The sequence below is a fragment of the Sulfitobacter sp. EhC04 genome, assembly GCF_001650875.1.
Classification (GTDB): domain Bacteria; phylum Pseudomonadota; class Alphaproteobacteria; order Rhodobacterales; family Rhodobacteraceae; genus Sulfitobacter.
Genome location: NZ_LXYI01000003.1, coordinates 1 through 57,671 on the forward strand (window position 1 = coordinate 1; position 57,671 = coordinate 57,671).

The 57,671-nt window shown below is 62.6% G+C and carries 47 protein-coding genes and 2 riboswitches (1 of these 49 running past the window's edge); of the genes, 31 read left to right on the forward strand and 16 right to left on the reverse strand.

Annotation, left to right across the window (positions count from 1 at the left end; translation table 11 throughout):
* Positions 1 to 57: 57 nt before the first annotated feature.
* The 3 genes from A8B82_RS01385 to A8B82_RS01395 are packed head-to-tail and all read left to right on the forward strand — an operon-like array spanning position 58 to position 5,051.
* The gene (locus tag A8B82_RS01385; RefSeq protein WP_067287408.1) at positions 58 to 2,250 is read left to right on the forward strand and encodes a Mu transposase C-terminal domain-containing protein; all 2,193 of its coding nucleotides are present in this window, start codon (positions 58 to 60) and stop codon (positions 2,248 to 2,250) included.
* A gap of 3 nt (positions 2,251 to 2,253) precedes the next feature.
* A complete protein-coding gene (locus A8B82_RS01390; protein WP_067287411.1) occupies positions 2,254 to 3,225 on the forward strand; it encodes a TniB family NTP-binding protein in 972 nt (323 codons plus the stop codon).
* 2 nt (positions 3,226 to 3,227) lie between these two features.
* Positions 3,228 to 5,051, forward strand: coding sequence for a TniQ family protein (locus A8B82_RS01395; protein WP_082899084.1), 1,824 nt, complete (start codon positions 3,228 to 3,230; stop codon positions 5,049 to 5,051).
* A gap of 724 nt (positions 5,052 to 5,775) precedes the next feature.
* Here A8B82_RS01395 and tcuA read toward each other — a convergent pair.
* Positions 5,776 to 7,245: an FAD-dependent tricarballylate dehydrogenase TcuA gene (gene tcuA, locus A8B82_RS01400; RefSeq protein ID WP_067287413.1), complete on the reverse strand. Its 1,470-nt coding sequence runs from the start codon at positions 7,243 to 7,245 to the stop codon at positions 5,776 to 5,778.
* Positions 7,246 to 7,318: 73 nt separating this feature from the next.
* Here tcuA and A8B82_RS01405 point away from each other — a divergent pair, with 73 nt between their 5' ends.
* Genes A8B82_RS01405 through A8B82_RS01415 form a run of 3 tightly spaced genes read left to right on the forward strand, consistent with a single transcriptional unit; the run spans position 7,319 to position 9,715 of the window.
* Complete coding sequence (locus A8B82_RS01405; RefSeq protein WP_067287416.1) at positions 7,319 to 7,954, forward strand: GntR family transcriptional regulator; 636 nt, start codon at positions 7,319 to 7,321, stop codon at positions 7,952 to 7,954.
* Positions 7,951 to 8,982 (forward strand): AbrB family transcriptional regulator, encoded by a 1,032-nt coding sequence (locus A8B82_RS01410; RefSeq protein ID WP_067287419.1) that lies wholly within the window; start codon positions 7,951 to 7,953, stop codon positions 8,980 to 8,982. The genes A8B82_RS01405 and A8B82_RS01410 overlap by 4 nt, the downstream gene beginning before the upstream one ends.
* 19 nt (positions 8,983 to 9,001) lie before the next feature.
* A complete protein-coding gene (locus tag A8B82_RS01415) occupies positions 9,002 to 9,715 on the forward strand; it encodes a transporter substrate-binding domain-containing protein (RefSeq protein ID WP_067287421.1) in 714 nt (237 codons plus the stop codon).
* Here A8B82_RS01415 and A8B82_RS01420 read toward each other — a convergent pair.
* From A8B82_RS01420 to A8B82_RS01435, 4 genes are all read right to left on the reverse strand, one after another.
* A complete protein-coding gene (locus A8B82_RS01420; RefSeq protein ID WP_067287424.1) occupies positions 9,687 to 10,661 on the reverse strand; it encodes a D-2-hydroxyacid dehydrogenase family protein in 975 nt (324 codons plus the stop codon). The two genes, A8B82_RS01415 and A8B82_RS01420, sit on opposite strands and share 29 nt — an antisense overlap.
* Before the next feature lie 40 nt (positions 10,662 to 10,701).
* Positions 10,702 to 11,793 (reverse strand): 4-oxalomesaconate tautomerase, encoded by a 1,092-nt coding sequence (locus A8B82_RS01425; protein ID WP_067287425.1) that lies wholly within the window; start codon positions 11,791 to 11,793, stop codon positions 10,702 to 10,704.
* A 10-nt stretch (positions 11,794 to 11,803) separates the two neighbouring features.
* The gene (locus A8B82_RS01430; RefSeq protein ID WP_067287428.1) at positions 11,804 to 13,831 is read right to left on the reverse strand and encodes a tripartite tricarboxylate transporter permease; all 2,028 of its coding nucleotides are present in this window, start codon (positions 13,829 to 13,831) and stop codon (positions 11,804 to 11,806) included.
* 66 nt (positions 13,832 to 13,897) lie between these two features.
* A complete protein-coding gene (locus tag A8B82_RS01435) occupies positions 13,898 to 15,004 on the reverse strand; it encodes a tricarboxylate transporter (RefSeq protein WP_067287430.1) in 1,107 nt (368 codons plus the stop codon).
* A 142-nt stretch (positions 15,005 to 15,146) separates the two neighbouring features.
* Here A8B82_RS01435 and A8B82_RS01440 point away from each other — a divergent pair, with 142 nt between their 5' ends.
* Positions 15,147 to 15,821: a response regulator transcription factor gene (locus tag A8B82_RS01440; protein WP_067287432.1), complete on the forward strand. Its 675-nt coding sequence runs from the start codon at positions 15,147 to 15,149 to the stop codon at positions 15,819 to 15,821.
* Entirely contained in the window at positions 15,818 to 17,218 is a 1,401-nt protein-coding gene (locus A8B82_RS01445) for a sensor histidine kinase (protein ID WP_067287435.1), read from the forward strand. The genes A8B82_RS01440 and A8B82_RS01445 overlap by 4 nt, the downstream gene beginning before the upstream one ends.
* Before the next feature lie 397 nt (positions 17,219 to 17,615).
* Here the strand turns inward: A8B82_RS01445 and A8B82_RS01450 are convergent, their stop codons facing one another.
* From A8B82_RS01450 to A8B82_RS01485, 8 genes are all read right to left on the reverse strand, one after another.
* Positions 17,616 to 18,383 (reverse strand): ABC transporter ATP-binding protein, encoded by a 768-nt coding sequence (locus A8B82_RS01450; RefSeq protein ID WP_067287437.1) that lies wholly within the window; start codon positions 18,381 to 18,383, stop codon positions 17,616 to 17,618.
* Positions 18,380 to 19,420, reverse strand: a complete 1,041-nt coding sequence (locus tag A8B82_RS01455; protein ID WP_067287440.1) for a FecCD family ABC transporter permease — start codon at positions 19,418 to 19,420, stop codon at positions 18,380 to 18,382. Before A8B82_RS01455 ends, A8B82_RS01450 begins: the two co-directional genes overlap by 4 nt.
* On the reverse strand, positions 19,417 to 20,427 hold the full coding sequence (locus A8B82_RS01460; protein WP_067287443.1) for an ABC transporter substrate-binding protein: 1,011 nt from the start codon (positions 20,425 to 20,427) through the stop codon (positions 19,417 to 19,419). The genes A8B82_RS01455 and A8B82_RS01460 overlap by 4 nt, the downstream gene beginning before the upstream one ends.
* Before the next feature lie 170 nt (positions 20,428 to 20,597).
* Positions 20,598 to 20,793, reverse strand: a riboswitch (cobalamin riboswitch).
* 51 nt (positions 20,794 to 20,844) lie between these two features.
* Positions 20,845 to 21,918 (reverse strand): hybrid-cluster NAD(P)-dependent oxidoreductase, encoded by a 1,074-nt coding sequence (locus tag A8B82_RS01465; RefSeq protein WP_067287446.1) that lies wholly within the window; start codon positions 21,916 to 21,918, stop codon positions 20,845 to 20,847.
* Between the two features lie 4 nt (positions 21,919 to 21,922).
* Entirely contained in the window at positions 21,923 to 23,149 is a 1,227-nt protein-coding gene (locus tag A8B82_RS01470; RefSeq protein ID WP_067287449.1) for an aromatic ring-hydroxylating oxygenase subunit alpha, read from the reverse strand.
* 120 nt (positions 23,150 to 23,269) lie between these two features.
* Positions 23,270 to 23,470, reverse strand: a riboswitch (cobalamin riboswitch).
* 306 nt (positions 23,471 to 23,776) lie between these two features.
* Positions 23,777 to 26,491, reverse strand: coding sequence for a methionine synthase (metH, locus tag A8B82_RS01475; protein WP_067287451.1), 2,715 nt, complete (start codon positions 26,489 to 26,491; stop codon positions 23,777 to 23,779).
* Complete coding sequence (locus A8B82_RS01480) at positions 26,488 to 27,531, reverse strand: homocysteine S-methyltransferase family protein (RefSeq protein WP_067287549.1); 1,044 nt, start codon at positions 27,529 to 27,531, stop codon at positions 26,488 to 26,490. Before A8B82_RS01480 ends, metH begins: the two co-directional genes overlap by 4 nt.
* Positions 27,532 to 27,691: 160 nt before the next feature.
* Positions 27,692 to 28,621: a LysR family transcriptional regulator gene (locus tag A8B82_RS01485; RefSeq protein ID WP_067287454.1), complete on the reverse strand. Its 930-nt coding sequence runs from the start codon at positions 28,619 to 28,621 to the stop codon at positions 27,692 to 27,694.
* A gap of 213 nt (positions 28,622 to 28,834) precedes the next feature.
* Between A8B82_RS01485 and pxpA the strand changes: the two genes are divergently transcribed.
* The 16 genes from pxpA (at position 28,835) to A8B82_RS01565 (ending at position 47,385) form a co-directional block, all read left to right on the forward strand.
* On the forward strand, positions 28,835 to 29,575 hold the full coding sequence (gene pxpA / locus A8B82_RS01490; protein ID WP_067287457.1) for a 5-oxoprolinase subunit PxpA: 741 nt from the start codon (positions 28,835 to 28,837) through the stop codon (positions 29,573 to 29,575).
* 29 nt (positions 29,576 to 29,604) lie between these two features.
* Entirely contained in the window at positions 29,605 to 29,847 is a 243-nt protein-coding gene (locus tag A8B82_RS01495; RefSeq protein WP_067287460.1) for an acetyl-CoA carboxylase, read from the forward strand.
* Between the two features lie 7 nt (positions 29,848 to 29,854).
* A complete protein-coding gene (locus A8B82_RS01500; protein ID WP_067287462.1) occupies positions 29,855 to 31,234 on the forward strand; it encodes an acetyl-CoA carboxylase biotin carboxylase subunit in 1,380 nt (459 codons plus the stop codon).
* Position 31,235: 1 nt separating this feature from the next.
* A complete protein-coding gene (locus A8B82_RS01505) occupies positions 31,236 to 32,111 on the forward strand; it encodes a 5-oxoprolinase subunit B family protein (RefSeq protein WP_067287465.1) in 876 nt (291 codons plus the stop codon).
* Positions 32,101 to 33,075 carry a biotin-dependent carboxyltransferase family protein gene (locus A8B82_RS01510; protein WP_067287468.1) on the forward strand — a complete coding sequence of 325 codons (975 nt, stop codon included), beginning with the start codon at positions 32,101 to 32,103 and terminating at the stop codon, positions 33,073 to 33,075. Before A8B82_RS01505 ends, A8B82_RS01510 begins: the two co-directional genes overlap by 11 nt.
* A gap of 433 nt (positions 33,076 to 33,508) precedes the next feature.
* Positions 33,509 to 34,558: a TMAO reductase system periplasmic protein TorT gene (gene torT / locus A8B82_RS01515; RefSeq protein WP_067287471.1), complete on the forward strand. Its 1,050-nt coding sequence runs from the start codon at positions 33,509 to 33,511 to the stop codon at positions 34,556 to 34,558.
* A gap of 18 nt (positions 34,559 to 34,576) precedes the next feature.
* Positions 34,577 to 36,157 (forward strand): sugar ABC transporter ATP-binding protein, encoded by a 1,581-nt coding sequence (locus A8B82_RS01520; RefSeq protein ID WP_067287551.1) that lies wholly within the window; start codon positions 34,577 to 34,579, stop codon positions 36,155 to 36,157.
* A gap of 1 nt (position 36,158) precedes the next feature.
* Positions 36,159 to 37,163, forward strand: a complete 1,005-nt coding sequence (locus A8B82_RS01525; protein ID WP_067287473.1) for an ABC transporter permease — start codon at positions 36,159 to 36,161, stop codon at positions 37,161 to 37,163.
* Complete coding sequence (locus A8B82_RS01530) at positions 37,156 to 38,139, forward strand: ABC transporter permease (protein ID WP_067287476.1); 984 nt, start codon at positions 37,156 to 37,158, stop codon at positions 38,137 to 38,139. Before A8B82_RS01525 ends, A8B82_RS01530 begins: the two co-directional genes overlap by 8 nt.
* Before the next feature lie 14 nt (positions 38,140 to 38,153).
* Positions 38,154 to 38,468: a cupin gene (locus tag A8B82_RS01535; RefSeq protein WP_067287479.1), complete on the forward strand. Its 315-nt coding sequence runs from the start codon at positions 38,154 to 38,156 to the stop codon at positions 38,466 to 38,468.
* Positions 38,469 to 38,596: 128 nt separating this feature from the next.
* Positions 38,597 to 39,559, forward strand: coding sequence for a helix-turn-helix domain-containing protein (locus A8B82_RS01540; RefSeq protein WP_067287481.1), 963 nt, complete (start codon positions 38,597 to 38,599; stop codon positions 39,557 to 39,559).
* Positions 39,560 to 39,661: 102 nt separating this feature from the next.
* On the forward strand, positions 39,662 to 41,689 hold the full coding sequence (locus A8B82_RS01545) for a hydantoinase/oxoprolinase family protein (RefSeq protein WP_067287484.1): 2,028 nt from the start codon (positions 39,662 to 39,664) through the stop codon (positions 41,687 to 41,689).
* Between the two features lie 3 nt (positions 41,690 to 41,692).
* Entirely contained in the window at positions 41,693 to 43,654 is a 1,962-nt protein-coding gene (locus A8B82_RS01550; RefSeq protein ID WP_067287486.1) for a hydantoinase B/oxoprolinase family protein, read from the forward strand.
* A 70-nt stretch (positions 43,655 to 43,724) separates the two neighbouring features.
* A complete protein-coding gene (locus A8B82_RS01555) occupies positions 43,725 to 44,603 on the forward strand; it encodes an FAD binding domain-containing protein (RefSeq protein WP_067287489.1) in 879 nt (292 codons plus the stop codon).
* Entirely contained in the window at positions 44,600 to 45,082 is a 483-nt protein-coding gene (locus A8B82_RS01560) for a (2Fe-2S)-binding protein (protein WP_067287491.1), read from the forward strand. The genes A8B82_RS01555 and A8B82_RS01560 overlap by 4 nt, the downstream gene beginning before the upstream one ends.
* A complete protein-coding gene (locus tag A8B82_RS01565; protein WP_067287493.1) occupies positions 45,079 to 47,385 on the forward strand; it encodes a xanthine dehydrogenase family protein molybdopterin-binding subunit in 2,307 nt (768 codons plus the stop codon). The genes A8B82_RS01560 and A8B82_RS01565 overlap by 4 nt, the downstream gene beginning before the upstream one ends.
* A 199-nt stretch (positions 47,386 to 47,584) precedes the next feature.
* Here A8B82_RS01565 and A8B82_RS24435 read toward each other — a convergent pair whose 3' ends face one another.
* Positions 47,585 to 48,100 (reverse strand): cell wall hydrolase, encoded by a 516-nt coding sequence (locus A8B82_RS24435; protein ID WP_235604592.1) that lies wholly within the window; start codon positions 48,098 to 48,100, stop codon positions 47,585 to 47,587.
* 162 nt (positions 48,101 to 48,262) lie between these two features.
* Here A8B82_RS24435 and A8B82_RS24440 point away from each other — a divergent pair, with 162 nt between their 5' ends.
* Positions 48,263 to 48,937, forward strand: coding sequence for a hypothetical protein (locus A8B82_RS24440; RefSeq protein ID WP_235604593.1), 675 nt, complete (start codon positions 48,263 to 48,265; stop codon positions 48,935 to 48,937).
* Positions 48,938 to 49,219: 282 nt separating this feature from the next.
* On the opposite strand, the gene A8B82_RS01580 is transcribed toward A8B82_RS24440, so the two are convergent.
* Entirely contained in the window at positions 49,220 to 50,083 is an 864-nt protein-coding gene (locus tag A8B82_RS01580; protein ID WP_067287498.1) for an epimerase, read from the reverse strand.
* Between the two features lie 100 nt (positions 50,084 to 50,183).
* Between A8B82_RS01580 and A8B82_RS01585 the strand changes: the two genes are divergently transcribed.
* Positions 50,184 to 51,086, forward strand: a complete 903-nt coding sequence (locus A8B82_RS01585; RefSeq protein ID WP_138069640.1) for a LysR family transcriptional regulator — start codon at positions 50,184 to 50,186, stop codon at positions 51,084 to 51,086.
* A gap of 20 nt (positions 51,087 to 51,106) precedes the next feature.
* Here the strand turns inward: A8B82_RS01585 and A8B82_RS01590 are convergent, their stop codons facing one another.
* Positions 51,107 to 52,435, reverse strand: coding sequence for an aspartate aminotransferase family protein (locus A8B82_RS01590; protein ID WP_067287503.1), 1,329 nt, complete (start codon positions 52,433 to 52,435; stop codon positions 51,107 to 51,109).
* 151 nt (positions 52,436 to 52,586) lie between these two features.
* Between A8B82_RS01590 and A8B82_RS01595 the strand changes: the two genes are divergently transcribed.
* The 5 genes from A8B82_RS01595 to A8B82_RS01615 form a co-directional block, all read left to right on the forward strand.
* Positions 52,587 to 53,597, forward strand: coding sequence for a BMP family protein (locus A8B82_RS01595; protein ID WP_067287505.1), 1,011 nt, complete (start codon positions 52,587 to 52,589; stop codon positions 53,595 to 53,597).
* 134 nt (positions 53,598 to 53,731) lie between these two features.
* Complete coding sequence (locus A8B82_RS01600; protein ID WP_067287507.1) at positions 53,732 to 55,264, forward strand: ABC transporter ATP-binding protein; 1,533 nt, start codon at positions 53,732 to 53,734, stop codon at positions 55,262 to 55,264.
* Positions 55,254 to 56,303 carry an ABC transporter permease gene (locus A8B82_RS01605; protein ID WP_067287510.1) on the forward strand — a complete coding sequence of 350 codons (1,050 nt, stop codon included), beginning with the start codon at positions 55,254 to 55,256 and terminating at the stop codon, positions 56,301 to 56,303. Before A8B82_RS01600 ends, A8B82_RS01605 begins: the two co-directional genes overlap by 11 nt.
* Positions 56,303 to 57,247: an ABC transporter permease gene (locus A8B82_RS01610; RefSeq protein WP_067287513.1), complete on the forward strand. Its 945-nt coding sequence runs from the start codon at positions 56,303 to 56,305 to the stop codon at positions 57,245 to 57,247. Before A8B82_RS01605 ends, A8B82_RS01610 begins: the two co-directional genes overlap by 1 nt.
* Positions 57,248 to 57,517: 270 nt before the next feature.
* Positions 57,518 to 57,671: the 5' end (the start) of an amidohydrolase family protein gene (locus tag A8B82_RS01615; protein WP_067287516.1), read on the forward strand. Its footprint extends 1,154 nt past the window's final position; 154 of the gene's 1,308 nt are visible here — the first part of the coding sequence; its start codon is at positions 57,518 to 57,520; its stop codon lies beyond the right edge, outside the window.

Sequence of the window (57,671 nt, forward strand, 5' to 3'; positions counted from 1 at the left end):
CTAAACGAGCACTTGGGGCGGCACTAAAGCGTGACAGGTCCACTCGGAACCACCACGATGCTTGATTTCGTAAAGAGCGCGTTCGCGCCCCGCTATACCTTCGAGAATTCTGACGCGATCTTCATCCGAGGACGCCAATATCGTTACATCTCGACCCATGGAGATGCCCACTACTTCGTGCCTGCAGACGGCCAAGGCCCACGAGAAAAATACGACAATGCAACCATCGCGGAGATGCTTGATACTGGGCATTTTGACCACCGTCCGGATCGCGAGTTCCGCTACCTGACGGAATTGTCGCCCGACATGTTGAGCCTCTTGAGCGACGCGGAAAAGCTGCGCGCTTCCGAACGCGAAGCGATCGTGCTGGCGTCCCTCGAGAAATATCAGACGGGTGAGATCAAGCGCACCGATGAATCCATCCGGAAGAATTCGGACAGTATTCTCGGCGCCGTAACGAGAATGATAAACGCTTACGGCACCGAAGCGCACAATCTCAAGATGCCAAGTCCGCGAACCTTGCGCCGGTGGATGACGGCCTACCAGAAAGACGGCTTGGCGGCTTTGTATGACAATGTCTCGCAAAGGGGGAACTACGGCCGGAAGCTTACTGAAGAGCAGCGCTTCTTCTTGTATTCAAAGCTCCCCGGATACCTGAGCGAGTTGAAGAAGACGCCAGCCAACATTGTCAAAGATGTCCGGAACGCGTTCGTCGCTGAGAACGCGAAGCGTGAGGCCGAAGGTCGTACCGACTTGATGAAATGCCCGTCGCGGGTCACGATCCTGGCTGCCATCCATCATCTCTCTCCGTTCCGGGTCAAGCTGGCCCGTGAGGGCGTGGATGCGGCAATGCGCGCCTTCTCCCCGGTGGGAGAGGGGATCGATGTTGAGCGGCCACTGCAGCGCGTGGAGATGGATGAACAAAAAATTGACCTGAAGAGCCTGATGGATGACTCGGGTCTGCTGCAGATGATGACCGACGAGGACAAGGCGCGATTGGGGCTCGATGGGTCAATCAAGAGGTGGTGGATGACCGTTCTCCTCGACGTCCGCACGCGGTGTATTCTGGGAATGATCCTCTCTCGGACGCCGTCCGCGAAAAGTGGCCTGCGTGCGCTTGAGATGGGAATGCGCGACAAGGGCGTCTGGGCCAGTGCTGTCGGCGCACATGATTCATGGTCCGAACATGGCCTGATGGGGACCCTCGTCACGGATTGCGGAAAGCAGTTCGTCGGACATGATTTCCGTCGGCGGGCCTACGATCTCGGCATTACCCTGATCCATTGTCCTGGCGCGCGACCGTGGCTGAAGCCCTACATCGAACGCGTGTTCAGGACTATCTCGTCGCAACTGATGCCGCGGCTGTCCGGCTGCACGTTTGGGAGCATTCTGCGCAAGGGAGACAGCAATCCCGAGGAAAAGGCGGCGCTGACTGTCGACGACGTCTGTGCAGCTCTGGTCCGCTGGATTGTCGATGTCTATCACAATGAACCTCACGAGGGCCTGCACATGGAAACGCCTCGCGACTGCTGGAACCGCCTCACTCTGCAATACGGAGTGACGCCACCGCCATCGTTGCGTCGCCGCCGCCTGGTTTTCGGAGAGGAGCTGTCTCGGACGCTCCAAAAAGACGGTCTCACTGTCGCGGGCGTGCGCTATCATTCCAAGGCGCTCGCGACGCACATGTTGCACAGCCCTGACCGGGAAATGAAAGTCCGGTATTATACCGAGGACATCGGGGCAATTTGGGTCAAGATCGGGACCCAGTGGACGGAAGTTCCTGCCATCCATCGCTGTTTTCACGGGGTCTCCTATCTGAAGTGGCGGATGGCATATCGTGAATTGCGTGCCACACATGCACAGGCTGCCGAGCTCAAGAGCCGTGTTGTGCAGCAGGCGATCGACTATATCGAAAGGTTGAATGCCGATGCGATGGCCAAGATCGGTCTTGTCCTCGATACGATCGACGCCGAGACGATCGACCGCCATGAGCGTGAGGCATTCATCGGTTTCCGTATCGATGATGGATGCGATGACCAAGAGCAGGAGCCTGACTTGGGCGAGTTCGGCATCAGGTTGCCGACCGCAAGTGATGCAGGGAACAAGGAAGCAGAACAGGTGGCTGACTGGGCCATTGAAGAAATTTCTTCCGTCCGTCCTGAGCCGATACAATTTTCTGATCGTCAGCCCGCCGGCGACGATGACGACGGCGAGGAGGACGACTTCATCCTTCCTCTAAGGGACAAATAAAGCATGACACAGATGTCTATCGAAACCCGCTTGGCCGCTGTGGATCGCGCGGCGGACAAGTATTTTCCAACCGAACGGGACGACCAGTTCCTTCTGCGTCTCAACCGCCTCCTCGCGCGTGACCGTGACGGAAACCCTATTGCGTCACCGCGCAAGGATCGCGGCACAGGTGAGGCGCAAGGGCTGTTCGTAATAGAAGCCGCGGGTGGAGGCAACACCTCACTGGTCAAGAATGGTCTAAAGGAACATCCGCTTCTTCAGTCTAATGGCGAGGGCCACATGCCGTGGATCATGTTGGATGCGGCTCCAAGCCCGGCAACGACAAAGGCGCTCGGTCTCGATATCCTCTATAAGACTGGGTACCGAGATGTCTCCAATCGCGAAACTGAGCAGGGAATCTGGAAGCTGTTAAAGCACCGTCTGGTGCTCCTGAACACGGTATTCGTATGCATTGATGAGGGGCATGACCTCCTCGGGGCTGCGAGCCCTTTCGAGATCCGCAACATGCAGAAGCGCTTGAAGAATCTCATGCAGGGAGAGGGCGCCGTCAGCGTAATTCTCATTGGAATCGGCGAACTGCAGCATCTGGCCGCCTACGACGACCAAATCAATCGCCGATACCAGAAGCTGGCTTTCGACGATATTTCACCGGTTCGCGACGCACGCCTCTTGAAAGGGATCCTTCATACAATGTGTGCGGAAGTCGCGATTGACGCTCCGAAGGAGCCGGACCTTATCGAACGCTTGGTGCATGCGAGCCGTCGGCGGTTCGGGTGGTTCATCAAGAATACCCTCAGAGCTCTGGAAATCGCAGCTCTGGCGGGCGCGTCCCGCCTCGAGAAGGTTCATTTCGCAGAGGACTGGGCTATCCAGGAAGATGCAGAAGTCGGCAAGAACGTTTTTCTGTCGCGCGAGTGGTCGAAAATCGACCTTTCCGAGAAGCCCCTTCCCCCACGCAGCAAAAAGGGGTGTTGATCATGCTGTTGCCCTTTCTACCGTTCGACCCCATCGAAACGCCCTTGTCGTATGCCGCGCGTCTTGCGCCACACCACGCCGCCAAACCTTTGCTTCCTTTTCTCAGGGATATGGAAATCGGCCCTGAGGCGCTCGCGTCTTCCAAACCCGAGGCTCTTGCAAGGCTGGCGGAAGTTTCGGGTGCGCCATTGGACGATCTGCGCCGGAATGCTGCAGTCCGGCAAGGCAAACGGACATATGATCTCCGTGGTGAGCTGGTCACTGCCGAGTTCCTGTCGAACCCGTACACCGTATTCTGCCCCGCCTGCCTGGCAGAGGATGACTTAGCGGGACGGCGTCATGGACGTTGGTACTGGGCCCTTTCGGTTGTGCGGACATGCCCGCACCACGAGATCGCTCTGGTTCGCCAGGCGCAGGCCGCATGGGACGACAAGCTTCACGAGCTCGACCGCCGGGTGCCTGAGCGCGGGGGAGAACTTCAAGCCATGAGCGAGAGGGCAGTGCAGCGCTCTGTCTCGCCCTTGCAAAACTACGTGCAGCGTCGCCTCGAAGGAATTGCCGGCCCAGATTGGCTGGATGAGCAGTCCCTTGATCAGGCGACTCGCGCAACAGAGCTCTTGGGCGTGCTGGTAGCCTACGGGCCGGCCCAGAAGCTCCCGAAACTCACATCTGATGATTGGGACCATGCCGGTCGCGTAGGCTTCGAATTCACGTCGCGCGGCGAAGACGGAATCCGAGAGGCGCTCGAGACGCAGTTCGCGAAATTCGATGAGGCCCCTGGAACCCCCGGGCCACGCAAGATCTTCGGGTGCTTCTATAACGCTCTCGCGCACTCGAAATCCCTCAAGGAGCCTGGTGACATCGCGCGCATTCTTCGCGAGGTCGTTACCGAAAATATTGCTTTACCAGCTGGGACCAAGGTGCTGGGTGTCGAGCTCACTGAGCGCCGCCTTCACACGGTAGCCTCCTTGGCCAAGGAACAGGGTCTTGATAGTCGGACCTTGAGCAATGTGTTGGTTGCTGCAGGGGTGATACCGGAACGGGCGCCGGCGCATTTCGCCATCCCGGCAGATCTGGGCCGTGAGATCGCGGGCCGCATGAAGCGCACTGTGAACGTGGTCTCGCTGTGGAAAGACATGGATTTTACACGTCCACTGGTCGATCAGCTTTTTGCTGATCGGCTTCTCGCTCCCATCTACTACGGGAGGCCGGGTACAAAGGGCAGGACCCAGAAAGCGGTGGATTGCGAGGAGATTGCCATGCTGGTTGGCAAGCTGCTCGCGAAGGCGGTGGATCTGGGCGCCGAAACGGACGAGCTGGTGGCGGTCTCGAAAGCCGCGGAAAAGGCCAAAGTGCCGGCCGTTACGGTGGTGCACATGATACTTGGCGGCTTCCTCGCTCGCGTCTTTCGCCTGGCTGGTCAGGACGGGATAGGCGCGCTTCGCGTCGACCCCGCGGAGGTCAAGCGGAACGCGGCTGTCTGCAGCTTGGGCCTTTCACCGATGTCGGCCTTCGGGGCGCTGAAAATCCCGAGAGATGTCGGTTGGCACTTGGTCGATCGGCATCCGCAGGAAGTGAGCCTGACAATCGAGTGGATCGCCGGACCCGACGAAAACCACAGGATTCCCCGGTTCGATCCAAAGGTAATCGCCGATTTCAAGGCCCTGTTTACCCATCCGAGCCGGATCGCCGAGCGCTATGATCGTCAGGTTGGGGAGGTGATCGGCCGCCTGAAACGGAAGGGCATTCGTCCTATCTTGGCAAAGGCCGATGTGGGACTGAATTTCTATCGGTCAAGCGATCTGGATCCGGATCTTTTCACCTAAAATAATGGGGGTTCCCGGCCCCTTGATTATGTGAGATCGTCGAAGCCGCCCGAAAGGGCGGCTTTTTTCATGTCTTCATTGCGGAAGCCGTGAAGAACAGGGCAGTGTCCACGTTACGCTTACAAAAAGTGGTCAGCATATGCTTCCATAGTGGCCAAATTTCTTTTGCCTCCCGATAAATTATCAAATGAAATCAATGGGTGTGGGCTTCATAATGGTCAATAAGTCCTTACCGTTACATATATGCTCAGTTTGACAGATTTTTTCGTAGACCAGGAGCATCTGCGCAAGAATAGTGGTTCTATTTCAAGCAGATGTGACGCAGGCTGCGGGAAAATCCGCCAAACCCGAAGGGCGGCGATTTCACTTCATTTCAACGTCTTGGGTCGTTTGCAAATAGAACCACTATTGGCAGCACGCCCCAAACCCTTGAAATTTCGTGAAATCGCCGCTGAGCATGTAAGATTAATGGGTCCAGAGCCTAGGGTAGGGCCAGAACAGGTGTGTGCAAAAGCCGCCTGACAGGATCGGTTTAGGGGGGCGGCTTATCGTCCGCCTCCCGGCAACCAACGTCTGTTGGACGGCCCCCCTGCAAGCCGACAATTGTAAATGAGCAGCGCAACACCACGTCGACGGAAATCACCCGATCAGAGGCAACCTGCGTGATCGAAAGGGCAGACCTCAGCGGTGCCTTCACCCGGCCCGTGTCGCCCCGGAGCCTGCCTCAAGACCGCGCCGCACCATATCCGGCGCGACGGCCGAACACCGCACCTGACGTCAGGCCCGAACCGCCGGGATAGCCTGCAAAGAAGACACCGCCGACAAGCTCGCCACAGGCGTAGAGGCCGGCAATAGGTGTACCTTCTGCGGTCATCACATTGCCGTCTTCGTTCACCTTCAACCCACCGTAGGTAAAGGTGATCCCGCCCGTCACCGGAAAGGCGCGGAAGGGCGGTGTGTCGATCTTCTGCGCCCAATGGGATTTGGGCAGGGCGAGGGACGGGGTGCCCTTGCCATCGAGCTTTGTGGGGTCGAATGGCACGGTTTCATCCACCGCCGCATTGTAGCGACGCAGGGTCTCAAGCGCGCCTGAGGCGTCAACGCCGGTCATCTGTGCGGCCAGACCCTCCAACGTCTCGGCTTCAATGAAATGCGCGTCGTGGAACCGGTATTCGGCATAAAGCAGATCGAACACCTTGCTGTCGAACACCTGCCAGGCGAATTGACCCGGTTGGTCGAGGATCGCAGCGCCATATTGCGCATAGGTATAATTGCGGAAATTCGCGCCTTCATCGACGAAACGATCACCCTCGGCGTTCACCATGACACCGAGGAAATAACAGATCTTCCTGTAGTTCTTGCGCTCATTCGGGGGCAGGTCGAGGTTGCCGAAATCGGCCATATGCAGGTCCATCGGAGTCGCGTGCCCACTGCTGTAAAGACCATAGGCGGCGGCACCCGCCTGCATCGCCAGGGTCAACCCGTCGCCGGTATTATGCGGCGTGCCGCGCACCTTGGCCGCTTTCCAGTTCGGCCCCATGTGGCGCACCCGCAGGTCCTCGCTGGCTTCGAACCCGCCCGAGGCGAGGATGACCGCATCGGCGCGCATCTCCTCCCCGCCGACCTTTACCCCGACGATACGGTCGCCGTCCCGGACCAGACCCGTCACGGCACTGTCAAAACGGACCGCGCCACCCAGACGCCGCACCGCCGCAAGTTCCATGTCAAACAGGCCGACGCCTTCATTCCGGGCCGCCAGCGTCAGACCGCCCCAGAATACATGCCGACCGTCCTTTTCAAAGCTCTGGCGGCTGTAGATCGGTTCAAAGGTGACATCATGCGTCGCAAGCCACTTCATCGTCTCGCCCGATGCCCCGACCAACGTCTGCTGTTCGGGGGACAGCGGGCGGCCATCGTTGAAGCCCAGCAGGTCCTCGCTGAATGTCTCGACCGTGTAGCTGCCGAAATCGGTGGCGGGCAAACGCGGATCCTCGGCGTCGCGCAGAAGCGGCATCAGATCGTCCTTGCCGTCATAGGCAAAGCGCATGGCACCGGCCGTATATTTGGTGTTGCCCCCTGCCAGCGCCTCGTCCGCCTTTTCCAGCATGAGAACCTGCGCGCCTTTTTCCAGGGCGGCAATGGCCGCGCATAGTGCTGCGTTTCCTGTTCCGACGACGATAACTGATTTCGGCATTGAATCTCACCTCGAATGGCTGCATTGTATCCACGTGGATACAATATCGGGCGATAACGTGCAGCAAGTAGAAATGCAAGGCCTGTCCCAGGGCGAGGCGGCCTACCAACAGCTTCACGCTGCGATCCGGGCAGGCACCTATCAACCCGGCGACCGGCTGCGCGAGGTCGAAGTTGCCGAACGTCTGGCGCTGTCGCGCACGCCCGTCAGGGAAGCGCTGCGCAAGCTTGAAAGCGACGGGATCGTCGAACACCGGGCCAGGATCGGTGCTGTCATCCGCACCCTCTCGCATCCCGAGATTGTTGAGCTTTACGAGATGCGCGTGGTGCTGGAACGCACGGCGGCAGAGATGGCCGCCAAACACGCCAGCGCGGCAGAGATCGATACGCTGGTGGGTCTGAACGACCGGATATTCGCTGCGCGTGACGATGCGCGCACGGCCTCCGGGATCAATCAGGATTTCCACCGATGCATCTGCCTTGCGGCGCGAAACCGGTTCCTGCTGGCCTCGGCGCAGGCGCTGAACAATGCCCTGATGCTCCTGGGCCCCACAACGCTGGAGGACGAAGCGCGGATCAAGACGGTCTGCCAGCAGCACAACGAGATCATCGAGGCGATCAGAAGCGGCGATGCCAGCGCCGCCGGGGCCGCCGCCGCAGCCCACCTTGAAACCTCGCTACGGCACAGGCTGAAGGCACAAGGCGCATGATCCCTTTCGTCACGGCACTTGGCGTCGCGGCCAGCGGTGTCGCCGCCTTTCACCTTCTGGGCTTGCCGTTGCCCTGGCTGCTGGGGCCGATCCTGGCCTGCCTGCTTGCATCGCTCGCCGGGGTGCCGATGCGCGGAAACAAGATGCTGGGGGATGGCATGCGCACGATTCTGGGCGTTGCCGTCGGGGCGACCTTCACGGTCTCCCTGCTGATCTCCATGGGGGCGATGTGGCCAACACTGGTGCTGATCCCTGTCATGGTGCTTGCGATTGGGGCGGTTGGCGTGCCCTACTTTCAACGCCTCTGGGGGTTCGATTTCCAGACCAGCTATTACAGCGCCATGCCGGGCGGATTTCAGGACATGGTGCTGTTCGGCGAAGAGGCGGGCGCAGATGTGCGCGCCCTCTCGCTGATCCATGCAACCCGTGTCATGGTGATCGTGGTTGTCCTGCCCTTCCTGCTGAAATGGGCCTGGGATGCGGACCTCGGCAATCCGCCGGGCAAGCCTGCGGCGTCGATCCCTGCGTCGCAGCTTGCCCTGATGCTGTTCTGCGCGATTGTCGGCTGGCAGGTCGCAAAGCGGGTCGGCATGTTCGGGGCGTCGATCCTGGGGCCGCTGATCCTGGCGGCGGGCTGCGCCCTGACGGGGCTGTTGCAATATCGTCCCCCGGCAGAGGCGGTATGGGCGGCCCAGTTCTTTATCGGCATGGGCGTCGGCACCAAATACGGCGGCGTCACGATGGCCGAGGTCCGGACGTCCGTCACGGCGGCGCTCGGCTTTTGTGTCGTGCTCATCATTCTGACGATCATCATGGCCGAGGTCATCCATCTGTTGGGTCTCGCCCCGCCGATGGAGACAATCCTTGCCTTTGCCCCGGGTGGGCAGGCCGAACTGACCGTGCTGGCCCTGATCGTCGGTGCCGATATGGCCTTTGTGGTGGCGCACCATGTGCTCCGCATCTTCGTTGTCATCATTGGCGCGCCGCTTTTCGCGCGATTGTTCAAGACGGCGGCCACCGACCCATGAACCAAAGGAAACATCAGACATGACTGCAACGCTGGACGACCTCGCGCGCGACACCCCTTTGCGGGTCGCGATCAACACGGGCAACCGGGCGCTGGTGCAAAGCGACGGGAAGGACCTGAACGGGATCAGCCCGGCACTGGCGCGGCGTCTGGCGGCAGAGATCGGGGCGCAGATGGTCCCGGTGATCTACGACGGCGCGGGCAAGGTCTTTGACGATGCGGACCATGACAAATGGGATGTGGGGTTCCTTGCCATTGATGAGAAACGGGCCAGAAAGATCGCCTTCACCCGGCCCTATATCGTGATCGAAGCGACCTTTGCCGTCCGGGCCGCCTCGGACCTGGCAGACGTGGGCGAGGTGGACCGGGCAGGCGTGCGCGTGCTGACCTCCACCGGGTCGGCCTATGACATGCACCTGACCAAGTCGTTACAGCACGCCACGCTGGAACGCTCGGGCACCCCGCCCGAGAGCTTTGCCGAATTCCGCGAAGGGCGCTGCGATGCTGTTGCCGGTGTGCGTGAATCGCTGGCGGGCTTCTTTGGCGATGATCCGGCGGTGCGAATCCTGCCGGGCGTGTTGACATCTGTGCGGCAGGCAATGGTGCTGCCACGCGCGGATCACCCGCTGATCGGCGCGCTCGATGATTTTGTCGCGCGGGCGATTGCGGAGGGGTTCGTGGCCGACAACACGCAGGCCCGCAAGATCAGCGCCCGGTCCAGACACCCTCATTGATTATGTGGATCGGGGCACCATCGGCATAGGCATTGATCTGCTCGAAAATGTCCGAGAATTGCAGGTCGAATTCATCCTCGGTGACATAGCCGATATGGGGGGTCGCCACCACGTTCGGATGGGTGAGAAGCGGGTTGGAGACATCCGTGAGCGGTTCGTGATCAAAGACGTCCACAGCCGCATGAAGGCGCCCCTTGGCAATCTCTGCCTCAAGCACGCCCTTGTCGACCAACCCCGACCGCGAGGTATTCACGAACAATGCCCGTGGCTGCATCGCGGCCAGGTCCGCTGCGGTGATGATGCCGCGTGTCTCGGGTTTCAGGCGGATGTGTACGCTCACGATATCGGAGGTGGCAAAGAACGCCTCGCGCGAGGGTGCGACAGTCTCCCCGTCCTGTGCGGCCCGCGCACGGCCCGCATCGGAGGCCCACCATTGTACCTTAATGCCCATCGCTTTCGCATATTCCGCGACGGCCCCGGCAATCCGACCATAGCCATAAAGGCCAAGGGTGCGACCGCGAAGGGTCCGCCCGACGCCGGACTGCCAGCCCCCGGCCTTGAGCGACGCCACCTGCTGCGGGATCTGGCGATAGCTGGCCAGGATCAGCGCCAGCGTGTGTTCCGCCGCAGCATAAGAAGGTGTGCCGCCGTGCATGTTCGAACACAATAGCACCTTGTTCGCGGTACAGGCATCCACATCGACATGCGGATAGACACTGCGTTGGGAGATCAGCCTGAGATTCGGCAAAAGCGCCAGCAGGTCGGCACCGACCGGCGTGCGTTCCCGGAATAGCACCAGCGCCTCCGCCTCCTTCACGCGTTCGGCAAGGGCGGCCGGGTCAGGCTGATGGTCCGTCCAGACAGTGACGTCGTGACGGTCCAGCAGCGAAAAACACGGCAGCCCGCGCAGCGTGTCGAACCAATCGTCAAGGATATGAACTTTCATCGGGTTTCCGCTCCGCAATTTGTGGGGGATCGCCGTGCGATCACGCCCTTTTCCAGATACCGCTTGGCACAAATACCTCACCGGCTGCAAGCTTGCGCGCGGTCCGGACCAGACCGGCCGACCGCAAGCTGAAGCCGCTTGCGGTATTCTCGAAATCCACAACGACGTCGATGGTGCCGGTGGCATGTTCCAATGTAATTGTGGCGGGTGTCTCATTGGGGATCGCAGCCATGCCCCCGGCCACCGTGCCGGGCGTCAGCACAGATGAGGCAAGGCATTGCGCGCCGGTCACGGCCATTGAGGGGTGGCATTTCCACGGCATGAAATACCGCGTCGCAATGGTGCCGCCCTGCGTCGCGGGGGCCAGCAGCCCGAATTTCGGCGTCACGGATTTGGAAACGTCTCCCATCCCCATACGCTTGCCCGCCTCCAGCCGGATGGCCTCCATCAGGACGTAGAAACCCGCGTTCTCGTCCAGTTCCGCCGCGGTTTCATAGCCGGTCAGGCCAAAGTCTGCGGCCCTGGCAATCACCAAGGGCATCGCCACGTCCATGCAGGTCACTTCGATCCCGTTGATCGTGTCGATCAGGTTGCCCGTCGGCAGGAATGCCCCTGTCACGCCCCCCACCGTATCCATGAATTGCAGTGCCACCGGGGCGGATGTCCCCGGCACGCCGTCGATCTGCGCGGTGCCGTCATAGCTGACAGCCCCGCCGGGCGTCTGCACGATTGCGGCCACCCTGGCCTCTGTGTTGACGGCGCGGATGTTGACGGTCGTTTGACCCTCCTGCGCCTCGACCAGCCCCATTTCGATGGCGGCAGGGCCGACGCCGGACAGGATATTGCCGCAGGTCGGTTTGAAATCGACCAGCCGGTCCTCGACGCTGACCTGCGCGAAAAAGTAATCGATATCGGCCCATTCATCGCCCGAGCGCGACAGCATCGCCACCTTCGTCGTCACCGCCGCCCCGCCGCCCACACCGTCGATGTTGAGCGGATGCCCCGAGCCGACAATCGCGATCAGCGTTTCGGCAAGGGTTTCAAGGTCCTCGGGCAGATCGGCGCGGTTCATATAGGGCCCGCGCGAGGTGCCGCCCCGCATGAGGACGAAGGGGATTGCGGTCTGGGTCATGACATCACCCTCAGTTAAAGGGCCAGGGGAAATTGGTGTATTCCTGCAAAAGCCCTGGCGGGAAATCACGGTTCAGCAGCCATGCCATGGCGCACATGAAGGCGATGCCGACGCCCGTGTAGATCACGGAGAAAAGCAGGCTGACGCCCGCGCGCAGCTTCATGAAGGTGAACAGGAATATTCCCAGCGCCAGAATGAAGCCCAGCAGCGCGGTCAGCGCCAGCAGCCCCGCAAACCACGACAGCGTCGGCCACAACCCGTGGGTCGCATTGGCGTCATCGCCGTTCAGCTCGCGGTCGGCAAAGATCGTGTCGGCCTCGGGCTTCAGCATCATGCGGACGATCAGCGCGGCGCAGCCCAGCAGGCAAACCCCTGCAACGAACATCGGAAAGACCCGGTCGCGGCTGTAGGCCGGGATCGACCAGGCGTCGAAGTAGGCATAGGCGATATAGCCGGTGATGATCAGCAGGAACACGAAGGGCGCCCGCTTCGATCCGGACTGCACGTCGCCCTCGGCCAGGATGTTCTTGGCCTGACGCAGCCCCAGCACGACGGAAACAACCGTGATGATCAGCAGGATGATGACGATGGGCGAGAAGATATATTCGATCCCTTCGCCAAAGCTCTTGCGGAACTGGCTTTGCGCGATCTGCACGGCCTGGTTGGCATAGGTCTCTGCCGGGCGGGCCAGCACAAACCCGATCAGGAACGCCGGACGCGACCAGTCAAAGCGGCGCATCATGATGCCGAGGAAACCGATACCCAGAAGCGCCACCAGATCCATCAGGTTCTGCCCCGACTGAAAGGCCGCAAAACTGATGATCATGAACAGGAACGGGGCCAGCAGCGCGAAACGGATCGTCGTCAGCCTGGCGATGCCGCCCGAGGCCGCGATGCAGATGACCGTGCCGACCACATTGGCCAGCGCCAGCAGCCAGACAATGGAATAGGTGATATCAAGGTTGTTCTTCAACATGGCCGGGCCGACCTCGATCTGGCCGGAACCCAGCAGGGCAATCGCGCCGATGAAGATCGCCATGGAGCCGGACCCCGGAATGCCGAACAGCAAGGTCGGCACCAGCCCGCCGCCCTCCTTGGCGTTGTTCGAGCTTTCCGGCCCGATCACGCCACGCACTTCACCCTTGCCGAATTGCGACTTGTCCTTGGTGGTCTGCACCGCATGGCCATAGGCGATCCAGTCGACGACAGACCCGCCAAGGCCGGGGATAACCCCCACGACCACCCCGATGATGGAACAGCGGACCGACAGCCAGATGTTGGCCCACCAGTCCCTGACGCCTTCCAGCCAGCCGCCGCCAAGCTGCGGTTCGCGTGCAATCGCGCGGTCCTGCCGGAGCAGCGAGATGATCTCGGGGATGGCAAAGATGCCAAGGCCGACGATAACCAGCTTCAGCCCATCAGCCAGATAGGGAAAATCATAGGACGACATACGCAGATCACCCGAGGATGCGCCCTCGCCAATCGTACCGATCAGCATGCCCAGACCGGCGGCGACAATGCCCTTGATGGCAACGCGGCCGGCAAGGATGCCGACCATCGACAGACCGAAGATCGTGATCATCAGCAACTCCGGCGTGCGGAATTCCAGCACGATGGGCCGGGCGATCAGGATAAAGACCGTCAGGAAGCTGGCACCAACCAGCCCCCCGAACAGCGAGGATGCAAAGGCGGCCGACAGCGCCCGCGCGGCCTGTCCCTTCTTGGCCATGGGAAAGCCGTCCAGCACCGTTGCCTGACTGGCAGACGACCCCGGAATGCCCATCAGCACAGAGGCGAAAGTGTCCGAGGTCGGCACAACGGCGACCATGCCCACCATGAGCGCAAGCCCCATGATCGGGTCCATTCCGAACATGAACGGCAACAGCAACGACAGCCCCGCGATGCCACCCAGACCGGGAAACACCCCGATGCAAAGCCCCATCAAGACACCCAGTACGAGGTAACCGAGCACGATGGGCTGCAAAATCAGCCCCCATGCACTGCCCAGGGCGGGCAGCGCCTCCATGACCACATCCATGACAAATCCTCCCGATCCGCTTGGTCAAACGCCCCGCCCGATGGCGGGGCGCTCGCAAAGCGGGTCCTAGTTCAGCGACACGCCGTATCGTTCCTGCAACCAGTTCACGATGAATGCCTTGGCCTCGGGGGTGACCTTAGTGGCGCTATCAAGCGCCTTTTTTGCAGGCGCACCGGTCATCTGCGGATACTTGCCCAGACGCTTCTCCGAAATCGCAGCGAAATCGGGACGTGCCTTGATTGTCTCGAAGGCCGCGGTGTAGGTCGCGATCGCCGCATCGGAGGCACCATTGGGCAGGAACACCATCTTCTGCGCCGGGAAGCCCGCGATAAAGAACGCCTTCCACGCATCCCAGCTTTCGCCTGAAGTCTCGCAGCCTTCGGTGGCTTCGCAGACTTCCTTGAAGGTCGGAATGTCGGGGAAGGTCGGATCGCGCACGATGTTGCCATCATCATCCAGCGCGCCCCAGGTCATCATCGGCACGGCGGTGCCCGCCTCGACCAGTGGCGTGACGCCCGACAGATAGGAGGAGGATGTCTGATAGTCGATATTGGCTTCGCCGCGCTCGAACATCAGACGGCCATCGCCACGGCCCTTGATGCCCATGACACTTTCGACATTCAGACCCAGCATTTCCCATGCCAGCGTCGGGACCAGATCAAGACGGGTGGCACCCTGGTTGCCATAGATGAAATCGGTTTCCTTCAACGCACTTGCGTCCATGCCGTCCATCTTCTCCGCCAGGTCCGGCGGCAGATAGGCGACACCGCCGGTGCCGGAGGCCAATACGACGTTCCAGTCGGCATAGTCGAACTTGACGCGCGGATCACCCAGCAGGAACGGGAACTGGGTGGAGCCGCTGGAGCCGAAGATGGTCGTGCCATCCTCGAATGTCTGCGACTGGAAATAATTGGCACCCTTGGTCGAACCGGCACCGGGCATGAACTTTACCACAACGGTGGGCTGACCCGGCAGCGCCTCGGACAGAAGCGGGGCATAGAAGTTGGCCCATTTGGCAGAACCCCCGGTTTCCGAGAACGGGATGATCCATTCGACGGTCTTGCCCGCCATATCCATGGCGTGGCTTTCGGCATGTGCCTTGACCGAGAATGTCGCGGCGGCAGCGGCGACAAGGCCAGCGGCCACGCGCGGCGTGGTTTTGAAAGTGGACATATCTTCCTCCCTTGAATGCAGTCCCCTACGTTGAGGGGACCAAATTAGAATCACGAGGGGGTGTCCGCCCCCTGTTGATCTAGGTTGACTGACCTGCGAACCTTTCATGAAACTTGCATGTGGAAAATTAGGGCCCGATGCCGTGCGGATTACGCTGATCGAGGACAACAGCAGCCTTGCGAAAGGCATATGTTACCGTCTGGAAGACGCAGGCCATGCCGTGGACCATCTGGCCGACGGCACCGAAGCGGCAAGGTATCTGCAAGGTGACGGGGCCGATCTGGTCATCCTCGACATCAACCTGCCGGGCACCGACGGGTTGACGCTGCTGCGTCAGATGCGCCAGCGGGGCGACTTACGGCCCGTGATCCTGCTGACCGCGCGGGCCGAGACCGAAGACCGCGTGCTCGGGCTTGATGCCGGTGCCGACGATTATCTGATCAAACCCTTCGAGATGGCCGAACTTGAAGCCCGCGTTCGCGCCCTGCTGCGCAGACGTGCCATCCCCCAGCAACAACTGGAGGCCGTTGGTGCGCTTCAATACGATGTCGCCGGTCGCCAGCTGTTCGATGGCGAAACCGAAATCGACCTGCCGCGCCGCGAGATGTCGATGTTCGAATGCCTTTTTGCCGCTAATGGCAGGTTGGTGACCAAAAATACCCTGCTGGATCATGCCTATGGCGTCGGCACCGACGTGGCCGACACAGTGGTCGAGGTTTATGTCTCGCGCCTGCGCCGCAGGCTCAGCCCGCATGGCATCCAGATCAGGACACAGCGCGGTCTTGGCTATCAGCTATTGGCCGGGCCGGAGGCATGAGGGCGCATTCGCTCCGCTCCCGGCTGATCCTGATCATCCTGACCCCTTTGCTGCTGATCGCCCTGATCGCGGGGATCTGGCAATACAGGACAACGACACTGCGGGCCGAAGGCATCTTTGACCGCGGTCTGTTGTCTGCGGCCCTTGCCATCTCGCGCGATATCGCGGTGTCGGACGGCGACGCACTCAGCCCGCCGACCAGGGCCATCCTCAGCGATACCTCGGGCGGCGAAATCTTCTATCACGTCTATGCGCCCGACGGTGTCTTTGTGACGGGCTACGCCACCCCGCCGGTACAGCCGGTGACGGCCCCGCAAAATCCGGCCGAACCCTTTTATTACGACGCCCGTTACAGGGACGAGAACGTGCGCGTTCTGCGGTTTCAGGACGGCACGACAGTCAGCGGTGTCAGCGGGGTTTTCAACATCACGGTCTGGCAGAAGTCCGACGTGCGCAACAGCTTTGTGCGCGAAGTCGTGACGCGGTCCTTCACTGTCATCGGCCTGCTGGTGGCCTCGGTGGCATTTGTCGTCTGGTTCGGCGTCGCCATCGGCCTGCGCCCCCTCTTGGATCTGGAAACGGCCATTGCCCGCCGGACACCCTCCGATCTGGAACCGATCCGCCGTCCGGTGCCGATAGAGGCCCGCAAACTTGTCGAGACTCTGAACATCCTGCTGGACCGCGTCTCTCGTCGGATCAGCTCAAAGGATGAATTCATCTCGAACGCCGCCCATCAGTTGAGAAACCCTGTCGCCGGTGTGCTTGCCCTGGCAGAGGCCGTACAGAACGCCCCCAGCCGTGCATCCGCCATCGCGCGCAGCGCCGAACTGGTCGAGGCCGCCCGCGAGGCAAGCAGCCTGACGAACCAGCTTCTGTCCTTCGAGCGGGCAAGCGGAACAGATGTCGACCGCTCCGGCACAAAGATCGAGTTGCAAACCCTCCTGCGCCAGATCGCTGAGCGCTTCAGGCTTCAGATCGCGCCGCGGCAGGTGGATCTGATCCTCACGCTTGCCGACGAGGCCGTGACGATCCAGGGCGACGAAATCATGTTGCAGGAGGCCTTTTTGAACCTGTTGATGAACGCGGTGGTTCACGGCGGCCCAGAGATGTCCGCGATAGCAATCAGTCTTGCCAAGAAAGAAGGGATGGCCGTCATCGAGGTAAAAGATGACGGCGTCGGCATACCGCGTGAAAAATTCGTCCAGGCGGTCAGCCGTTTCAGTCAGGCCAACGGCGGACCGGGCAGCGGGCTGGGCCTGCCCATCGCCGCACGGGTGATGGAAAACCACGGCGGATCGCTCAGGCTTCTCGATACATCGGTGGGAACGGTAGTTCGGCTCGGGCTTCCATTGATTGACCGCGACATACCGCCCGACCGCCGCCGCAGAAGCGACTGACAATGCCCGCTCGCTGATCAGGCCGGGCCCGTTTTTTCAGCCACAAGGATGAACCTGTCATAAATCCAGGTCCGCAGGTTGTCGCGCACCTCTGTGGATCAGCCGGGTGACCTCGCCGGTGCCGCCTAGGCCGAGGCCTCCGCCCCCGGCGCGATGTGATGCCCAAAGGACCTATCGAAAATTGCGGCGCGCCGGGACAAATGGGCACGAAATTCCACGGTCGGATCATGGTTCTGAGCCTATGGCCGGGCTGCACAGAAATGAAACGCGCCGCGTCACCGGGGGCGATCCTCGGATCAGCCGGTTCATTGCGGCTGTGCATTGCCCCCTATGCGTCTTGGCCCGGACGGGCAGGGCCGTCATGATCGCAAGCAGCAACAGAATCTATTTCATCGGTTCACGCCTCGCGACATTGAAACCGAAAGACGGTTGCACCATCGGCAGGGTCGCGCAGCCGGGTGGCCTGAACCCGAAAAATCGCGGCCAGCCGTGCCGTGGTCAGCACCTCTTCGGGTCGCCCGCAGGCGACCATCCGGCCCCCGTCCATCACCGCAAGCCGGTCACATCCCATCGCCTGATTGAGGTCATGCAGCGCCATGATGACCGTCACCGGCAGATTGCCCACCAGCCGCAACAGTGACAGTTGATGATGGATGTCCAGATGGTTGGTCGGTTCATCCAGCATCAGAAGGCGCGGACGCTGCGCCAAGGCCCGCGCGATCTGGACGCGCTGGCGTTCACCGCCGGAAAGCGTGGCCCAACTGTTGCGCGCCATATGGTCCATGCCCACGGCCTCCAGCGCCTCTGCCACGATGGCCCGATCCTGCGCCCCGAAAGGGGCCAGCGCCGACAGCCAGGGCGTGCGGCCCAACTCGACCACATCGCGCACCAAAAGCGCCTCGGAGGTTTCGGCGATCTGTTCCACAACCGCGATCTGTCGGGCGATGTCGCGCTTGCTGAGCGTGCTCAGGGGCTGGCCCTCCAGCAGCACGGTGCCAGAGGGGCGCGGCAAAAGCCCCGCCAGCAGGCGCAGCAGCGTGGATTTGCCAGAGCCGTTGGGCCCGATCAGGCCAAGTGTCTCGCCCGGTGCGACCGCAAGCGAGACGTCCTGCACAATGCGGCGCGACCGGGCCGTCCAGCCAAGGGATTTCGCTTCCAGTTTCACAGCCGCCTCCGGTTGCGCACAAGGATCAGCGCAAAGCCCGGCGCGCCGACCAATGCCGTGACCACGCCGATCGGCACAACCTGACCGGGGATCAACATGCGCGAGACGATATCCGCCAGGATCAGAAAGACCGCCCCCGCCAGGGCCGAGGCAGGCACCAGCCGGGCGTGCCGTGGCCCGACGACAAAGCGCATGGCATGGGGGATCACAAGCCCCACGAAACCGATGGACCCGACCAGGCTGACCATGGTGGCGGTCATCAAAGTGACGGCCCCGATCAGCATGAGCTGCACCCGGCGCACCGGCACGCCAAGCGAAGCGGCGGACGACACGCCAAAGGAAAACGCATCCATCGCACGGGCGAACCACAGGCAGACCAGAAAACCGACCACCGCAACGGGGGCGGCCAGCACAACATCCGGCCAGCGCACGCCCGACAGATTGCCCAGCAGCCAGAACATGATTCCGCGCGCCTGTTCCGCATTCGCCGACTTGGCGATCAGAAAGGAGGTCAGCGCGTTGAAAAGCTGCGAACCGGCAATGCCCGCCAGCACCAGCTGCGCCGAGCCACCGCCCGCCGCGCGCGCCAGCACAGCAACCACACCAAAGGCCAGTGTCGCACCCGCAAAGGCACCGCCCGAAATCCCGATCAACCCGCCGCCGACGCCCAGAATGGTGACGGCAACTGCACCCGCGCCAGCCCCGGCGGAGACCCCCAGAAGATAGGGATCTGCCAGCGCATTGCGCACCAGGGCCTGTAGAACGACACCCGACAGCGCCAGACCCGCGCCGCAACCCGCCGCAACCAGAGTGCGCGGCAGCCGGTAGCTCCAGATGATGCCGGCGTCGATGGGGTCAACGGCAAGTCCCGCATCCCAGATACGGTTGGCAAAGGCCGCCGCCACCGTCGAAAGCGGCAGCGGCGTTTCACCGATGACGACGCCCAGCAGGATCGCCAGCGCCAAAATCGCCGCCCCCAGCAGCCCGCGCAGCGCAATCGGTCGGACGATGACAAGCGGGTCTGCGGCAACCGTCATTGCAGATCGAACTTCGGCAGGGCCTCGGCCAATGTCTCAAGCGCGGTGACATTGCGGATCGAAGGGTCCATCGAATGTGCATTCAGGACCACGATACGGTCATTCTTTACCGCATCCATCTGGCTGGTCACCGGGTCGCTGCGCAGGAACGCCAGCTTCTTCTCCACGTCATCCGCCTCGAAACGGCGGCGATCCATTTCGGCCACCACGATCACCGAAGGGTTGGCGCGGGCAATGGTTTCCCAGCTGACAACCGGCCATTCCTCGTCGCTTTCTACGACATTGCGCAGCCTTAGCTTGTCCATCATGTAACCGGGAGAGCCCTTGCGGCCTGCAACATAGGGGTCGATGTCCATCTCGGCAGAGGAGAACCAGAACACGGCCGAGGCGTCGTCAAGATCCAGCGCCGCCGCCTTTTCAATCGCCTCCGCTTCGCGGGCTTTCAGGTCGGCGACCAAAGCCGCGCCTTTTTCGGAGACATCGAATATCTGCGCAAGCTGGGTGACGCCTGCATAAATGCTGTCCATCTCGAACATGGCCAGCCGGGTGCCGTCCGACCCTGTGCTGTTGTCCTTGGCCCAGCAATCGGCGGGCAGCACAAAGGTCGGGATGCCAAGATCGGCAAACTGGTTGCGGGTGGCAACGGTACCCTGCGGGCCGATATGCCATTCATATTGCACCACAACGATGTCGGGGCGCTTGGCGACCACGGCTTCAAAGCTGGGGTCATTGTCCGCCAGACGTTCGACGCCTGCGTTCAATTCGGTGAATTCGGGCAAGACTTCGGTAAACCAGACCGAGGTTCCGGCCAGCTTGTCACCAAGTCCCAGCGCATAGAGAACCTCGGTTCCCGCCTGACCGACCGTGACCGCCGTTTCAGGGGCCGCGTCAAAGGTGACGTTGACGCCGCAATTTTCGATTGCCAGGGGATAGGTCGTCTGGGCCTGCGCCGCCGACGCGAAAAGGGCCGCGCCCAACAGGGCCGCCGTCAGGGATTTGCAATACATCGTATGTCTCCGGTATGTGATGCGCCCGGAGACAAAGAGGGAATGGCGAACCCATGGCTGGCCTGCACGTCAACCAGAGCGGTCGACATATGGGCACTGGCGATGGCCGGTGCAGGGAAACACCGTAGGAAAAAGTTCATTCGACACCTCCCCGGACTCCCCGTCCGGGCCGCGTTACGTTGGTGTCGGCAGGTCTCCTGACTGGCGGGTCGTCACGGCAGCGGCCTTCCCATGGCATCTTGGCCACAGTGGCATGATCGCTGCACGCTCATCGCCTACAGTTGCGGGGGCAGTTTCGGTTCACCGGCAGGCCGGTGGCGAATTCCCTTTTGATTCCTTGCGGAAACCGACAGGATTTATTTTAGCCAGCAATGTAGGCGGTCGCAATGGTCCATGTCCTGCGGGCATGCCGCGGCGCTACACCTCGACGGTGACCTTGCCGATGGGGTTGGAGCAACAGGCCAGGATATAACCCTCCGCAATATCATCCTCGGAAATGCCGCCGTTATGCACCATATGAACGTCGCCCGCCGTCTTGCGGACCTTGCAGGTGCCGCAGATGCCAAAGGTGCAGCCCGAAGGGATGTTGAGCCCGCTGGCCTTGGCTGCCGCCAGCACAGTGTCGGTCTGTGCGACCCTGGCGGTGACGCCAGAGGTGGCAAAGGTGATTTCGGCGCTGGTATCCTCGTCCGGCACGACATCGTCCAGCGCGGGGGCCTCGGCCTCGTTCGGGGTCGGGGCCTGGAAATTCTCCTGGTGATACCGCTCCATATCAAATCCCAGACCCTGAAGCGCCTCGCGCACGGTCTGCATGAACGGCTCGGGCCCGCAACAAAACACTTCGCGCTCCAGATAATCCGGGGCCATGAGGCCCAGCATCAGCTGGTTGATATGGCCGCGATAGCCGGTCCAGGGCGCAAAGCGGTCGGCGGACCCGACGATCCAGTGCAGGTCGATGCCCGGCACACGGCTGGCCATATGTTCCAGCCGCTGGCGAAAGATGATCTCGGACGGGCGGCGCGCGCAATTGACAAAGACGATGTCAGGCTCGGTGCCCAGATCGAACATCCATGTCGCCATCGACATCATCGGCGTGATGCCCGACCCGGCCGAAATGAACAGGTATTTGTCTGCCGGGAAATCGGTATGGGTGAACCAGCCCGCAGGCCCCGTCACCTTCAGCTGCATGCCGGGCGCGAGGTGATCCAGCATCCAGCGTGTGCCAATGCTGTCGGGCTGCGCCTTGACCGTGACCGAGATCGACCGCGGCCGCGAGGGCGAGGATGAAATCGTGTAGGTGCGGTGCAGGCTGCCGCCCGGCACCGGCAATTCCAGCGTCAAAAACTGGCCGGGCTGAAAGTCGAACAGCGCCCCCGAGGGCGCGCGAAAGGTGAATGTTGCGGTATTGGCCAGTTCGGGGATGACCGACACGCATTCCAGCGGTTCATCGTCCTGCCAGAAAACGCTGGCCGGGTGGGTGATATCTTTCATCGCATTACTCCGCCGCCATCTTGGTCGCGGTCAACCGCCGCGACATCGTGTTGCAATACCAGTCGACAAAACCCATCACGCCGGTTTCATGGATGGGTGAATAGGGGCCGGGCTCATAGGCGGGCGAATTGATGCCGCGCTGGTTGTCTTCGACCACCTGGCGGTCCTCGTCATTGGTGGCGATCCAGACCTCGGTCAGGCGCTGAATGTCGTAATCCACCCCGTCGACCGCATCCTTGTGCACCAGCCATTTGGTTGTGACCTCTGTCGTTGTCGCCGTCAGCGGTGTGACGCGAAAGACGATTGAATGATCCGGCAGGAAATGGTTCCAGGTGGTGGGGTAATGGTATTTCAGCAAAGTGCCTGCGGTGTCGTCCTTGACCCGCCCCAGAACCCGCTGCACCGCGGGCTTCAGATCCATGGTAAAGCTTTTGGCACCCGGCAGCAGCGGCATCCGCGCGACACGGTATTGCATGTCCTCCGCCATGCGGAATTGCGAGGGATAGCCCTGGGTCTCCAACCGGTCGAAATGGGCCTGAAGATGCGGCGGCGTCTCCCCTTCCTCGATGCCGGTGACAGTGGGGTCATCGGTAAAGGACCGGCACAGGCCCGGATGGTTGCCCCCGCAGTGATAACACTCGCGGTTGTTTTCCCAGACCAGTTTCCAGTTGCCGTCTTCGACGATGCTGGTCTCATGGGCGACCTTGGCGTCGCTCAGGTCATGCACCGCCAGATAGGGTTGGGCGAGGGCGGCGAAGGTATCGAAATCGGGCGCGTCATCCGCAAGGCAGATATAGATCAGCCCTTGCAGGTCACGGCAATGGACCGGCTTCAGCCCGTGCTTGGACGGATCGAAATCCGGCCCCATTTCACGGGCCCACAACAGCTTGCCGTCCAGGCTGTATGTCCATTGGTGATAGGGGCAGACCAGGTTGGGGGACACGCCCTTTGCCTTGTTGCAGATGATCGATCCGCGATGGCGGCAGGAATTGTGAAAGGCGCGGATCACGCCATCGGCTCCGCGCACGATCACCACGCCGTAGCTGCCGACCTGATGGGTGACATAGCTGCCGGGCTTGGCCAATTCGCAAGCCGGGATGGCGAACAGCCAGTCGCGGTAGAAAATCGTTTCCATATCCGCGCGAAAGACGTCCGGGTCGGTGTAGAAGGGTTGTTCCAGCGCATGGCCGGCGCGGCGCCGTGCCAGCAGATCGCTGATTGGGTGGGTCATCTTTCTGGTCTCCTGCCGCGCCCCGCGGATCGGTTTGGGCAGATGGCAGCACAAGACGCCGATGGCCCGCAGCGTCAGGAGGTGCGGCGCGCCAATTCAGCGTCAAGACCGCCACCCGCGGTTGAACAACTTGACCAAGGCTGGTTTCCGGACTTGATCGCAGCCCGTCAGGGCGCACGGCGCAACGCCTTCCCGAGCTCCTCCTGCCCAGTGGCCGTTGTTGCGCCGCATTACGATCTTACCGTTGCGGGGGCAGTGCCGGATTTTCGCCGGCTTCCCAATTCTCGGACCGAAGCCCGCACCTTGTCCCGTGGTGATAGGCCGGACGCATGTTTTATGAAGATATATTTGCGACCAAAACTCTCTTGGAAAAGACAGCAGGACATATTGCCGAAAGCAGAGTGCAGAAAAATGGCGCCATCCATCCACCGTCAGGTGATTTGTTTCCGGCGACCCGTCTCTCAATAAGAAAGGGATTCAGGTGATAAACCACCACCTCCCCCGCAACAGTGATCAGCGAGGTGCAAACAGGTCATGTTGGTGCAAGGTAAACCCCGCGTCATGAACCCCGCGTCATGGGCACGCTCAGCCCCCACGCGAAATTCTGACCACAAGGCCGCGCGGCGGTCATTCAGCGGCAATGACCTCTTGCGCCGTGGGCACATAGTTCAGGATCGGCGCAAGCCAGCGTTCCATATCGTCCATGCTCATGCCCTTGCGGTTGGCATAATCCTGCACCTGATCCCGCTCGACCTTGGACACGCCGAAATAATAGCTGTCGGGGTGCGCGATATAGAGCCCCGAAACCGATGATCCGGGCCACATCGCCATGCTTTCCGTCAGCTCGACGCCGGTGGCGGCCTCGGCGTCCAGCAGGCTGAACAGGGTCCGTTTCTCGGTATGGTCGGGCTGGGCGGGATAGCCGGGCGCGGGGCGGATGCCTTGGTAGGGTTCACCAATCAACTCTGCGGGCGCAAAGGTTTCATCGGCGGCATAGCCCCAGTAATCGCGGCGCACGCGCTGGTGCAGCATTTCGGCCATGGCTTCGGCAAAGCGGTCGGCCAAGGCTTTGACAAGGATTGCGGAATAATTGTCGTTTGCCTTGTCGAACCTTTTGGCAATCTCGGCTTCTTCTGCCCCTGCGGTCACCACGAACCCGCCAATCCAGTCGTCGGTGCCACCGGGGGCCACGAAATCGGCCAGTGCCACATTGGGCCGTCCGGGGCGTTTGGCGTGTTGCTGGCGCAGCGTGTGCAGCCTCGCAAGTTCATCGCCGCGGCTGTTGTCGGTGAACAGGTGGATGTCATCGCCCTGCGCATTGGCGGGCCAGAACCCGACGACAGCGCGCGGCCCGAACCATTTCTCATCAATGATCCGTTGCAGCATCTCCTTGGCGTCGGCAAACAGCGCGCGCGCCGCTTCGCCCTGTTTTTCGTCTTCCAGGATCTTCGGATAGACGCCCTTCAACTCCCAGGTGCGAAAGAACGGCGTCCAGTCGATATACTCCGCAATCTCGGCCAAATCCCAATCGTCGATGATCTTGGCACCGGTGAACCTGGGCGCGGGGACCGTGTAACCGCTCCAGTCGATCTGCATCGCATTGGCACGCGCCTCGGCCAGGGGCACACGTTTCTTGGCACGCTCGGCGCGTTCATGGCGCTCGGTCACCTCGATGTATTCTGATTTGATCGTGTCGATATAGGCGGCCTTGCGGTCGCGGCTCAGCAACTCGCCCACCACACCCACCGCGCGGCTGGCATCCAGCACATAGACCGCCTGACCCCGGCTGTAGCGCGGCGCGATCTTGACGGCGGTATGGACCTTGGACGTGGTCGCCCCCCCGATCAACAACGGGATGTCAAAGCCCTCGCGTTCCATCTCGGCGGCCATATGGGACATCTCATCAAGGCTGGGCGTGATCAGACCCGACAGGCCGATCACATCGACATTTTCGTCGCGGGCGATTTGCAGGATCTTTTGCGGCGGCACCATCACGCCAAGGTCGATGATTTCATAATTGTTGCAGGCCAGCACAACGCCGACGATGTTCTTGCCGATGTCATGCACATCGCCCTTGACCGTGGCCATCAGAACCTTGCCCGCTGTCTCGCGGCCAACACCGCCGTTCTGACGCTTTTCCTCTTCCATATAGGGCAGCAGGATCGCCACGGCCTGTTTCATCACCCGCGCCGATTTGACCACCTGCGGCAGGAACATCTTGCCCGCGCCAAACAGATCGCCGACCACGTTCATGCCCGCCATCAGCGGCCCTTCGATCACGTGCAGGGGCCGTTCGGCGGCCTGGCGCGCCTCTTCGGTGTCGGCTTCGATAAATTCGGTGATGCCGTTGACCAGCGCGTGTTCCATCCGCTTTTCGACGGTCCATTCACGCCACGCCAGATCGCGCACCTTTTCCTCGCGCGCACCGCCGCGAAAGCGGTCGGCAATGTCCAGCAGCCGTTCGGTTGCGTCCTCGCGACGGTTCAGCACCACATCTTCGCAGGCCTCCCGCAGGTCGGGATCAATCTGGTCATAGACCGCCAGTTGCCCCGCGTTCACGATCCCCATGTCCATGCCCGCCTGAATGGCATGGTACAGGAACACCGCATGCATCGCCTCGCGCACCGTGTCGTTGCCCCGGAACGAGAACGACAGGTTCGACACCCCGCCCGAGACATGGGCATGAGGCAGGTTCTGGCGGATCCAGCGGGTCGCCTCGATGAAATCGACGCCATAGTTGTTGTGCTCTTCGATGCCCGTTGCCACCGCGAACACATTGGGGTCAAAGATGATGTCTTCGGGCGGAAAGCCGACCTCCTCCACCAAGATGCGATAGGCCCGTTCGCAAATCTGGGTCTTGCGCGCGCAGGTGTCGGCCTGTCCGTCCTCGTCAAAGGCCATGACAACCACCGCAGCCCCATAGGCAAGGCACAGGCGCGCATGGTGGCGAAAGGCGTCTTCGCCCTCTTTCATGCTGATCGAATTGACCACGGATTTGCCCTGCACGCATTGCAGGCCCGCTTCTATCACCTCCCATTTCGAACTGTCGATCATGATCGGCACACGGGCAATGTCCGGTTCGGCGGCGACAAGGTTCAGGAACTCGACCATCGCGGCCTTTGAATCAATCAGACCCTCGTCCATGTTGATGTCGATGATCTGCGCGCCGTTCTCGACCTGATCGCGCGCCACTTCGAGGGCGGCGGAGTAATCGCGGTTGGTGATCAGCTTGCGGAACCGCGCAGAGCCGGTGACATTGGTGCGTTCGCCCACATTCACGAAAGGAATGTCGGGGGTCAGAACGAAAGGTTCCAGCCCGGACAGGCGCAGATGGCGGGTCATGCTGCCACCTCGCTGCGCATCTGGCGGGGGGCATGGGGTGCCACCGCCTCGGCAATCGCCGCGATATGGCCCGGGGTGGTGCCACAGCACCCGCCAACCACATTCACCATCCCGTCGGCGGCAAAGTCTGCCACCTGGCGCGCGGTATCCTCTGGGCCTTCGTCATATTGCCCGAATGCATTGGGCAGGCCCGCATTGGGATAGGCACAGATCAGCGTATCGGCCACACCGGCAAGCTCTGCGATATGCGGGCGCATCGCGCTGGCCCCAAGTGCGCAATTCAGCCCGACCGTGAAGGGCCGCGCATGGCTGACCGAATGCCAGAAGGCGGTGGGCGTCTGCCCCGACAGCGTGCGCCCCGATGCATCGGTGATGGTGCCGGAGATCATCAGCGGCAGCCTGCTTCCATGCTCCTCAAAGGCCTCGAAACAGGCGAAAATCGCGGCCTTGGCGTTCAGCGTGTCAAAGATCGTCTCGATCAGGATCAGATCGGCACCGCCCGCGATCAGCCCGCGCACCTGTTCGCCGTAAGCCAGGCGCAGATCGTCAAAGGTAACCGCGCGAAAGCCCGGATCGTTCACATCCGGGCTCAGTGACGCAGTGCGGTTCGTCGGCCCGACCGCACCCGCCACGAACCGCTGCTTGCCGTCGATGGCGGTGGCACGGTCCATCGCACGGCGGGCGATGCGCGCCCCTTCGGCGTTCAGGTCATGCACGGCGCTTTCCATCCCGTAATCGGCCTGCGCAATGGTGGTGGCGGAAAAGGTATTGGTCTCGACGATATCCGCACCGGCCATGGCAAAGTCGAAATGGATATCCTCCACGGCCTGCGGCTGTGTCAGGGTCAACAGGTCGTTGTTGCCCTTCTGCGGATGCTCGGAATGATGGCGGCAGGCATGGCCTGACCCATGCCCCGCGTAATCCTCTTCGTTCAGGCCAAGCGTCTGGATCTGCGTGCCCATTGCCCCGTCGAGTATCAAGATACGCTCATGTGCGAGGGCAGCAAGCCGGCGGGCGGGGTCTGAGTTTGTCAACGTCATGACCTGCACATAGGCGATGTGGAGCAGAGAGGAAAATTCATAATACTAGAGAACAATATGAAAATGGCTCATCATGGCCGGCTCATGACTGGTCTCATGTATCGTACCGGGTTCGACCTTGTGGTCTGCACCGCAGCGGCAGGATCGGGTCCGGCCCGGTCTATTCGGCCTGTTTGGAAACCGGCCCCCCTGACCCCTGTACCGCCAGTTTCATGAATTCCAGAAACGACAGCGCTGCGGGGCTCAGCTCGGCGGCGCGGGGCCAGGCCAGTCCGACATCCATGGTCGGCAGCGTGTCGGTGATGTCGATCACATCGACCTTGCTGCCGTCCAGCGACCAGGGCCGGTACACCATGTTCGACAGGATCGAGACCCCCATGCCGGTGGCAACCATGCTGCGGATGGCTTCGACCGACGAGGTCTTGAAGATGATGTTGGGCTGTGTGGGCAGATGATCCCAGTAGCGTTTTGCGGTCTCCGCCGCCTCATCGACCGTCAACATGATATAGGGTTCCTTCGCCACATCACTGAGGGACACGGATTTTGCCGACAGCAGCGGGTGGTTGGCCTGCAGCCAAAGCCGCCGCCGCGACCGCAGCAGCACGGTGTGGTCAATCGCGGCCCGGTTCCTGAGGTTCGAGGTCAGCATGACCGCGACATCGAACCTGCCGTCTGTCAGCCCCTCTTCGATGGCCACACGTTCGGCTTCCACAAGCGTCACATTGACGTTCGGCAGGGCCTGCTGAAACCGCAACAGCAGCGGCGGCAGGAAATACCCCCCGACCGTATAGGTCACGGCAAGGTTGAAGGTGCCGATCACATCACGCTGAACCCGCCGGGGGATGCGGATCGCCTCTTCCACCGAATCGATGATCCCCCTCGCGTGGTTCAGAAACAGACTGCCCTCATAGGTCAGGGTCACCCCGCCTGCGTGCCGGTCGAACAGCGATGTGCCGATCAGCTCCTCCAATGCCTTGATCGCCGTGGTGATGGCCGATTGCGAGACGTTGATCTCGCTTGCGGCCTTGGAAATCTGGCCCGCATCGGCAGCGGCAATGAAGTATCTGATCTGTCGCAAACTTGGGGTCATGGCGGGGTTTCCTTGATGATCTGCCAGGGCCAGGCACGCCGAAAGCGGGGGCCGCAGGCAGGAAAAGCATTATCTGTTTTTCAGAATGTACTAGCTGAAAAATCATATTTTACAATCAAGTCTTGCCCTGCGTAGCCTTGGCACAACGGCGGGTCGGCCAGCGGAATATGGCGGCGCATCTGTGTTTTACCTTGGCATTTCCGGGAGGCTGAAATGGCGGTCGACATCAATTGTGACATGGGCGAGAGCTTTGCTCTTTACAAGTTGGGCGACGACGACGCTTTGATGCCCTTGATAACGGAGGCAAATATCGCCTGCGGTTTCCACGGCTCGGACCCGAACCACATGCGCCATGCGGTGCGCTCGGCCAAGGCCCATGGCGTGCGAATCGGGGCCCATGTGGCGCTGCCGGACCTGTCCGGCTTTGGCCGCCGCGAAATGGTGATTGATCGCGACGAGATGGCCAATATCGTGCTCTACCAGATTGGCGCATTGAATGAATTTCTCGCGGTCGAGGGGCTCAAGCTGTCGCACGTCAAACCGCATGGCGCGCTTTACGGCATGGCCGCGCGGCACGAACATATTGCGCATGCGATCTGCGATGCCTCCGAACATCTGGGCGTGCCGATCTTCGGCCTTGCCGGGACATTGCACGAGGAAATCTATACCGCACGCGGTCTGGGCTTCCGGGCCGAATTCTTTGCCGATCTCGACTATGATGACACTGGCAAGCTGATCATCACCCGCGAACATGACGCCAAGGACCCGGCGGAGGTTGCGGCCAAGGTCCTGAGGGCGGTGGACGAGGGCATTGTTCTCAGCGCTGCGCAAAAACCAAGCAATGTGCGCGCAGAAACGATCTGCGTCCATTCCGATACGCCGGGCGTTGTCGAAATCACCAAAGCCCTGCGCGCCGCACTTGGCGCGCGGCTGGCGACCGGCGCAGATGTCTGAACACCCAACACCCCGACAGGAGAACCAACATGGCCAAATCTGAAATCCGCTCCCCGCTGCCCGGTGTCTTTTACCGCCGTCCGTCCCCGGAAGAGAAAAACTACAAGGAGGTCGGCGACGATGTGAAGGCGGGCGATGTCGTGGGCCTCGTCGAAGTGATGAAGACCTATACGGAAGTGAAATCGGAGGCAGACGGCAAGCTGACCGCGTTTCTGGCCGAGGACGAGGATGCGATCATGCCCGGTCAGGTCATCGCCGAACTGGAAAGCTGAGCGCATCATGGGGATCACAAAGCTTCTGATAGCCAATCGCGGGGAAATCGCCGTCAGGATCATCCGGGCGGCACAGGAAATGGGCATCCGCACCGTGCAGGTCTACAGCGCGGCGGATGCCAGTTCGCTGGCGGTGGAGATGGCCGACGAGGCGATCGAGATCGGGCCGCCGCCCGCCTCCAAATCCTATCTGAACATTGACGCCGTGCTGGATGCCGCCCGGCAAAGCGGCGCGGATGGCATTCATCCGGGCTATGGGTTCCTGGCCGAAAACGCCGATTTCGCCGATGCGGTAGAGGCGGCCGGCATCGCCTTTGTCGGGCCAACAGGCGATATGATCCGCGCCATGGGGGACAAGGCCTCGGCCCGCCGCGCCGCGCAAAAGGCAGGCGTGCCGACCGTGCCGGGCAGTGACGGCGTGATCGGCGACCTGTCAGAGGCGGCCCGCATCGCCGATGAAATCGGCTATCCCGTGATGATCAAGGCCACCGCAGGTGGCGGCGGACGCGGCATTCGCGTGGCCGAAAACGCCCGGGACTTCGCCAATCTCGCCCCGCAGGCCGCGGCAGAGGCGAAATCGGCCTTTGGCGACGGCGGGCTCTATCTGGAAAAACTGATCGCCAGGGCGCGCCATATCGAAGTGCAGATTCTGGGTGACGGCACCAATTTCGTGCATTGCTATGAACGCGAATGTTCCCTGCAACGCCGCCGCCAGAAAGTCTGGGAAGAGGCCCCGTCGATGGCGCTGAGCGACAGGCTGCGCGCCGACCTCTGCAAGAGCGCCGTGGCACTGGCGCAGGCGGTGGGATATCGCGGCGCGGGCACGGTCGAATACCTTTTCGACGATGAAACCGGCGCGTTCTATTTCATCGAAATGAACACCCGCATCCAGGTCGAACACCCTGTCACCGAAAGCGTGACGGGGCTGGACCTGCTGACCGAGATGATCGCCATCGCAGGGAGCGCACCGCTCTCCGTCGGCCAGGACGACATCCAGCTGCGCGGCCATGCCATCGAAGTGCGCATCAACGCCGAGGACCCGGCCAACAATTTCGCGCCATTCCCCGGTATCGTCGATAACTTCCGCGCCCCCGGCGGCCCCGGCGTGCGGTTCGACCACATGCTCTATGATGGTTACCAGATCCCCCCGTTCTACGATTCCCTGCTGGGGAAACTGATCGTCACCGCGCATGACCGTCCGGCGGCCATCACCCGGCTGAAACGCGCGGTGGGCGAATTGCGCACAGGTGCATTGAAGACAACCGCACCCCTGTTCCTGGCCCTGGCGGAGGACGCCGATGTTCAGGCCGGGAACTACCACACAAAATGGCTCGAACCATGGCTCGCAGAGCATGCCGGGACATTTTCAGATGAGGAAGGCACATAATATGACATCAAGGTATACCTTTGGCGGCGACGAACATGTGTTTGTCGAAGTGAGCGAGGAAATGTCACTTGAGGCATTTTTCACCACGCTTTCGATGACCAATGCCGTGCGCGACGCCAAAATCGACGGGGTCACCGAAATCTGCCCGGCCAATGCGTCGTTCCAGATCAAGTTCGACCCCGATGTGATCCACCCCGACGCGCTGATGGACAAGCTCAAGTCGATGGAGACCACAGCCGCAAAGCAGGAGCCGAAGCTGACCACCCGGATCATCGAGATCCCGGTCTATTATCAGGACCCCTGGACCCATGAGACCCTGATGCGGTTCCGCGAACGCCATCAGGACCCGGAGGCGACGGATATCGAATATGCGGCGCGGATCAACGGCTATGACAGTGTGGAGGCCTTTATCGCGGCCCATTCCGGCGCGCCCTGGTTTGTCTCCATGGTCGGCTTTGTCTCCGGTCTGCCCTTCCTTTATCAGATGGTCGAACGCGAGCGGCAGATCCAGGTGCCCAAATACCTGCGCCCGCGCACTGATACCCCGAAGCTGACCGTGGGATATGGCGGCTGCTTTTCCTGCGTCTACTCCGTGCGCGGGGCAGGGGGCTACCAGATGTTCGGCGTCACCCCGATGCCGATCTACGACCCGGAACAGAAAACCGGCTATCTCAAGGATTTCATGGTGTTCTTCAAACCGGGCGACATCGTGAAATGGAAGCCGATCGACCGCGCGGAATATGACCGCTGCCTGGCCGAGGTCGAGGCGAATACCTACGCGCCCCGCATCCGAGAGGTGGTCTTTTCCCTTGATGCGTTCAACGCGGATATCAACGGCACCAACGCCAAGCTGGAGGAGGCTCTTTATGCCGATTAATGTCATAACATCCGGTTTCGCCACGACCATTCAGGATCTGGGGCGTCCCGGCTATTATCACCTTGGCATCCCGATGGGCGGCGCGATGGACCGTTTCGCCATGCGCTGCGCCAATATGCTGGTGGGCAATGACGAAGGGGCCGCAGGGCTGGAATGCGTCTTCATGGGCCCCGAACTGGAATTCACGCAAGACTGCACATTTGCCGTGACCGGCGGCGACCTGCCCCCCAAGCTGGATGGCGAAGTGCTCGAATCCTGGACGGCGATTGCCGTGAAGGCGGGACAGAAACTGTCCTTCGATTATCTGCGCTCCGGCGCGCGGGCCTATCTCGCGTTTTCCGGTGGCATTGATACGCCGCTCGACCTGGGCAGCCGCTCGACCTATCCCATCGGTGCCCTCGGCGGCATCGACGGGCGCGCGGTGCAACCCGGCGATACGCTGCCTTTGGGGATGGCTGACGGCACGGCGAAAACCGGCGCGCATATCCCGGAAAAGCTGCGGCGCATGCCGGCACAGGAAACAGAACTCAGGGTCTTGCCGGGCCTCTACTGGCACCGCATCACCGAAGCCTCCGGCACCCGGTTTTTCGAGGAAACCTGGAAGGTCGCTTCCGAAGCGGACCGCATGGGCTATCGCTTCAAGGGCGGCACGCCGCTGGAGTTTGTGGACCGCGAGCCGCCCTTTGGCGCGGGCTCGGACCCGTCCAACATCACCGACGCCTGCTACCCCTACGGGTCGGTCCAGGTGCCCAGCGGCACAGAACCGATCATTCTGCACCGCGATGCGGTCTCCGGTGGTGGCTACTTCATGATCGGCACGGTGATCTCTGCCGATATGGACCTGATCGGGCAGTTGCAGCCCAATGTGCCGACGCGCTTCGTCAAGGTGGACATGGACACGGCACTGGCCGCCCGCAAGGAACGCGCCAGCGCCCTGGATGCCGTCCGCGCGCATCTGGCCTGAAACGCACGAGGGCGGCCAGGCGCCGCCCCCGACACCACACCCGGCGATCCGGTGCCGCACGCCGTCAGACGCGCAGCTTGCCACAACCGGAGCGGGAGACCACAGAGAAGGAGAAAAACGACGCATCAATCTATCCGATTTTCAGATATTAAGAGTATGAAAATCGTATTTTACAATATCACTGGAAGTTGCCTAGGCTCAAGCCAGACGGCCTGGAAGGGACAATTCGCAGCCACCGCCCGCATGGCGTGTTCGCTGATCTCTTCATCAAAGGCCGTTTATAACCAATAACAAGTCACCTGCCTGCTTCATACTGCGAACCACAACCAATGACCAAACTGGCGAACCGGGCCACAGGGCCGGGCAAACCAAGTCGGCGCTCATAATGCAAAAAGCACCCCGCGCTGTTCATCAACATGACTGGGAGTCCAACATGAATACATCACTCAAAAGCCTATCGACCACAGCCCTCATCGTGGCCGGTCTGACCACCTCGGCCGCCGCGCAGGATGCGATCTGGCCGTTCGACGTGGTCAACTCTGCCGATGGCGGCAGCGAAATCGTCTCCTATCAGGGGCTGGAAAAGGCCGAAAAGCCCTGGCACATCTGCGTGCTCTTTCCGCATATGAAAGACAGCTACTGGGTCGGCGTGAACTACGGCATCGTCGATCAGGCCCGCAAGCTTGGCGTCAAGGCGACCATCCTCGAAGCGGGCGGCTATACCGAAGCGGCCAAACAGGTGTCCCAATACAACGACTGTGTGGCGCTGGGCGTCGATGCCATCGTGATCGGTGCAATCTCCGAAGCCGGTCTGGCCAAGAGCATGGCCGAAGGTAACGAAAAGGGCATCGTGCAGGTCGGTGTCATCAACCCGATGAGCGATGCCGCCGGGGCGCGTATCTTTGCCAATTACGACGACGCGGCAGAGGCGGGCGCGAAGTTTCTGGCGGAAATGGCCGATGGCAATCCGATGCGCATGGTGCACTTCCCCGGCCCGCAAGGTTCCGGCTGGGCCGAAGCATCGACCGAAGGCGTCGAGCGCGGCATCGAAGGCAGCGCCATCGAACTGCTCGAAGCCAAATACGGCGATACCGGTAAAAGCATCCAACTGCGCCTGGTCGAGGATGCCTTGCAGGCCTATGATGACGTGAACATCATCTATGGCACGGCGGTCACCGCCGAAGTGGCCAAACAGGCCCTGGAAGAAGCTGGCAACGACGATGCCCTGATCGCCGCCTATTACTCGAACGAAGGGATGGTTGATCTGGTCAAATCCGGTGTCGTAACCGCAACCGTGACGGAATCGCCTGTCATGGAAGCGCGGATCGCGATGGACCTCGCCGTGCGCATCCTCGAAGGCAAGGATCACCTGGTGGAACTCAACCCCTCCATGACCGTGCTGACCAAGGACAACATCGACGGTTTCGACATGAGCCGCTCCTTCGCCCCCGCGGATTGGGAACCAGTCTACGCGGTCGAGTAACAGCTCATGGCAGAACACATGATTGAACCGGACGCAGCACTTGCGTCCGGCCATCCCGCGCATAAGGCCGGGGAAACATTGATCGAACTGCGCGACCTCGACAAATCCTATGGCGCGTTCAAGGCGTTGCAGGGCATGCAGTTCGAATTGCGCGCGGGCGAGGTCCACGTCCTGTTCGGTGAGAACGGGGCGGGCAAATCGACGCTGATCCAGATCATCTGCGGTGTGCAGGGGTTCGACAGCGGCAGCTACCGGCTGTTCAACGAACCCGTTTCGGTGATGACCCCCGCGCTGGCCCATGACAAGGGCGTCAGCATCGTGTTTCAGGAGTTCAGCCTGATCCCCGAAATGACCGTCGAGGAAAACCTGTTTCTGGGTCACGAGATGGTCCAGGGGATGCGGCTGGCAAAAACCGAGATGCGCCGCAAGGTGCATGCCGTGCTGGACCGTCTGGGCTTCGCGCTTGATCCGCGCGCCAGGGTGCGCACCCTGCGCCGCGCCCATCAGCAGATGGTCGAGATTGCAAAGGCGCTGCTCTGGGATTGCCGGGTGCTGATCCTGGATGAGCCGACCGCCTCGCTGACCGATCAAGAAGCTGCCCAGCTTTTCGACATCATCGAACAATTGCGCGCCGATGGCCTGGGCATTGTCTATGTCTCGCACCGCATGCCCGAGATTTCGCGCCTCGCGGACCGGGTTACGGTACTCAGGGATGGAAAATACATCGACACCGTCCAGATGGCCGAGACGAGCGAGAAAGAACTTGTTCAATTGATGACCGGGCGCACCTTCGACGAATTCTTTCCCCAGATCACCCGGTCTGCGGGCGATACGCTGATGCAGTTCGAGGGCGTCACCTTGCAACGCGGCATGGCCCATGACCTCAGCTTCAAGGTGCGCCGGGGCGAGGTGCTGGGCTTTGCCGGTCTGGCGGGCTGCGGCAAATCCGAAGTCCTGCGCGCGGCCTTCGGGCTGGAGGCGCTGGCCAGCGGCGAGATCACATGCGGCGGCACAAGGCTTGACCGACATTCTCCCCGCAAGGCGCTGGGCAACCGCATCTGCTATTTCCCCTCCGACCGCGCGACAGAGGGGCTGGCAATGAGCCAGAACCTGATCAGCAACAGCACGGTTGCCGCCCTCGATGACAATCGGTTCTCCTGGCGCGGCATGCTGTTGAAACGCCCGGCGGAGCGGTCCTTTACCCAGGACATCGTCGAGAAACTGAAAATCCGCACGCCGGGGCTGAACGCCAGGGCCGATCAACTGTCCGGCGGCAACAAGCAAAAGCTGATGATCGCGCGCGGCCTGTCGCGGGAATTCGACATCTTTCTGTTCGATGAACCGACCGTCGGCGTCGATATCCAGGCCAAGCTGGAAATCTATGATGTGATCAAGACGCTGACCGAAGCAGGCAAGGCGGTGGTGATCGCCTCCTCCGAACTGGCAGAGGTCATGCATATGTCGCACCGGGTCATCGTCATGCGCGAAGGCGCCATCGTCGGAGAGCTGGACGGCGATGAGGTGACCGAACAGGCCCTGCTGTCGCATTTCTTCGCCCATGAAGAGCCTGCGGCGCAGACGGCAGGGGAAGTGAATTAAGATGCCTGCACAAACCATCCAGAACACCGCGCGCCGCAACCGGATAATGGCCTCCATCGGTATCCTGCCTGTCGTGCTGATCGTGACCTGCGGGCTGCTTGCCCTGTATGAGCCCCGGTTCCTGCGCAGCTCGAACCTGATCAACGTGCTGCGCAACGCCTCTTTCCTGTCGATCATCTCTGCCGGGCAGATGCTGGTGATCATAGTCGGCGGTTTCGACATTTCGGTGGGGGCCATCGTGGCGCTGACCTCGGTCAGTTCCGCCCTGTCGATTGTCTGGCTGGCGGACCTCGGCATCGAAAGCGTGGCAATGATTGTCGCCCTCGGATGTCTGCTGGGGCTGGTCCCCGGCATCCTTGTCGGCCTCGCCAACGGGTTTTTCGTCAGCGTGATGAAAATCTCGCCCTTCATGGTGACCATCGGCACGATGACAATCGCAGCGGGCATCGCCGGATACGTGACCGGCGGCACGCCGATCTATGACCTGCCGGATTTGTTCACCCGCGAGATCGGGCGCGGCAGCCTGTTCCGATTGCCCTATGTCGTCTATGCGGCGGCTGTTGTCCTGGGCCTGTTGTGGTACATGCAGACCCAGACCCGGCTGGGGCGGTACTTCTACGCCGTCGGCGGCAATGAAAAGGCCGCACGGCTTTCCGGGCTGAACACGCGCAAATACATCTGGGCCGCCTATGTCCTCAGCGCGCTGCTGGCGGGCATCGTCGGGCTGTTTCTGACCGCGCGGGTCGGCTCGGGCGAGGCGACGCTTGGCAGCAACCTGATGCTGGAAAGCATTTCAGTGGCCGTGATCGGCGGCGTAGCGCTGAAAGGCGGGGTGGGGCGCATCCCCATGGTCGCGCTCAGCGCGCTGTTCCTGTCGGTGCTCAGCAACGGCATGAGCCTGATCCGCATCGACAGCAAATACCACATCATCATCATCGGCATCGTGATTGTCATTGCGGTGGCCGCCGAAAGCTACCGCGAAAGCCGGAGGGCCGGACATGGCTGACCAGACCCAAAGCACCCCGCTGGACCTGCGCGCCATTGCCCCGCATCTGCTGTTGCCGCTGGCGATCATCGGGGTTGTGGTGTTCTTTGCCGCCCTTCAACCGGCGATGATCTCCGGCGGCAATGTCGTCAACATCATGAAGCAATCGTCGCTGTTCTTCTTTGTCGCGGCAGCACAATTGGTTGTCATCATCACCCGTGGCTTCGACCTGTCGGTGGGGGCGAATGTCTCGCTGGTGTCGGTGGTCTCGTCGATGGTGATGACCAGCCTCTTGCCCGGTCTCGGCGTTGAAATCGGCGTTTTCGCGGGCGTCTGCACCGGCCTGGCCATCGGCGCGGCCCTGGGTGCGATCAACGGGGTTCTTGTCGCCTATGCGCGGATCAATCCCTTTGTCGTCACCCTTGCAACCATGAGCATTTTCACCGGCATCGCCACCACGATCTCGGGCGGCTTCCCGATCTTCAACCTGCCCGAAGGGTTCAGCTTTGCCCTGAACCAGATGACCGTCCTGTTGCTGCCGATCCCGCTGATCATCGCGGGCGCGGTGGCCTGGGGCCTGCACGTCATGCTGACCCGCACCGTGCATGGCCGGGTCCTCTATGTGCTGGGCGACAGCAACGAGGTCGCCCATGTCGGCGGGCGGCGGGTGCGCGAACATCTGTTCTTTGCCTATGTCACCAGCGGCATCCTGGCCGCAATCGCCGGTTTGCTGATGACCGCACAGACCGGATCGGGGGAACCGAACCTGGGCACCTCGCTGGTCCTCAGCAGCATCGCGGCCGCCGTCATCGGTGGCGCGTCCCTGCGCGGCGGCACCGGGACGATCTCTGCCCCGATCTATGGGGCCTTGCTGATCACCTGCCTGTCGATCGGGATGAACCTGCAACAGATCAACGGTTCTTTGCAGCCGGTGGTGATCGGCGCAATACTGATATTCGGTGCCGCACTCGACGCCTATCGCACCCGTGGACGATAAGAAAAGGACAGATCATGTGTGAAGGAACCACAGCCGGAAACGCCGTCGCGAAAATCTTTATCAAGAACGCCCGGACGCGCGTGACCGAATGGCGCTTTGCCAAACGCGGTGACAACACGGGCTGGCACAAACATGACTACGATTACGTCGTTGTGCCGTTGCAGGACGGTTTTCTGGACATCGAAGACGAGACAGGCAAGATCAGCCGGGCAGAGCTGAAAACCGGCATACCCTACTTTCGCGACCTCGGGGTGACCCATGACGTGCGCAACGGCAATGATTTCGAGTTCGCCTTCATGGAGATCGAGTTTCTCGACAGCGCCAGATGACGCGGGGCGCACGGGGCGCGCGGCAAAGCTTTATGCGCAAATCGCCAAGTTTTCGAAAGGCGATAAGATAAGTTGAATTCAACGAGTCGACCGGTTCACACCAAACACGGTCGCCAGGGGAGACGACAATGTATTTTTCGACGGACCACTGCGGTACAATGAGCAAGGACGAAGTCTGGACCCGGACCCTGTCCGACACCTATTTTCCGCTCTCGGCAAAATGCGCCCGACCCGATGCGTTCAAGGGCTCGTTACAGTCCTGGAAGCTGGGCAACCTCGGCCTGTCCGAAATGAACTGCGACGGCGTCAAATACATCCGCAGCAAGTCGCATTTCGCGCATGAGCAGGAAAGCAGCCTGCTGATCACCATCCCGCACAAATCCGACATCTGTTTCCAGCAGGGCACCCGCGACACCAGTTGCAGCCCCGGCAGCTTTCTGGTGGAGCGCGGCGACCTGCCTTATGAATTCTCCCATGTGCAGGCCAACAAGCTTTGGGTGCTCAAGGTGCCCACCGCCAGCGTGCGGTCGCGGCTGGGGGCCACCGACCGGCTCGGCGCGCTGACCTTTGACGCCAGGTCGGGGGTCGGTTCCTATTTCCTGGGGTCCGTGCGCAACACCATCGAAAGCATTGATCTGATCGGGGATGCCGCCCGCGAAATGGCCGGGCAGCACCTGCTGGACCTTCTGTGCCTGTCGATGCGCAGCGACGACCGCATTCTCGACAGCACCGCCTCGACGATCCGCGCGGCGCATTTGCAGCGGGCGGAACAATACATCCGCGACAACCTCGCCAATCCCGGCCTGACCTCCCAGGTGGTGGCGGAATCCTGCGGCATCTCGCTGCGCTATCTGCAACGGCTCTTTGCCGAGAATGATCATTCGGTGGTGGGCTATATCCGAGACAAGCGGCTGACCCGCTGCCACGAGATGCTGCGCATGGTGAACAACACCACCACCATGGCCCAGATCGCCCAGAAGTGGGGCTTCTACGACCAGGCGCAGTTCTGCAAACATTACAGAGCCCGGTTCGGCTGCACCCCGACCGACACCCGAAAACAGACCCGGCTGGAGGCCATGGCCCGAAGCTGACGCACCCGAAAGTTAAATTCGCCACCACCCAAAGCACTGCTTTCGGGTGAACGGGACCGGCTTGCCCGTGCCCATGGCCTCAACCGAAGCAGGAAAGCTGAGATGACAAAAACAAGAGTTGCAGTCGATGTCGGGGGCACCTTCACCGATGTCTGCATCATGGACGAAGACACCGGCCAGATCCGGATCGAAAAGACCCCCTCGACCCCCGATGATCCGATGCGCGCCATCATGACGGGTATCTCGGATGCCGGGATCGACCTGGCCGATGTCACGATGTTTTCCCATGGCACCACGGTCGCCACCAATGCGCTGATCACCCGCAAACTGCCCCGTGCCGCAATGGTTTGCACCGAAGGCTTCCGCGATGTGGTCGAGATCCGCCGCTCCAACAAGGAGGATCTGTGGGACACCTACAAGGATGTGGCCAAACCCTATATCCCGCGCCGCGACCGGTTGACCGTCAAGGAACGGATCGACGCGGCAGGCAAGGTCATTGCCGAACTGGACGAAGCCGAAGCGCGCCGCGTGGCAAAGATCCTCAAGAAGCGCGACGTCAAGGCCATCGCGGTCTGCTTTATCAACTCTTACGTCAACGGCGACCACGAAGTGCGGATGCGCGACATCCTGCGCGCGGAAATGCCGGATGTGCATATTTCCATCTCCTCGCAGATCATGCCGGAAATCTTCGAACACGAGCGTTTTTCCACCACCATGGTGAATGCCGTCGTCTCTCCGGTGGTGGTCGATTACGTCTCCCGGCTGGGCGACAAACTGGCCGAGGGCGGCTATACCCGTGACCTGCTGTTGCTGCACACCGGCGGCGGCGTGATGACCCCGGCCAGTGTCAAGGATTTTGCCGCGCGTCTGGCCGGGTCCGGCATCGCGGCGGGGGCGCTGGCCAGCCGCTTTATCGGCAACCTCTGCGGCTTTGAAAACTCCATCGGCTTTGACATGGGCGGCACCTCAACCGATGTGTCGCTTTGCTTTCAGGGCAACTCCACGGTGACCAAGGATTGGTACATCGAATACGGCTACCCGATCCGCTTCCCCTCCATCGAAGTGCTGACCATCGGTGCCGGCGGCGGCTCGCTGGCATGGAAGGACGAAGGCGGCTCCCTGCGCAACGGGCCACAATCGGCGGGCGCGTTCCCCGGTCCGGCCTGCTATTCCAACGGCAATGAGGTCGCCACCAACAGCGATGCCAATGTGGTGCTGGGCCGGTTGGGCCACAGCCTTGCCGGGGGTGACATCACCCTCGACGCGGATCTCGCGGAAAAGGCGATCCGCGACACCGTGGCCGAGCCCTTCGGGATGGAACTGCACGCGGCCGCCGAAGCGGTGATCGACGTGGCCAATGCGAATATGGCCAACGCCGTGCGCCTGCTCTCGATCAGCCGCGGCCACGACCCCCGCGACTTTGCGCTGGTGGCCTTTGGCGGCGCAGGTGCGCTGCACGGGGCCGCCGTGGCCAAAGAGCTTTCCATCCCGGTGGTGATCGTGCCGCCGAACCCCGGCGTGACCTCTGCGATGGGCTGCCTGCTGGTCGATATCCAGCACGACTTTTCCGACAGTTTCATGGCCGATGCCTCCCAGACCTCGCCGGAAGACCTCGAAGCCGCCTTTGCGCGGATCGAAAAGGAAGCCGTGGACCGGCTGCGCCATGAGGACGTGTCGCCGGAAAACACCGTCCTGCAACGCACGGTCGAGATGATGTATCAGGGCCAGTGGCGCTCGCTTGCCGTCTCCGCCCCCGCGACGATCACCAGCACCGAAGACCTCGTGCGCGGTTTCCACGACGAACACGAACGCGAATACAACTTCCGCCGCGAGGATGCGCCGGTCAGCATCTTCCGGGTCGGGGTCAAGGCCACGGGCGTTGTGCAAAAGGCCGAACTGCCCTCCTTCGAAGTGACGCCGCACGCGCCGGAACCCGCCAGCCAGCGCGATGTCTGGTTCAATGGGAAAAGCCGCCGCACCGATGTCTTTGACCGCGCCACCATGAAGGCGGGTGCCGAATTCAGCGGCCCGGCCATCGTCGAACAGGTCGATTCAACCGTGGTGGTCCCGCCCGGCGCCACGGCGAAGATCGACCAGTATATGAACATTCTGATCCGCGTGAAGGACTGAGCCATGAACACGATGACAAAACAGGAACTGGACCCGGTCACCTTTGAGGTGCTCAAGAACTCCTTTATCACCTCGGTCGACCAGATGGCCGAGCAGATGCTGCGGACCTGCTATTCCTTCGTGATCTACAACCGCGATTTCTCCAACGGGCTGCACGATGCCGATGGCAACTGCGTGGCACAGGGCAATTCCGATATCGCGGTCCACGTCGGCACGCTGCACTATACCTGCAAAGAGGTGATCCGCGTCTTCAAGGACGACATGTACCCCGGCGATGTCTACGCGATCAACGACCCTTACGCGGGCGGCACCCACTTCAGCGACGTGCGCCTGATCCGCCCGATCTTTGACGAGGAAGAGCTGATCGGCTTTTCCCAGTCGAACGGCCACTGGTCCGATCTGGGCGGCTCCGTTCCCGGCTCGTTCAACGTCACCGCCCACGAGATGTTCGGCGAAGCGGTGCGGATCACCCCGATCCGGCTGTTCCACAAGGGCAGGTTCTGCTCTGACGTGGCCAATATGATCGCCGCCAACACCCGCGACCCGGCCTCCATCATCGGTGACATCCATTCACAGGCACAGGCCACGCAGGTGGCCGAACGCGAATTGCAGCGGCTGGTGGGCAAATACGGCCGCGATCAGGTCACCCAGGGCATGGACGCGGTTCAGGATTACGTCGAACGCGCCGTGCGCCAGCGCATCCGCGATCTGCCGGACGGCACCTGGGAGGCGGTGGATTACATCGACCGCGATCCCGGTGCGGGCGAGGGGATGATCCCGATCCACATCAAGATGACGATCAAGGGCGAAGAGATCACCTATGATTTCGAAGGCAGCCACGCCACCATCGCCTCGATCTACAACTCGGCCCCCGGCGCGACGTTTTCAGCGGTGGTGGCGGGCATGAAAACCTTCTTCCCAGATCTGCCGCTTAACAGCGGATTCTACCGCATGGTCGAGGTCAAAGCCCCCGAAAACAGCGTTGTCAGCGCCCAGTGGCCGGTGGCCGTGACCGGCTTTCTGATGCCGTTCGAAAAGATCATGAACGCGATCTTCGAAATGTGGTCCCAGATCATGCCGGAACGCGCCATCGCCTGTGCCTTCAACCTGGAATACCTGCTGGCCGGCGGCAACGACCTGCGCAAACCGGACAAGCCGATCTACATGTTCTACGAATGGCTCCCCGGCGGCTGGGGCGGGCGCAACGGCAAGGATGGCAGCGACGTGACCACCGCCTGTTTCGGCACCGGCCTGATGTCGCAGCCTTCGGAAGGGAACGAACGGGTCAATCCGACCCGAGCGGATGAATTCCAGATCATGCAGGACAGTCCCGGACCCGGCAAATGGCGCGGCGGGGCAGGGGTGATCAAGGCCTCGACCCTGCTGGAGGCCGAAAACACCGTCATGTCCTATATCTGCGACCGCGAACGCGCGGTGGTCTGGGGGGTCGAAGGCGGCCTGCCGTCGATGCCCCATGGTCTGATGGTCGAACATGCCGACACCGGCGAGGAAGAATGGCTGGGTTCGGTGTTTTCCAACTACAAGATCAAGAGCGGCGACAAGTTCACCCGCCCCACCGCAGGCGGCGGCGGCTATGGTGACCCGATGGAGCGTGACCCCGAACATGTGCTGAACGATGTGATCGACGAATATGTCTCCGTCAAACGTGCGGAACTCGACTATGGGGTCGTGGTCAAGGTCAACGACGCCGATATGCTCGACTATGAAATCGACACCGCCGCCACCGAAAAGGCCCGCGCGCATATCCGCGCCAACCGGGTCGGCTGGGCGCGGATGGACCCTGAAGAGGTCTCGCAGATGTACCGCAAGGGCAAGATCAACGAGATGGACGCGGTTCGCAAATACGCCGTGATCCTGGATTGGGGCACGGGCGAGCTGATGCCCAAGTCCACCGCGCAGTTCCGCGAAAGCTTCGAGAAGCGCTCGGTCTCGCACTGGTCGTGATACCGGGGCGGCCCGCCTGCCGGGCCGCCTGATCCCCCGCACAGGGGACCAAAGACAGGAACAAGCCCGCATGGCGCAAACAGATGTCGTTTTCCACCAGCCCGAAACCATTGAAGCGGCGCTTTCGGTGCTGTCCGCCTCCGCTGCGCGTCCGGCCATCGCCGTGGCGGGCGGCACATGGGTCATGCGGGCCGGGCTGCGCGGCGAAGATACCGACAAGACGTTCGTTTCACTTGCAAAAATCGCCGCACTTCGCAGCATCGAACGCGCGGATGACGGGCTGAGGATCGGCGCAATGGTGACCCACGCCGACCTTGCCTCTGCGCTGGATGATGACCCCGCTTATGCCGGTCTGCACAGGGCCTGCGCGATCTCGGCTAACCCCGCGATCCGCCGCCGCGCGACCATCGGCGGCAACCTGTGTTCCGATGCTTTCATGGCCCCTGACCTTGTCCCCGCGCTGATGGCGCTTGGGGCCACGGTCAACCTTCATGCGCCCACGGGTGAAAGACGCGTGTCCGTCGCTGATTTCCTTGACGGACGGGCAACGCGCCCCGCTTCTGAAATCCTCACCCATATTCACCTGCCCCCGCCCCGGGGGGCGACCGCACATGCCCGCGCCCTGCTGCGGCAGGCGGGCGAATATCCGGTTGCGGTGGTCAGCGTCCTTGCCCATTGCCGCACTGACGGCACCTGCCAGACGCTGCGGATCGCCCTCAGCGCGGTAGAGCCTGCACCACGCCGCTGGGACGCGCTGGAAAACGCGCTGCTTGGCCGCCGCCTCGATCCTGTCGCGGCGCGGGACGCAGCGCAGGCACATCTAAAGGCCCTGCACCCGCGCGACGGTGTCGACGCGGCGGGCTGGTATCGCGCGCGCCTGCTGCCGCAGCTGGTCGAACGCGCCTTTGCCGATCTGACCCGACCCACAGCACAGCGAGACCCGCAATGACAGTCAGCTTCACCCTCAACGGACGCGCCCGCACATATGCCGGCGACCCGCGATCCTCCCTGCTTGAGGTGCTGCGCGAGACCTACAGGCTGACCGGTGCCAAGGACGTCTGCGGCGAAGGGTTCTGCGGTGCCTGCATGGTGCAGATCGACGGGATGCCCACAACTGCCTGCCTCGTGCCGGTCGGCACATTGGAAGGCGCGGATGTGCGTTCCATCGAAGGGGTCGGCACCGAAGAACAGCTCAACCCCGTGCAACAGGCCTCTATTGACTTTGACGTCGTGCAATGCGGCATGTGCTTTCCCGGCATGGTGATGACGCTGACCCATTTCCTGCAGGACAACCCGCAGCCAACCCGCGAGGACGTCAAATCCGCACTGACAGGGAACATCTGCCGCTGCACCGGCTATGAGCGGATCATCGACGCGGTCATGTCCCTGTCCCTCGCCCCGAAACCGCTGACGGAGGCTCAGCCATGAAAAACGCGCATGACCCATCCCTTGCCGTCATGGACCTGCCACGCCGCGATGCGCGCGACAAGCTGCGGGGCCGGACCAGATACACCGTCGATCAGGCAGGGCCGGAGGTTCTGCACGCGGTCTTGCTGCGCGCAACCGTGGCCTCGGCCCGCATCACTCGGCTGGATGTTACCCCGGCTTTGGCGATGGAGGGGGTCCACGCCGTCGCCACCCACCTCGACGCACCCGGCCTGCACGGCATCGGCATCGCGGATCATCCGATCTTTGCCAGCGATATCGTGCGCTATCACGGTGAACCCGTCGCCGTGATCGCGGCAGAGACCCTGGCCCTTGCCCGCCGCGCCGCCAGGGCCGTGATCGTCGACTATGAAACCCTGCCGCCGGTGCTGACCCTGCAAGCGGCTTTGGCCCCCGATGCGCCGCTCGTCCATCCCGGTTGGGAGAATTACGATGTGCTGCACCCCGGCGCGGCACGCGGCGGCAATGTCGCATGGGAAGCGCGGGTTGACCGTGGCGATACCGATGCGGCTTTCGCCCGCAAGGATGTCACCATTGTCGAAGGCAGCTATGACGTCGGGCGGCAGAACCATGTGCCGTTTGAACCGCGCGCGGTGATCGCCTCATATGAGGATGGCCGTTTCCACATCCAGACCTCCACCCAGGCCCCATGGACGGTCAAACATGTCGTCGCCACGGTGTTGCAGGTGCCGGAATTCGCCGTGCGGGTGACAGTGCCTGCGGTCGGCGGCGGCTTCGGGCTGAAGTTCGATTGCTCCCTCGAACCCTATGCCGCGATCCTTGCGCGCAAGTCCGGGCGCAGCGTGTCGCTGGTCAATTCCCGCCGCGAGGAAATGATGACATGCCTGTGCCGGGAGAACGCCGAAATCCGCATCCGCTCCGCCATTGACGCCGAAGGGGCCATTGTCGCCCGCGAGGCAACCGTGCTGATGGACTGCGGCGCATATGGTGGCGAACAGGTGTTCCTGACCACGATGACCGCGCATACGCTGGCGGGCAACTACCGGCTGGGGGCTGCGAAAATCCTGACACGGGCGGTCTATACCAACACCCCGCCAAACGGGGCCTTCCGCGCCTGCAACGGGGTCTACAACACTTTCGCGCTGGAACGGCATACGGACGAAATCTGCGCCGCGATCGGGATGGACCCCTTTGCGTTCAGACGCCGCAACGTGATCGGCGATGGCGACATCGGGGCCACCGGCCAGACCTTTCAGGGCGATGTGCTGCGCCCCATGCTGGACCGCATGATTGACAAATACCCGGTTGAACGGCGCAGCGGCAGGCTGCCCGATGGGCGTCTTTACGGGCGCGCGACAACGGTGGGAACCTGGTTCATCTTTGTCGGCCCCTCTGCGGCAACGGTGAACCTGAACGCGGACGGCAGTGCCACGCTGGTCACCGCCGGGGTCGAAATCGGATCGGGTACGATGATGCAATCCCTGCCGCAGATTGTCGCGGCAAACCTTGGCATTCATCCCGATGCGGTGATCGTGAAAACCGCCGACACCGATGCCGCCGGGCGCGACCTGGGTGTCGGCGGCGGGCGCACAACCGTCTCCATCGGCGCGGCCAGCGAGGCGGCCTGCGCCGAGGTGCGGGAAAAACTGCTGACCGTGGCGGCCAGATTGTTGCAAACCAGTGCCACGGCCCTGGTGCTGACCAACGGGCGGGTCGAGATCGCAGGCAAACCCGGCAGCGGCATGGCCCTGAAGGCCGTGATTGCCGAGGCAGAGCTGACAACCGGCCCGATCGCCGGCAGCGGTGCCTTTACCGCAGCGGGGACAACAGCCATGCCCGGCTGCGCCACCGGCCATTTCATTGACGCCATCGACATCCCGGTCTTTGCGGTCCACGACTGCGAGGTGGCGGTTGATGAAACTTCTGGTCGTTGCGAAATCCTGTCCTACCGCGTGGTGCAGGACGTGGGCCGCGCCCTGAACCGGCGTGCCATCCACGGCCAGATTCAGGGCGGCGTGGTGCAGGGCATCGGCTATGCCCTGACCGAAGAGGTCACGATCGGCGCAGACGGTGCCATCGAGCAGACCGGCTTTGACACCTATCATGTGCCGCTGGCGGGTGATGTCCTGCCCGTCGACTTCGACCTCTACGAAGGCGCGCCCTCCCTCGGGCCGCTGGGCACCAAGGGGGCGGGCGAGGTGCCGATCCTGAATGTCGCCGCAACGCTGGCCTGCGCGATTGCCAATGCCACGGGAAAGCCGGTCGCCTCCCTGCCCATGACACCTGAACGGGTTGCGGCCCTGATTGCGGGTGATGCGAGGTAGGAGCCCTTGCCGCTTTCCCCTGCGCGGGATCAGGGCCATAGGCCGCCGCGCGGCCAGTTGGGCCACCTGCGATCATGCCGGTCAAAGCGCTTCCCGCTACGGCGGCCCGCGTTAAGCCTGACCCCCCAAACGCGGCCTGAAAACAAGGGGATCAACGCGCCGGGCGACAAGGGGTCCTTCAAGGCAAACCCGAAATGCCTTAGCCCGAGGTAATACCCTCTGTCGGGGGTAGCGGTGACGGGGTCGACACATGCTCTGGCCGCCGTTTTTCGTAAAAGGCATTGCCGCCGGTCGTCACGACATAGTGGATGTTGTTGAAATTCGCCTGATACCACGCCGCGTGAAAGAATTTGGCCGCAGCGGTCCGGGGGTGTCTCTCGCCGGTGTAGACCGCGATGGCGGTTTCGCGGGCAAGCGCGGCCCCCTTGCTGTCCATCGGGCTGGTCATGACGCCGGGGGCGAACTGGTTCGGCTGGCCCACCACAGCGCAGATCGTGTCGGGAAAGGCGTCGGACTCGACCCGGTTCATCACCACACTGCCCACCGCGATCATGCCATCCCGGCTGGAGCGGTTCGATTCGAAATACATCGCGCGGGCCAGGCATTCGACAGCATTTGCAGGCGGTGGCGGCGGCGCGGACCCGCCGCAGCCCGCGACAAGGGTTACCAGGGCCAGCCCGGTAACAGTCAGGCATTTCAAACTAATCCGTGGCACGCGTACAGCCCTCACATCCTGGGTCGCCTTTGTCGCGCGGAGGATATTCTGCAAGCCCCGCCCTGGGCAAGCGGAATGCTGCGGCGCGGGGCCTGCCCCCTCGCCATGGGCGCATTGTTGCCTTATGCAAAACCCGACGCCCCTGACAACGGAAAGACCCGCATGAGATGTGCCGCGATCGTGACTGCCTGCGTGCTGGGCCTGCTGGCCGGGCCTGCGCTCTCGGAAAAGCTGAGCTTTGCCATGGCCCTTGGCGCGCGCCAGATCGGCACGCTGACCTTTGACGGCGGGCCGCGCGCGGGCCGTCTGCTGGCGGTCATGGACAACACCCCGCTGGGCGTGGCCGATGGCAGCTTCGAGGCAGTGACCAAGGCGCGCGGCACGGCGGTGGGCTACGAAAGCCGCAGCCGGGGCAGCAAGCAGCGCGACATTGCGGTGACGCGGGCTGCAGGGCAGGTGACGGAAGTGACCGTCACCCCGGCGGATGAGGCAACGGACCTCAGCGATGTGGCGCAGGTGCCAAAGGGTGTGATCTCCCTGACCGAGGCCTTCGCCGCACTGGCGCTGGGCCGCGATTGCCCGAAACCGATGGTTGTCCACGATGGCCGCCGGGTGGTGCGCATCGCCACCGCCGCGCGCAGCGACAGCGGCAGCGAGGTGACCTGCAAGATGTCCTACCGCGTGGTGCAGGGGCCGGGGCATCTGTCGCCCTTCCGGTTCCGGACACTGGGGATGCAACTGACCTACGCCAGCGCCGCATTGCAACGCATCACGCTCAGCGCGGGCGGTTTCGATGTGACGCTGACGCGGCAGGGGGCGAAGGCGGCGCTGGAGTAGGTTGGTCAAGCCGCCCCGCCCGGCTTCCCGGAATCGAAGTTTGCGGTCTTGTACAGGCGCGACAGAGGTTCGCGCCCGACCCCGAGGGGGGGCGTGGTGAGGCTTGGCGCGCGATCCGGGTATGGCGAGAGGTTGCAACAGGTGGAAACGTTGGAATAATTCGCGCCCGCCGTTTTGCCGAAGGCAAACCTGCGGTTTGACGGGGGCGGGGTCGGGCGCGAACCGGATCGCAAGCGATCCGGGGACGAATGGCAAGCGGAATGTACTTTGGCTTCGGGGCACCTAACCCGCATCGTGAAGCTGTATGAGCCTTCCAACCACATCCTCGAACGGCGTATGCCGGTACGCCGGACACAGCTCAGCGAAACTCTCGCCGCACAGACGGTGCGGATGATCGAACAGGTAGCGCTGTTCAAGCAGTTCACGCCCCAGTTCCCAGACCGGCGCGCTCAGCCGCAGCGCCCACCAGGGGAACTGGCCGATCTTCATCCCGCGACCGCTCTGGCGTGTGATCTCACCGGCCAGATCGTCAATGCTGAAGCTGTGGCCGGGCAGGGCGACATCGGCAAAAACCGGCAGATCGTCCAGTTTCGACAAGGCAACAGCCGCGCGGGCGAAATCGGGCAGATAGACATGGGCCCGCTCGACCCCGGGCGCGCCCATTGCCGTGATCCGGCCCTTGTGCAGCTTTTTCAGCACCACCAGCCCGATCGCCTGACCGCACCGCTGGTCATCAATGAAGTCTCCTCCGCGCAGGATTGTCACCGGCAGGCCAGAGCTGCGCCAGGCGGCTTCCATCTCGACGCGAATTTGCCCTTTCCGGCTGCAGGGTCGGTGCGGTGTATCGGCCGACCAGGGACCGGGTTGGTTGCCATAGACATAGACATTGCCGGGGATCAGAACCCGCGCGCCACTTGCGCGGGCGGCGCTCATGGCAAGCTCGGTGATCTTTGGGATCTGCCGCGCCCAGTCGTGGTAATCCGGCGGGTTCATGGCATTGACAATCAGATCGGCACCGCGCGCCGCCTGAGCAGGATCGGTGCCGCGCTGGAAACGGCGGACGCGCCAGCCATCGGCTGAAAAGGCCCGGTCAAAAGCCTGGCCTGCAAAACCCGAGGCACCAAGAATAAGAACAGTTCGGGACATGGGAACTCCTTTGGTTTTCTGTTGCCCCCCCTTGTTGCTCAAATCCATACGAATAGGGATTGCCAGAAATTGAAGTTTGGGTATTCATAAATGAATGGATATGCGGGCATTGGACTGGTCGCTGCTGCAAAGCTTTCTGCAGGTGGCAAAGGCGGGATCGCTGTCGGCGGCATCGCGCGCCTGCGGCATCAGCCAGCCGACACTGGGGCGACATGTGCGCGCGCTGGAAACCGCCTTGGAACAGCCGCTCTTTGACCGCAGGCCCGGCGGGCAGGGCCTGACCGCCCTGGGCCATCAGCTTTTTGATCATGTGTGCAAGATGGAAGACGCGGCCTCCCATGTGGCGCTCACTGCCGCAGGCAAAAGCGCCCGGCTGGAGGGGCGGGTGCGCATCACCGCGTCACGGGTCGTGGCCTATTGGCATCTGCCGCCGATCCTGGCCCGCCTGCGCGCGGAAGAGCCGGGCATCCAGATCGACCTTGTGGCCTCCGACATGCCGGAAAACCTGATGCACCGCGAGGCCGATATCGCCCTGCGGATGTTCCGGCCCGAACGCGGCAACCTGATCGCGCAAAAGATCGCGGAACTGCCGCTGGGGCTGTACGCCGCGAAGAGCTATGTCGCCCGTGTCGGCCGCCCCGACACGCCCGAGGCGCTGATGAAAATGGATTTTGTTGGCTTTGACAGATCCGAGCTGATCCTGCGCCTGATGGCTCAGAACGGGCTTCATGTCACCCGCGACTTCTTCCCGCTGCGCTGCGAGGACCAATTGGTCAACTGGTCCCTTGTCTGTGCTGGCGGCGGTGTGGGCGGGTTCCAGCGCACCGTCGGCGACGCGGACCCCCGTGTTGAACACATCGCGGAATTCGTGACCCTTCCGGCATTACCTGTCTGGCTTGTGGTCCCGGACGCCCTGCGCCATGTCCCCCGGATTGCGCGGGTGCGGGACATGCTGGCACAGGGGCTGGCAAACCTCGGCAAGCCCGGTGGCCACACCCTATGACCTGATGACCGGGCCGCTGCTCAGCCGGTTGCAGCCTCGATGCTCTCGGCCAGCACATCGACGATCCGGTCGATCTCCGCTTCGGTCGCGGTGAAACAGGGGGCCAGCAGCACATGGTCGCCATGCACCCCGCCCGCGCAGCCCTGTGACGGATAGGTGATCACGCCCCGGTCCATCGCGGCCTGCAACAGCCGCCCGGCAATGTTCTGTGTCACGTCGAAGGGGGCCTTGCTGTCGCGGTCGGCCACCACCTCTGCGGTCCAGAACAGGCCGCGCCCGCGAATGTCGCCGACATGGGCGTGCTGGCCCAGCCGGTCGCGCAACCCGGTCTCCAGCCTTGATCCAAGGGACCGCACCCGCGCCAGCAGGTCCCTGTCGTCGATCTCCTGCATCACCGCCAGCGCCCCGGCGCAGGCCACCGCGTGGGACATATAGGTATGCCCGTTCCACAGCTTGCCACTGCCCGACAGGATCGCCCCCACCACCTTTTCCGAGGCCATGACAGCAGCGATCGGCATATAGCCCGCGCCCAGCCCCTTGGCCATTGTGGTGATGTCGGCGGCAATGCCTTCCTGCTCCAGCGCAAACAGGCTGCCGGTGCGGCCCATGCCGCACATGACCTCATCCGCGATGTACAGCACCCCGTGGGTGTCGCAGATCTCGCGGATGCGTTTGAAATAGCCCGCCGGGGCCGGTTGCGAGCCCAGCGAGGCCCCCACCACAGGTTCCGCGATAAAGGCGGCGACGGTCTCAGGGCCAAGCGCCTGAATGCTGTCCTCAAGCTGGTTCGCCATCCGCAGCGCGAAATCGGCCTCGGTCTCGTCCTGCTCTTGCAGGCGGTAGGGATAGGCGGCCTCGATATGATCCACGTCGATCAGCATCGGCTGGAACGGCGCGCGGCGGCCCGCGTGGCCGCCCACCGCCAGCGCCCCCAGCGTATTGCCGTGATAGCTGGGCGCGCGGGCGATCAGGTGGGTGCGCTCGGGCTGGCCATTCTCAAGGTGGTACTGCCGCGCCAGCTTCAGCGCCGCCTCCATCGCCTCGGAGCCGGAGCCGAGGTACATCACGCGGCCCTCGCCGGTGCCCTCGGGGGCATGGGCGATCAGGTAATCGGCCAGCGCCTCTGCCGGTTCATTGGTGAAAAGCCCGGTATGCGCGTAGCTGAGGGTTTCCATCTGCCGCGTTACCGCCGCCCGCACCGCCGCATTGTCATGGCCCAGGCTGGACACCGCCGCCCCGCCGCAGGCATCAAGGTATCGGGTGCCCTTGCTGTCGATCAGGTACGACCCCTCGCCGCGTACAATGACGGGCTGATCTGCGGTCAGGCTGCGACGTAGGACATGGCTCATGCGGTCTCTCCCCATTGGCGATGGATCGCCCTTTGGCTGGGCGCACAGCCCGGCCGGTGGCAGAAGTATTGCCTAAATCGACAGCCTTGTCTTGACTCATCCGGGCCACTGGCAAACGATCTGCCACACTGCATAACAATGGGGGATTATCATGACCACACGTCGCTTCACGCGCCGCCACCTGCTCGGCTCCGCCGCTGCCATGGCGGGCGCTTTCGCCCTGGCACCGCGCACAGCCCTTGCCGCCGACCCGATCAAGGTCGCGGGTATCTATACCGTGCCTGTCGAACAGCAATGGGTCAGCCGCATCCACAAGGCCGCCGAAGCGGCACAGGCCCGCGGTGACATCGAATATGTCTTTACCGAAAACGTCTCCAACACCGATTACGCCCGCGTCATGCGCGAATATGCCGAAAGCGGGAACACCCTGATCATCGGTGAGGTCTTTGGCGCGGAGCAGGAAGCGCGCGAGGTCGCCGCCGATTACCCCGATGTGGCCTTCCTGATGGGGTCCAGCTTCAAGGAAGACGCGGGCCTGCCGAACTTTGCCGTCTTCGACAATTACATTCAGGACGCCGCCTATCTGTCCGGCATCATCGCAGGCGCGATGACGCAAAGCGGCAACATCGGCATGGTCGGCGGCTTCCCGATCCCGGAGGTGAACCGCCTGATGCATGCCTTCATGGCCGGCGCCGCCGAGATGAAGCCCGACATCGCCTTTCAGGTCAGCTTCATCGGGTCGTGGTTCGATCCGCCCAAGGCCAAGGAAACCGCATTTGCGATGATCGAGAACGGGGCGGATGTGCTTTATGCTGAACGGTTCGGCGTCTCGGACGCGGCGCAGGAAAAGGGCGTGCTGGCCATCGGCAATGTGATCGACACGCAGGCGGAATACCCCGATACCGTCGTAGCCTCGGCGATCTGGCATTTTGAGCCGACGCTGGATGCGGCGATTGCCGCGGTGAAGGCGGGCGAGTTCAAGGCGGCGGATTATGGCGTCTATTCCTTCATGAAGGAAGGCGGCGCGTCGCTGGCCCCCTTGGGCAGTTTCGAGGGCAAGGTGCCGCAGGAAGCGCTGGATCTGGTCGCGGAACGCAGCAAGGCGATCAAGGCGGGTGAGTTCACCGTCGAGATCAACGACGAAGAGCCGAAGTCCAGTTGAGTGCAGGCATTGCAGATGGTTTCGCCCGGCCGCAGGCCGGGCAGCGCCGTCCCGCCCCCATGGGGCGGCGCTTTGCGCCCCCCTCGGGACGGCGCTGCCCTTTCCACCTGCCAAGAACCGTTGACCGCATCTGAATGACATTGAACACAGCCCCCATTGTCCTGCGCCTTGACCGCATCACCAAGCGTTTCGGCGCGCTGACCGCGAATGATGCGATCAGTTTCGAACTGCGGCAGGGCGAGGTGATTGCCCTGCTGGGCGAAAACGGCGCGGGCAAGACCACGCTGATGAACATCCTTTTCGGCCATTACACACCGGATGCGGGCAGCGTCGAGGTCTTTGGCCAGCCGCTGCCCCCCGGCAACCCGCGCGCGGCGCTGGAGGCCGGGGTCGGCATGGTGCATCAGCATTTCACGCTGGCCGACAACATGAGCGTGCTGGAAAACATCGTGCTGGGCACGGCATCGCTCTGGCGGCCGGGCTTTGGCCGTGCTGCGGCCCGCCGCCGGATCGAAACCCTGATGCAGGACTACGGCCTGCGGGTGGACATGGAGGCCGAGGTCGGCGCGCTCAGCGTCGGCGAACGCCAGCGGGTCGAGATCCTCAAGGCGCTTTACCGCGAGGCGCGAATCCTCATTCTGGACGAACCCACCGCCGTGCTGACCCCGCAGGAAACCGAGGACCTGTTCGCCACCATGCGCCGGGCCGTGGCGCGGGGGCTGTCGGTGATCTTTATCAGCCACAAGCTGCACGAGGTCACGGCGATTTCCTCGCGCGTGGTGGTGCTGCGCCATGGCAGGCTGGTGGCCGAAGCGCAGACCGCCGACACCAGCGCCGCGCAACTGGCGCAGATGATGGTCGGGGCCGAGGTCGCCACGCCGAAGGTCAGGCAGGCCACCCCCGGCGCCGTCCGCGTAGCGCTGCGCGGCGTCACCACGCCTGACCGGGGCAGCGCGCCGGGGCTCAAGGCGGTCGATCTGGACCTGCGCGCGGGTCAGATCACCGGGCTGGCCGGGGTCTCGGGCAACGGGCAGGCGGCGCTGGCCGACCTGATCGGCGGGCTGATCGCGCCTGCATCTGGCGCATTGCGCCTCTCGGACGCGCCGGTCACGGGGTGGAGCCCGCGTGCCGCCCTTGCCGCCCGGATCGCCCGCATCCCCGAGGACCGGCATAAAACCGGCACCATTGCGGATTTCGACCTGACCGAAAACGCGGTGCTTGAGCTTTACGCCACAGCGCCGTTCTCGCGCCGGGGCTGGATGAACTGGCGCGCCGCCCGCGATTTTGCCCAAAAGGTCATCACCGGCTATGACGTGCGCTGCCCCGGCCCCGAAACCCGCATCCGACTGCTGTCGGGCGGCAACATGCAAAAGCTGATTCTGGGCCGCGTGCTGGAAACCACCCCTGACGTGGTGCTGGCGAACCAGCCGGTGCGCGGCCTCGACATCGGGGCGCTGACCTATGTGCATGAACAACTGCTGGCGGCGCGGGACAGGGGGGCGGCGGTGCTGCTGATCTCCGAGGATCTGGACGAGGTCACAGCCCTGTCGGATGTGATCCATGTGATCTCCGAAGGGCGGCTGTCGCCTGCCTTCGACCGGGGCGCGCTGAGCGTGGCGGAACTGGGTGTCTGGATGGCGGGCGAGGGGTTTGACCATGCGGCTTGAACCCATCGCAAACCCGGCGCTGACCCGCCGCCTTGGCCTGCCTGCGCTGGCATTGGCCGGCACCGTGGTGATCGCCTCGCTGCTGGCGATGATCGCGGGCGCGCAGCCGTTCTCGGTGCTGGGGCTGATCCTCAAGGGGGCCTTCGGATCGAAGTTCGCCACGCTTGAGACGCTGAACCGCGCAACGCCGCTGATCTTTACCGGGCTGGCGGTTGCCGTCGCCTTCAGGGCGAAGCTGTGGAACATCGGGGCCGAGGCGCAGCTTTACATGGGGGCGGTGGTCACCGTGGTGCTGGGCACCGGCGCGCTGGCCTGGCCTGCTGCCGCGCTGCTGCCGGTGATGGCCGTGGCGGCGATGCTGGCGGGCGCATTGGTGCTGCTGGTGCCGACCTTCCTCAAGACCCGCTTTGGCGTGGACGAGGTGGTGACGACGCTGCTGCTGAACTTCATTGTGCTGCTCTGGGTGTCGATGCTGCTGGAGGGGCCGTTGAAAGACCCGATGGGGCTGGGCTGGCCCAAATCCGCCCGGCTGATCGAGGAGGCACGGCTGCCGCGCATCATTGACGGGCTGCGCCTGCATTGGGGCTTCGGCCTTGCGCTGATTTCGGCGGCGGTCGTCTGGGTGATCCAGCGCCGCACCACGCTGGGCTATGAAATGCGCGCGGTGGGGCTGAACGCGGGGGCGGCGCGGTTCGCGGGCATCCCGGTCAATGCCACGCTGATCAAGACCGCGCTGCTGTCGGGGGGCCTCGCCGCGCTTGCAGGCTTTTCCGAGGTCGCGGGGCTGAAGGGCAACCTCACTTTGGATATCTCGCCCGGCTTTGGCTATACCGGCATCATCGTGGCGATGCTGGCGCTGCTCAATCCGCTGGGTGTGGTGGTGGCGGCGCTGTTCGTGGCGGGCATCTTTGTCGGTGCAGACAGCATGAGCCGTGCGGCGGGGGTGCCGACCTATCTGGCCGACATCATGCTGGCGGTGGCGCTGCTCCTGATGGTGCTGGCGATCATGCTGACCAAATTCAGGGTGCGGCGCGGCTGATGGACATTCTCGATATCCTCATCTCCGCCAGTTTCTGGACCGCCGCGATCCGCATCGCCTCGCCGCTGATCTTTGCCGCGCTGGGCGAGCTGATCTGCGAACGCGCAGGCGTGCTGAACCTCGGCATCGAGGGGATCATGGTGGTTGGTGCCTTTGCGGGCTGGCTGACCGTCTACCTGGGCGGGGGCCTCTGGTTTGGGGTCTGCGTGGCGATGCTGGCGGGCATGGCATTCGGGCTGCTGCACGGGGTGCTCTGCGTGCCTTTCGGGCTGTCGCAGCATGTGGTCGGCCTGGGCATCACGCTGCTGGCGACTTCGCTGACCTATTACTGCTACCGTCTGGCATTGCCGGAGGTCACATCGCCGCCCAAGATCGCCGCCTTCCAGCCTTACGAGATTCCGCTGCTGTCAGACCTGCCGCTGGTAGGGCCTGCACTGTTTTCGCAGACGCCGCTGACCTATCTGGCCTTTGTGCTGGTGGTTGTTGTCTCGGTCGTGCTCTATCGCACGCCGCTGGGCCTTGCCCTGCGCGCGGCGGGGGAGAACCCGGCGGCGGTCGAGGCACAGGGGCTAAGCGTGTCGGCCATCCGCATCGGCGCGGTGATGGTGGGCAGCGGGCTGATGGCGGTGGGCGGGGCGTTTCTGACCATGAGTGCCTTCAATTCGTTTTTCTTCGAGATGGTCAACGGGCGCGGCTGGATCTGCATCGCGCTGGTGGTCTTTGGCTCGTGGAAGCCGGGCAAGACCCTGCTGGGCGCGATCCTCTTCGCCGCTTTCGACGCCTTGCAGATCAGGTTGCAGCAGACCCCGCTGGGGGCGGGGATACCCTATCAGTATTTCCTGATGGCGCCCTATGTGCTGTCGATCCTCGCGCTGGTGGTGATGTCACGCCGAGCGCAGGTGCCTGCGGCGCTGATGGTGCCGTTCAACAAGGGGGAGCGTTGATGACGAAACAGGGGTGCGCAGCCGGTCAGCGCCTGCCTGGGTAGGCGCGGGGCGAGACGGGTTGGCTTGGCGAAGGTTTGGAGGAGAACCGGAACGTTGCATCCGGCGGAGAGTTCAAAGCGCCTGCCGGGGGGCAGGCAGGCGCTGACCGGCTGCGCCGGTCGTCATGAATGAGGCCGTCGTCCCGGGCGAAGACCCGGGACCTCGTGCAAATGGGTGGCCGCCGGGAGCCGTCCAGCCGAATGGAACAAAAGGCGAAGGAGTGAGACAGTGTTCGACATCATCATCAAGGGCGGCACATTGCCTGATGGCCGCGTCACCGACATCGGCATCGCGGGCGACCGGATCACCGCCATCGGCAAGCTCGACACGCAAGCGGGCGAGGTCATCGACGCCACCGGCGACCTTGTCAGCCCGCCCTTTG

Excerpts from the sequence above, each read along its gene's own strand:
- A8B82_RS01385 (WP_067287408.1), top strand. The coding sequence starts at position 58 with ATGCTTGATTTCGTAAAGAGCGCGTTCGCGCCCCGCTATACCTTCGAG.
- A8B82_RS01390 (WP_067287411.1), top strand. The coding sequence starts at position 2,254 with ATGACACAGATGTCTATCGAAACCCGCTTGGCCGCTGTGGATCGCGCG.
- A8B82_RS01395 (WP_082899084.1), top strand. The coding sequence starts at position 3,228 with ATGCTGTTGCCCTTTCTACCGTTCGACCCCATCGAAACGCCCTTGTCG.
- tcuA (WP_067287413.1), bottom strand. The coding sequence starts at position 7,245 with ATGCCGAAATCAGTTATCGTCGTCGGAACAGGAAACGCAGCACTATGC.
- A8B82_RS01405 (WP_067287416.1), top strand. The coding sequence starts at position 7,319 with ATGCAAGGCCTGTCCCAGGGCGAGGCGGCCTACCAACAGCTTCACGCT.
- A8B82_RS01410 (WP_067287419.1), top strand. The coding sequence starts at position 7,951 with ATGATCCCTTTCGTCACGGCACTTGGCGTCGCGGCCAGCGGTGTCGCC.
- A8B82_RS01415 (WP_067287421.1), top strand. The coding sequence starts at position 9,002 with ATGACTGCAACGCTGGACGACCTCGCGCGCGACACCCCTTTGCGGGTC.
- A8B82_RS01420 (WP_067287424.1), bottom strand. The coding sequence starts at position 10,661 with ATGAAAGTTCATATCCTTGACGATTGGTTCGACACGCTGCGCGGGCTG.
- A8B82_RS01425 (WP_067287425.1), bottom strand. The coding sequence starts at position 11,793 with ATGACCCAGACCGCAATCCCCTTCGTCCTCATGCGGGGCGGCACCTCG.
- A8B82_RS01430 (WP_067287428.1), bottom strand. The coding sequence starts at position 13,831 with ATGGATGTGGTCATGGAGGCGCTGCCCGCCCTGGGCAGTGCATGGGGG.
- A8B82_RS01435 (WP_067287430.1), bottom strand. The coding sequence starts at position 15,004 with ATGTCCACTTTCAAAACCACGCCGCGCGTGGCCGCTGGCCTTGTCGCC.
- A8B82_RS01445 (WP_067287435.1), top strand. The coding sequence starts at position 15,818 with ATGAGGGCGCATTCGCTCCGCTCCCGGCTGATCCTGATCATCCTGACC.
- A8B82_RS01455 (WP_067287440.1), bottom strand. The coding sequence starts at position 19,420 with ATGACGGTTGCCGCAGACCCGCTTGTCATCGTCCGACCGATTGCGCTG.
- A8B82_RS01460 (WP_067287443.1), bottom strand. The coding sequence starts at position 20,427 with ATGTATTGCAAATCCCTGACGGCGGCCCTGTTGGGCGCGGCCCTTTTC.
- A8B82_RS01465 (WP_067287446.1), bottom strand. The coding sequence starts at position 21,918 with ATGAAAGATATCACCCACCCGGCCAGCGTTTTCTGGCAGGACGATGAA.
- A8B82_RS01470 (WP_067287449.1), bottom strand. The coding sequence starts at position 23,149 with ATGACCCACCCAATCAGCGATCTGCTGGCACGGCGCCGCGCCGGCCAT.
- metH (WP_067287451.1), bottom strand. The coding sequence starts at position 26,491 with ATGACCCGCCATCTGCGCCTGTCCGGGCTGGAACCTTTCGTTCTGACC.
- A8B82_RS01480 (WP_067287549.1), bottom strand. The coding sequence starts at position 27,531 with ATGACGTTGACAAACTCAGACCCCGCCCGCCGGCTTGCTGCCCTCGCA.
- A8B82_RS01485 (WP_067287454.1), bottom strand. The coding sequence starts at position 28,621 with ATGACCCCAAGTTTGCGACAGATCAGATACTTCATTGCCGCTGCCGAT.
- pxpA (WP_067287457.1), top strand. The coding sequence starts at position 28,835 with ATGGCGGTCGACATCAATTGTGACATGGGCGAGAGCTTTGCTCTTTAC.
- A8B82_RS01495 (WP_067287460.1), top strand. The coding sequence starts at position 29,605 with ATGGCCAAATCTGAAATCCGCTCCCCGCTGCCCGGTGTCTTTTACCGC.
- A8B82_RS01500 (WP_067287462.1), top strand. The coding sequence starts at position 29,855 with ATGGGGATCACAAAGCTTCTGATAGCCAATCGCGGGGAAATCGCCGTC.
- A8B82_RS01505 (WP_067287465.1), top strand. The coding sequence starts at position 31,236 with ATGACATCAAGGTATACCTTTGGCGGCGACGAACATGTGTTTGTCGAA.
- A8B82_RS01510 (WP_067287468.1), top strand. The coding sequence starts at position 32,101 with ATGCCGATTAATGTCATAACATCCGGTTTCGCCACGACCATTCAGGAT.
- torT (WP_067287471.1), top strand. The coding sequence starts at position 33,509 with ATGAATACATCACTCAAAAGCCTATCGACCACAGCCCTCATCGTGGCC.
- A8B82_RS01520 (WP_067287551.1), top strand. The coding sequence starts at position 34,577 with ATGATTGAACCGGACGCAGCACTTGCGTCCGGCCATCCCGCGCATAAG.
- A8B82_RS01525 (WP_067287473.1), top strand. The coding sequence starts at position 36,159 with ATGCCTGCACAAACCATCCAGAACACCGCGCGCCGCAACCGGATAATG.
- A8B82_RS01530 (WP_067287476.1), top strand. The coding sequence starts at position 37,156 with ATGGCTGACCAGACCCAAAGCACCCCGCTGGACCTGCGCGCCATTGCC.
- A8B82_RS01535 (WP_067287479.1), top strand. The coding sequence starts at position 38,154 with ATGTGTGAAGGAACCACAGCCGGAAACGCCGTCGCGAAAATCTTTATC.
- A8B82_RS01540 (WP_067287481.1), top strand. The coding sequence starts at position 38,597 with ATGTATTTTTCGACGGACCACTGCGGTACAATGAGCAAGGACGAAGTC.
- A8B82_RS01545 (WP_067287484.1), top strand. The coding sequence starts at position 39,662 with ATGACAAAAACAAGAGTTGCAGTCGATGTCGGGGGCACCTTCACCGAT.
- A8B82_RS01550 (WP_067287486.1), top strand. The coding sequence starts at position 41,693 with ATGAACACGATGACAAAACAGGAACTGGACCCGGTCACCTTTGAGGTG.
- A8B82_RS01555 (WP_067287489.1), top strand. The coding sequence starts at position 43,725 with ATGGCGCAAACAGATGTCGTTTTCCACCAGCCCGAAACCATTGAAGCG.
- A8B82_RS01560 (WP_067287491.1), top strand. The coding sequence starts at position 44,600 with ATGACAGTCAGCTTCACCCTCAACGGACGCGCCCGCACATATGCCGGC.
- A8B82_RS01565 (WP_067287493.1), top strand. The coding sequence starts at position 45,079 with ATGAAAAACGCGCATGACCCATCCCTTGCCGTCATGGACCTGCCACGC.
- A8B82_RS24440 (WP_235604593.1), top strand. The coding sequence starts at position 48,263 with ATGAGATGTGCCGCGATCGTGACTGCCTGCGTGCTGGGCCTGCTGGCC.
- A8B82_RS01580 (WP_067287498.1), bottom strand. The coding sequence starts at position 50,083 with ATGTCCCGAACTGTTCTTATTCTTGGTGCCTCGGGTTTTGCAGGCCAG.
- A8B82_RS01585 (WP_138069640.1), top strand. The coding sequence starts at position 50,184 with ATGCGGGCATTGGACTGGTCGCTGCTGCAAAGCTTTCTGCAGGTGGCA.
- A8B82_RS01590 (WP_067287503.1), bottom strand. The coding sequence starts at position 52,435 with ATGAGCCATGTCCTACGTCGCAGCCTGACCGCAGATCAGCCCGTCATT.
- A8B82_RS01595 (WP_067287505.1), top strand. The coding sequence starts at position 52,587 with ATGACCACACGTCGCTTCACGCGCCGCCACCTGCTCGGCTCCGCCGCT.
- A8B82_RS01600 (WP_067287507.1), top strand. The coding sequence starts at position 53,732 with ATGACATTGAACACAGCCCCCATTGTCCTGCGCCTTGACCGCATCACC.
- A8B82_RS01605 (WP_067287510.1), top strand. The coding sequence starts at position 55,254 with ATGCGGCTTGAACCCATCGCAAACCCGGCGCTGACCCGCCGCCTTGGC.
- A8B82_RS01610 (WP_067287513.1), top strand. The coding sequence starts at position 56,303 with ATGGACATTCTCGATATCCTCATCTCCGCCAGTTTCTGGACCGCCGCG.